Origin of the sequence: uncultured Aquimarina sp. (assembly GCF_947492405.1) — a bacterium.
Classification (GTDB): domain Bacteria; phylum Bacteroidota; class Bacteroidia; order Flavobacteriales; family Flavobacteriaceae; genus Aquimarina.
The window spans coordinates 1-57671 of record NZ_CANLMP010000008.1 but is presented as its reverse complement, the minus strand read 5'-3'; the positions used below and the strand labels follow the sequence as shown (position 1 = coordinate 57671).

Below are 57671 nucleotides of genomic sequence, written 5' to 3'. Positions count from 1 at the left end.
AACTAGGTTATACAGTTCTTAAATTAGATAACGGAGCAAAAATCACTTATAAAAAAACTGATTTTAAAAACGATGAAATTTTATTTTCTGCATTTAGTTATGGGGGAAATTCTTTATATACCGATGAAGAATATATGCAAATTGTTTTTGGGAGCGGTAGTGTAGCGCAAACCGGTTTAGGCGGACTATCACGTAATGACATCAGAAAAGTAATGTCTGGTAAAATTGTTGCATTAAGTCCATATATCAGTACTATCTCGGAAGGTTTTAATGGTTTTACCACTTCTAAAGATCTGGAAATACTATTCCAACAACTTTATTTATATTTTACAGATGTAAATAAAGACGAGAAAGCATTTAGAATAGAACTGGAAAAACAAAAAGGTTTTTTAGCAAATTATCTTTCTAATCCGCAAAATTATTTCCAGGAAGAATTTAATAAATTTCAATACGGAGAAAACCCAAGATATACTGGTTTTCCGACTTCAGAAAAATTAGACGCCGTTAATTATGAACTTGCGTACCAAAAGTATAAAGAGAGGTTTGCTGGTGTTGGAGGGTTCAATTTCTACTTGGTAGGAAGTATTGATGAAATTAAACTTAAAGAATATATAGAAAAATATATTGGTAGTTTACCGGATACTGGTAAAGATGAAACCTATAAAGTATCTGATTTTAGACCAATAGCTGGTGCTCATAAAAAAACAGTTTATAAGGGTAAAGATCCTAAAAGCTCTGTAAATATTATTTGGAGAGGCGAAACAGAATACGATAAATCCGAAGATTTAGCCATAAAAGTTCTAGGAGAAATCCTTTCTATCAAATTAATTGAAAAACTTAGAGAAGAAGAAAGTGGCGTATATGGTGTTGGCGCAAGAGGAAGACTCAATAAACTACCATATGGAAGTTATAATTTTAGTATAAGTTTTCCTTGTGGACCGGAAAACGTAAAAAAATTAACTGATGCTGCTATTGCTGAATTGCAAAAGATCATAAAAAATGGACCAACTGATAAGGATCTTTCTAAAATTAAAGAATCTAGATTATTAGACCACAAAGAAAAAAGTAAACAAAACTCGTTTTGGTTGGGCAATCTTCAGAATGCTGATTTTAATCAAACACCAATAGAGAGCGGAGAAACCTACATAGAAACTATTGCTAAACTATCCAAACAAGATATTCAGAATGTTGCTAAAAAATATGTTGACACAGGATATATTTTGGGTATACTAATGCCGGAAAAAGAATAATTTAAACTTATTATCCATCCAGAAACCCATCAGTTTCAGCTGATGGGCTTTTTTATTAAACACTGTTAATATTTTTCATTTTTATAATGTATAATTAATTGTATTTTTATCGCTTAAATCCAAATCTCCCCACATGGGTAAAATAATAGCGATTGCCAATCAAAAAGGTGGTGTTGGTAAAACAACCACTTCCGTAAATTTAGCAGCTTCTCTAGGAGTATTAGAGAAAAAAGTATTACTTATAGATGCAGATCCTCAAGCTAATGCTACTTCAGGACTGGGACTAGATGTAGAAAGTATTGAAAAAGGAACCTATCAGATTCTGGAACATACTATTAAACCTGAGGAAGCAATATTAGAGACGAGTTCTCCTAATGTAGATATTATACCAGCGCATATTGATCTGGTAGCTATAGAGATTGAACTAGTAGATAAAGATGAACGAGAATATATGCTAAAAAAAGCTATTGATCATCTTAAATCAGCATATGATTATATCCTGATCGATTGTGCACCGTCGCTTGGTTTATTGACGTTAAATGCGCTTACTGCTTCAGATTCGGTTATCATTCCTATCCAATGTGAGTATTTTGCACTAGAAGGATTAGGTAAATTATTAAATACTATTAAAAGTGTTCAGAAAATTCATAATCAACATCTGGATATCGAAGGGTTATTATTAACGATGTATGATTCGAGATTAAGATTATCTAATCAAGTAGTCGAAGAAGTACAGAAACATTTTAATGAAATGGTTTTTAAAACAATCATTCAGAGAAATATACGTTTAAGCGAAGCACCTAGTTATGGAGAAAGCATAATAAATTATGATGCTTCTAGTAAAGGTGCTAGTAATTACTTAAGTTTGGCGCACGAGATTATAAAGAAAAATAGTTAAGGATTCATGGCGAAGGCAACGAAAAAACAAGCTTTAGGCAGAGGGTTATCGGCTTTATTGAAAGACCCGGAAAATGATATCAAATCAGCGGATGACAAAAATGCTGATAAGGTGGTTGGAAATATTATAGAATTGGATCTCAATAGTATTGAAGTAAATCCTTTTCAGCCACGTACAAGTTTTAATGACGAAACACTACAAGAACTAGCTACTTCCATAAAAGAAATAGGTGTAATTCAACCGATTACAGTTCGTAAATTAGATTTTGACAAGTATCAGTTAGTAAGTGGAGAAAGACGCTTTAGGGCATCTAAACTAGTTGGATTAAAAACTATCCCTGCATATATTCGTATTGCAGATGATCAGGAGTCATTGACTATGGCGCTGGTAGAGAATATCCAACGTCAGGATTTAGATCCTATCGAGATTTCATTATCGTATCAAAGATTAATAGACGAGATTCAATTAACCCAAGAACAATTAAGTGATCGTGTAGGTAAAAAAAGATCTACTATTGCTAATTATTTAAGATTGTTAAAATTAGATCCTATCGTACAAACTGGTATTCGAGATGGATTTATCTCAATGGGTCACGGAAGAGCATTGATTAATATTCAGGATCAGCAGCAACAACTTGATATTTATGAAAAAATTATTGGAGATTCGTTATCTGTTCGTAACACTGAAAAATTAGTTAGGTCTTTAAATAACAAAGAAGAAAAATCTACTACTGAAAAAACAGAAAGTAAAGCTCCCCAGTATATTTTAAAAGGAATTAAAGATTTCTCAGAATATTTTGGTGCGAAGATTGACGTAAAGGTTTCCAGTAATGGACGTGGGAAATTAATTATCCCGTTTTCTTCAGAAGAAGATTTTAAACGCCTAAAGAAACTTATTGATAGTGAGAACTAAATCCTTTTATATTATCCTATTCCTGCTTTTTTGTATTCATTCTATTTCTGCTCAAGAGAAGGATGAAAACGAAGAACTAAAAGTAGTTACAGAAGAAGTAGCCGTAAAAAAGAAGAAGAAAAAGAATCAAAAATTAAGACCTTATGAACCCTTAGCTCCTGCTAGAGCTGCTTTTTATTCAGCTATACTACCTGGACTTGGACAAGCACATACTGGAAAGTATTGGAAAATACCAATTGTTTATGGCGCATTGGGAGCTGGGATATATTATTATAAGTTTAATAATGATTTATATACCGAAGCTCGTGATTTTTATAAAAGTAGATTAGCAGGTGTTCCGGATGACCCAACTAATAGATTATCTGTTCTTACAAACGAACAATTAATAGATAGACAACGACGCTTTAGAAAAGATCAGGAATTATCAATAATGATTACAGTAGGTTTATATGTTCTAAACATAATTGACGCCAATGTAACTGCCCATTTACAGCAATTTAATGTTTCTAAAGACCTATCCTTTAAACCAAAAGTGAATTTTAATGAATTAGGTGGCAAACCCAATTATGGTATGTCACTAAATTATAGTTTCTAAATTTTATAACCACCACACCAAAAATATGAAGATTGCGCTACTAGGATATGGCAGAATGGGTAAAACCATAGAAAAAATCGCTACAGAAAGAGGCCACAGTATTGTATTAACAGTAGACAAGGACGATAAAGATTATGATGTATCTGTAGCTGATGTAGCTATAGATTTTAGTATTCCTTCTGCAGCAGTAAATAATATTACGAACTGCTTTAATGCTGGGGTACCTATTGTTTCAGGAACCACAGGCTGGTTGGATCATTATGATCATATCATATCTCTTTGTAAGGAAAAAAAAGGTGGTTTTATTTATGCATCAAATTACAGCTTAGGAGTGAATTTGTTTTTTGAGTTAAACAAAAAATTAGCTAAAATGATGAATCCGATAGATGGATATGATATTCATATGGAAGAGATTCATCATACGCAGAAATTAGATGCTCCCAGCGGAACAGCAATTACATTAGCAGAAGGTGTAATAGAAAATACGGATAAAGATGCTTGGCAATTAGACAAAGGAAACGATAATACAATTCCGATTATTGCAAAAAGAATTGAAAACGTGCCCGGTACACACACGGTTACTTATACATCTGCAGTAGATGATATAGAAATTAAACATACTGCACATAATCGTAAGGGATTCGCACTCGGTGCTGTTGTAGCTGCAGAATGGTTATCCAGCAAAACCGGGATTTTCGGAATGAAAGACGTTTTAGGCTTATAACGAAACAATTAAAAAGTGTAACACTTTTATAGTTAGACACACTTATACTAAAAACATACAAAGAATGACACTATCAGAATGGTTTATTTTTTTCCTGGCAGTACAAGTAGTACATTTCTTAGGAACTTGGAAATTATACGTTAAAGCAGGAAGAAAAGCGTGGGAAGCGGCAATACCTGTTTACAATGCAGTAGTATTAATGAAAATAATCAATCGCCCTTGGTGGTGGGTGATTCTCTTATTTATTCCGGTTATTAATGTAATTATGCTTCCTGTAGTATGGGTAGAAACTATTAGAAGCTTCGGAAAAAACACAACCACAGATACTATTTTGGTAATCGTTACATTGGGATTATATATTTACTATGTAAATTACATGTTGGATGTAAATTATATAGAAAGTAGAGATCTAAAACCTAAAACCGCTACTGGAGAATGGATAAGTTCTATTCTTTTTGCAGTAGTTGCAGCTACCCTAGTACATACGTACTTTATGCAACCTTATACAATACCTACTGGATCTTTAGAAAGAACATTATTGGTCGGGGACTTCTTGTTTGTAAGTAAATTTCATTATGGTGCCAGAACACCTATGACATCGGTTTCTTTTCCTATGGTACATGACACTATTCCATTAGTAAGGACTAAATCATACAATAGCGATATACAATACCCATATTTCAGACTACCAGGTTTTCAAAAAATCAAACGTAATGATATTGTCGTATTTAGTTGGCCAGTGGATACAGTTCGTTTTTTTAGGGATCCCTCTGGTATTAACGTATACAAACCTATTGATAAAAAATCTAATTATGTAAAGCGTTGCGTAGGTGTCCCCGGTGATTTCTTATCGATTGTGAATGGATATGTACATATCAATGGAAAACAAACGGAATTACCAGATAGAGCACAATTACAATTTTCATATAGCGGAACTACTAAAGGAGGTCGTTTTAACCCTCAAGCATTGTATGACCGCTACAAAATAAAAGCTAAAAATCCTCAGGAATTTGGATATAATGAAGAACGATTTTTCATTAAAGGCATTACTAAGGAATCTGCAAATAAATTTAAAAATCATCCAAACGTTGCCTCAATAAGTAGAGATATTACTCCTAAAGGACAAAAAGCTTATGGAGTTTTTCCTAATAACGGAAAGGTAAACTGGAATTATGATAATTTTGGTGCTATCTATATTCCTGAAGCTGGAAAAACGGTAAAAATGGATTTAGAAAGCTTTTCTTTATATCGAAGAATTATAGAAGTCTATGAAGGATCAGAAATGGGTATTGACAATAAGTTATCTGTAAATAAAAATCAGGTATTATTAAATGGAAACCCTATTGACACTTACACTTTTAAGCAGGATTATTATTGGATGATGGGTGATAATCGACATAATAGTGAAGATAGTCGTGCTTGGGGATATGTACCTGCAAATCATATTGTAGGGAAACCTGTTTTTATATGGATGAGTTGGGACACCAATGCTAAAGGGCTTTTTAACAAAATACGCTGGGAACGGCTATTTACTACCGTTGGTGGTAATGGAAAACCTGTATCTTATTTCTATTACTTCTTGGTCGCACTGATTGGTTACATAGTTTTTAGTAAATATCGTAAGAGAAAGAAGTCAGCTTAAGATTTATTTTTCAAGCTATAAAAAACAATTCTAACTATTGAAAGCTACCCTACTCCATCCTATGTATTTTGGATCTATTGAGCAATATATCGCTATAGCTCAATCAGACAGCATTGCTTTTGAACACCATGATAATTACCAAAAGCAAACCTATCGCAATAGAACCTATATCTATGGAGCTAACGGTAAACTCTTATTAACCATACCTATAAAACATGTAGGTAATGGAACTAAACAATTATATAAGAACGTACGTGTAGAAAATGAATTTCCATGGCAATCTATCCATTGGAAATCTATCCAATCTGCTTATAGAACCTCTCCGTTTTTTGAGTATTACGAAGATGAGTTGGTTCATCTTTTCGAAAAAAGAAAAGACTTTTTATTGGATTTCAATTACGAATGTATGGAGGTTATTTTTGATTGTTTACAGTTAAATACTTCCTATACTAAAACAAAAGATTACCAAAAAGATCCTGATGGTCTGAAAGATATGAGAACCTTAGTAAACTCTAAAAAAGAACAAACACGCAAACTGGAAACATATATTCAAGTATTTTCTGATAAGTACAATTTTATTCCCAATCTTTCTATTTTAGACTTACTGTTTAATGAAGGAACAAACACACTTACCTACTTAGAGAATCAATCGATTTTTTGATGTTTAGACCGATTATACATTATGGATTTCATTTTTTAATACCTTTAGCTATTGCTTTACTTTTCTTTCCTAAACAATGGAAAAAAGTATATCTCATTTTTCTTGGAGCAATGTTGATTGATATCGATCACTTATTGGCAGATCCTATTTTTGATCCAAATCGATGCAGTATTGGTTTTCACGTTTTACACAGTATATCTGCTATAGTACTATACACTATTCTATTATTTCCTAAAAAAACAAGAGTTGTGGGTATAGCTTTACTTTGGCATATTATTACAGATCAATTAGACTGTTGGATGATCTAAATACGCTTATTTAGAAAATATTCTTTACATTTAGTACAAAACTAGTTGTACATATTTCTTTTTTAACCCTGTTTACCTATGAATAGATTTCTACTTTTTATCGTTTTAATAACCTTTTTCTCTTGTGGAAAACAAACTAAAGAATCAAAAGAAGATTCTAAAACTCAAATAGAAAACACTGAAGTGTTACCCATACAGAAACACGCTACCATACCAATGGATACAACATTAGTGAGAAAGCTTTCTAAAAAAGAGATGAATGCAGTTTTCCCTAATAGAAGGCAAATTCAATTGGGCATTTCTAATCCATTATACCAGGTATATAATTACAAAGACAAATCTGGTGAATATTATTTATTATTAACTGATCATAAAAATGTAATAAACGAAGAAAAAGACACCTTATATGATAATATATATGGATTAAATTTAAGAGTGGAAAAAAATCAATTTAAGAAAAGATCAACAATCAAAGGTGAAATGGACCCAGAATGGGAAACTTCAATAGGCTTCTGGAATCAATACTCACAATTATCAGATCTTGATGGAGATGGCGAAGTAGATCCTATAATCGTCTATGGTACCTCTACACATAGCTTGTATGAAGATAATAAAGTAAAAATTATAGCTTATTATAAAAAAAGTAGAGTAACCATTAAACATCAGAACAGTGAAATTCCTGATGGAAGAATTACTAAAATTAACAAGAAGCTCTATAGCTTTCCAAAACAAATACAAGAAGCTGTAATAGAAAAAATGAACCTAATGACAAAAAATGGTCATGCAGTTTTTGCAGATGATTGGGAGAAAAGCATCAAAAACAAAGCTACTCGTTTAGAAAATAAATAACACTTTAAGTGTTCTTAGTAATACCTTCTTTAAAATCATAGTTTAATCCTTGAGGATATAGGATAATGATCAGAAAGTTCTATATCAAAACTTTTAAAAACAATAATTATTAAAATAATTAAGTATATTATATTACAGGTAAATTCGAACCCTCAGAATAACAACTAATTAATCTTTTAACGCATTACCTACCCAACTATATCCAACCAAACCAAAAATAGAAACCATCATTGGAGTTGTAATACTATCTGTAAATAGAGGTCCTAAAAACCCCGCTAATAAAATAACTATACCAATAACATAACTAATATACTTAGAAGATCTCTTGTCAATTAAAGCCGATGTAGACAAAGGAATTATTGAACAAACGGCAGAAATCCCTATTAAAAACCAAGATCCTTTATCTAATATATAAAACAATAAAAAACTACATATCGACAAGCTAGATAAAGAGGAAAACAAAATCCCTGATATCTTATCTTTTTGCTCTAACAAATATTTCCCATATGAATTAAAAAGTAATATAGCATTGGATAATGGTCCAATGATCCATCCGCCTAAAGCAAACAAAAGATAAGGTACTATGACAAAATAAGCTAAATAAGGGTAATCCGTTTTACTTAATAAGACAACAATAAAACGATAAGCAAGATATAGTCCAATAATAAAAAACCATTGTTTACCTTCTTTCATTTTAGATACCCAAAAAGCATATTTTAAAAAAAGTCTGTAAACAAAATTCTTTGATTTAATCGATTCAAGCATTCCATCCTGTGCATATCTGGAAGTAGGATCATTCTTAAGAGATTCTTTAAAATGATGCATCGCTTTCTCATGATTTCCTTGTTCTAATTGAACCCAACCAACATTAGCGTGAGAAAAACTACCTTCAGGATCTTGATGAAGAGTATTTCCTATTGTCTCTTGAGCCTCCTGTTTCCTGTTTAACTTAGTCAAAGTTTGGGCACGCACATTAAGACAAAGTATATTATTTGGATTAAGCTCCAACCCTTCATTAGCACAAGCTAGGCTTTCATTAAAATCTTTAGACTCTAACAACATAAGCCCCTTATAACCAAAATAATCTGGATTATAAGCATCCAATGATATTGCTTCATTAATAGCTTCTAAAGCTTTTTGTCTATTCTCATTATGCCGTGCTATAACCGATTTATTATAAAATAATTCATCTTCATTAGGATACTGAGATATCAAAAGGTTATTCATCTTATTCCCTTTTTCAAAATCATCTAATTCCAAATAACAGCGTACTATTAAACTTTTGGCAAAATAACTCTCTGGATCAGATTGTAAACCTTCTTGTAACGAACGTAATGCCTTATCGAACTTACCTATTTGAAAAAGTTGAAAGCCCCTTTCAAAAAATACATTTTCCATTATTTCTTAATTTTCAAGTACGATAATATTTCGTCATATAAACCTGAATCATTAGCGTATAAAGCATAATTCTTAGAAGTATTAAACCATTCTTTAGTACTCGGTTTTATACTTTTTATAGCCTTTAGCACATCTTTAGTATTAATTGGCTTTGGTATTCCATCATTAAATGACTGCATTAATTTCTGTTCTACAGCAACATCTATGGATGACTGAATATCAGCACCTGAAAACTCTTTAGCTGCTTTTGACAAGGCTTTATAATCAATGTTTTCTATAGGCTTATCCTTTAGCATAATTTCATAAATGGCTGTTTTTGCAGCATTATCTGGTGGCGCCACAAAGATAATCCTATCAAACCTTCCTGGTCTTCTAAATGCAGGATCTAAATGCCAAGGTGTATTGGTAGCCCCTAATACCAAAATACCATCATTATCACTATCTATACCATCTAATTCTGCTAAGAATTGATTAATTACATTTCTACCAGCAGACTTGTTCATGTCACTTCTGTTAGCCCCTAAAGCATCAATCTCATCTATAAAAATAACGCAGGGTTTATTACTTCTGGCAGTTTCAAAAACTTCATGAAGGTTTTGCTCACTACTACCTACCCACATATCCAATATGTCATTAATACCAATACTGATGAAATTAGCGTCTATTTCTCCTGCAGTAGCTCTCGCTAAATGCGTTTTTCCGCAACCTGGTGGACCATATAACAGAATACCTCCTCCAATCTTTTTACCATAAGCCTTATATAATTCTTTATGTTCAAGAGGTTTAATTATTTTTAATGAAATCTGCTCTTTCACCTCACTCATACCTCCAACATCCGAAAAATTGACAGTAGGTTTTTTTAGAAATTTCACCGCATCTTCATCTACATAGGTATCGTTTTTAATCTGGATTGTTTGCATCCTTAACTTACCATCGAAATCGGTATTTTTATAAGATTTATCAATATTTAAAATCTGCTGATACGTTTCTTTTGCCTCTAAAAAATTATCCTCCTCTAATTGGCAATAACATAAGAGCTCAAGATATTCTACATTAAAAGGATCAATCTGCATTAGTTCCTCTAAAATAATCTCTGCAGGAGATATCTTTTGGAGTTTAAAATAACATTTAGAAAGTCCAAATTTTGCACCTTTTAAAGTTCCATCTAACTTCAAAATTTCCACATATTGCTCTTCTGATTTTGTAAAATCGCTTCTATCAAAATAAGATTTTGCAATTCTCAGTCTAAGAGGTATATTTTCCGGTGAAAAAGAAAGTGCTTCCAAAAGATCATCTATCAAATCGTTGCTCATATTACTATTTATTACATCTTATTTACTTTAGAGGCTAAAATTAAAACTTAATCCTTGAAAAGATCGGATAATGATCTGAAAGTTCTACGTCAAAACTTTTAAAACTTACCACTTCAGCGTCCTCTGGTACTAAAATAAAATCAATTCTCGCAGGAAACAGCTCAAAATTAAAGGTTTTCCCAAAGCCTTTACCTGCTTCTTTAAAAGTATCCTTAAGATTTTCTGATTTTATCTTATCGTATACATAAGAATACGCGGTATTATTAAAATCACCCATTACAATGTTTCGGTATGGTGATAATTTCATATGTTCGATAAGCTGTTCTGCCTGGCTTTGTTGCTTTTTGAAGGAAACCTGTATTCTTTTGAACAACTTCTGAGAATCTGCTTTTGCCAAATCATCGGTTTTAGGGCTAATCCTATGAGACTGCAAATGAATATTATATACTCTAATAGTATCAGAAGGCGTCGCAATATCGGCGTAGATAACATTATTAGCTGTTTTTTCGAAATTTAAAGAACCTTTATCTATAAACGGATATTTAGAAAAAATCACTAGAGCAAGCTCCCCATTATCATGATTAAAGTATTCGTACTTATTATGGTATTGACTAAAGTCAGTATCTGAATTGTTATAATACTCTTGTGCACAAAAAATATCTGGATTCTGATCTCTTACGAGTTTAGAAATATCCTGAGGTATTTTTTCAGAATCAATCCAATCAAAGCGATTAAAACTATGCACATTAAAACTAAATAAAGAAAGTGTATTTTCTATATCATCAGAGGATTTCCCTCTTAACTTATATAAAGAAGATACATGAGAAATTCCTAAGATTAATATGATTAATGACAATAACATCTTGCGCTTTAAGAGTATCGCCCAATAAATAAAAAACAATGCGTTAATAACTATCAAAATTGGTACTGCAAGACTTAAAACAGACAACAATGGAAATATTTGCGGAGAAACGTATGGTAATAGATAAGATATCAATAAAGCAAAAGCCACTACTGAATTGACAAAAAATATAATCTTATTAATCAGTTTTCTCATGACTAATCTTTACCCGCTTTAAACAAAAAATCTTTTTCTTGTTTGGTTAAGCTATCGTAACCGCTTTTACTAATTTTATCAAGTATTGCGTCTATCTGAGCTTGATTGGGGTTTTTAGCCGTTGAGGAAGTTGCCTTTTTAGTAGTGTTTTTAGGCTTCTTAGCTTTATGAACTGTTTTTAAAGGACTTTTCTTTCTAGGAGTAAAAAGACTTACCGTAGCATCCATAAGTTTCTCAAACCAACTTCCTATATCATTCCCTTTTTTGAGTTGACTCGCATACAAATAACCAAATAATGCTCCACCTAGATGAGCAATATGTCCACCAGCATTTCCCGCTGGAATTTGGACAATATCTAATATGACAAAAAAGGCTGCAATCCACCAGAATTTTATACTTCCAATAAACATTAATCGAACAGTCATATAAGGGATATAGGTCGCAGTCCCTATTAGTATAGCCATTACTGAAGCAGAAGCACCTAACAATACTGAATCTCCTACTTCTGAAAAAGCAGGAAACAAATTATAAGATAACATATAAAGTAATGCACCAAAAATTGCTCCCAAAAAATAAACAGTTAATACTCTTTTCCCAGTAAGATATGTTATAAAATATCTTCCTGAAAAATAAAGAATAATCATATTGGATGCAATATGCCAAAAGCCACTATGTAAAAAAGCATAGGTTATAATGGACCATGGCTGTGTCAAAAAGCTATTAAAATCTTTTGGAAAAACAAACCAATCCATCAAAAAACCACTAGAAGCATTAAATAAGAATGCAAACGTATTTAACAGGTAAAAAGATACAAATACAACAACATTGATTACTATCAATTTTTCAATAATAGTAAATCTCTTAAACTTTAGTTTTAAATCGTCTATCTGCGACATTAGTTCCAACGATTTTGATTAAACGAATTCTTTTTCCAATACCACATAGTAATAAATCCTATAACCGCTCCACCTATATGTGCCCAATGGGCTATATTGCTCATTCCATAAAAACTTAGACTAGTCAATCCTCCTATGACGTCCGGTATGAAATATAGTGCCATCAAATATTTTGCTTTAACCGGAAAAGGAATAAACAATAAACGTAAAGGTTGATTCCAATACAACATTCCAAATGCGGCAATAACTCCCGAAACAGCTCCTGATGCTCCTACCATATGACTAAAATATGCTCTATACATATCATCAATAGTTTCTTGACTAGTATATTGAAAAACAGCTGTACTATACTCTCCATTTTTTAGGAATTCCAAAATCTCAATTTTACTAAAACCTGCTTCAATAAATCCTTGATAACCTGGAAAAAATTGTATATAATAAAATAACAACTGTAATGCTAAAGCTCCAAAGCCAGCAGAAAAATACAAAAACAATATTTTTTTCCTTCCGACTATATTTTCGACTTGACTTCCAAACATGAACAACAAAAACATATTAAAAAGTATATGATTTATGCTTTGATGACTATGCATAAACATATATGTTATAACCTGCCAAAAGTAAAAATTATCATTATATGGAAACCATAAAGCAAATAATCTAAATGACACATCTCCCAACGAGAGTGATCCTATAAAAAAGATTACATTAATTATTAATAAAGTCTTTACCGTATCTGTAATTCTCCCCATCTACTCTTAAAATTTTTTATCTATATCATCTACTGTTAACGTGATGAAAGTTGGCTTATTATCTGGCGTTATTGTTGGTTCCGTGCAAGCAAAAAGACTATTAACTATATGTTGTTGTTGTTCTTTTGCCAAATCCACCCCAGTTCTCACGGCAATACTACCCGAAATGGATCTTGCCAGTAGGTCTGTTAAAGAAAAACCACTATCTGGCACTTCTTGTTCTATATCACTAATTAATTTTTCCAAAAGCATAGAAACTTCGCTCTCAGTAATCACTGTTGGAATTCCTGAAATAGTAACCTCTTCGCCCGAAATATCTTCAAAAACAAAGCCTGTATTCTCTAACTGTTCTCGAACTTCTTTTAATGATTGAACTTCTTGTTTAGAAAACGACAACTTTAATGGAAACAACAACTGTTGACTTACAGCACTTGCCATTGTAATATTACGCAAGACCTCTTCATATAATATCCTCTGATGTGCTCTGTGTTGATTAATGATTACCATCCCACTTTTAATGGTAGTTACAATATATTTTCGTCTTAACTGATAGGTTGTATTATGCTCTAATGCCCCTTCCTTATCTCCGTTAAATAAAGAACCTGTTACTTCCGCACTCTCAAACTCTATTGAAGAAAAATCATTTTCTATTGGTTTAGAAGGTATATCTGAAGTATCTAGACCTGCATACAAATTTTCCCAACTACCAGCAGATTCTTTCTTAAAATTCGAATAGCTTTTGGTAGAAGAAAAAGATGAATCTTCCTTTTTTTCTTCTTTGAACGGATTAAAACTTCGATCAACTTCTATGGTTGGGGTTTTTACCATTTTGCTTTTATACTCATACGGAGTATCCATAGATGAATCTCTATTAAAATCCAATACTGGTGCTACATTAAATTGCCCTAAACTATGTTTTATAGTAGATCGTAACATGGCATATAACGCATGTTCATCATCAAATTTAATTTCAGTCTTTGTCGGATGAATATTAATATCAATTGATGTTGGATCTACGGTTAGATAAATAAAATAACTAGGATGTGTCTTTTCCTTCAGTAATCCTTCGAATGCCGAATTTACTCCGTGATTTAGATACGCGCTTTTTATGAATCTATTATTTACAAAGAAAAATTGCTCTCCTCGTGTTCGTTTTGCATACTCAGGTTTGCAGACAAATCCTGTAATACTTACCAAATCCGTTTCTTCATCAACTGGAACCAGTTTTTCGTTGGTTTTTCCTCCAAAAATATGTACTATTCGTTGTCGATAATTTGAAATTGGTAAGCTAAAAACCTCGCTACCATTATGAAACATGTCAAATTTAATATCGGCGTGTACCATTGCTACTCGATGAAATTCATCAATAATGTGGCGTAGCTCTACTGCATTTGATTTTAAAAAATTGCGACGTGCAGGAATGTTATAAAATAAATTCTTAACACTAATAGAAGTTCCTTTTGGAGTAACACAGACTTCTTGAGAAACAACTTCACTACCTTCTATTTTAATCTCTGTTCCAACCTCATCATCTTCTTGTTTAGTCTTTAGCTCCACATGAGCAATCGCAGCAATGGATGCTAAAGCTTCTCCTCTAAACCCCTTAGTATTGAGTTGAAAAAGATCTTCTGCTGTTTTTATTTTAGACGTTGCGTGTCTTTCAAAACTGAGTCGTGCATCTGTGACACTCATACCTAAACCATCATCAATCACTTGGATAAGTGTTTTTCCAGCTTCTTTAACAATTAATTTTATATGAGTAGCTCTGGCATCAATCGCATTTTCTAATAGTTCTTTAACTACAGAAGCTGGTCTCTGCACTACCTCTCCGGCAGCTATTTGATTGGCTACGTGATCCGGTAATAGTTGGATGATATCTGACATTTATTGTCGGGCAGTAAATATGGATAAATCAAAATCAATTAAATATAAAAAGATAAAGATTAGGATAAAAGCAACATAGATAACTCTTCTATTTATTTCTCGGTTGCCTCTATTTCTACTAGCTTTGCGATCTTCACTCCATTGAGAACCGAAGTCAATTGCATTTCTAGTTTCGCGATATTTAGTAATTCTATTTTCAAAATCGTAGATATTTCCTTTACTCTTTCCTTCATAATACCTTGGAGTATAGTTATATCTTCTATTTGTTTTTCTTTTAGGGATACTTAATTTCACGTGATGCTCCTTTCTTTTTATATTATCCAAATATACTTAAAATGCATAGTAATCTAAAGCTTTTAGCATTACAATAACATTGAAAATATTAACAGCAAGGATAATGCCATTTTTCTGATTCCTGAAAAGTGAAGGCGGTATAGAAAGTGTATAATATCGCTTTTTAGAACTTAGCGTCTTTGCGCAACTGTGCCATTTTTATAGCAGCGATAGCAGCCTCAGTACCTTTATTACCGTGTTTACCACCTGATCGATCTATCGATTGCTGCATATTATTATCGGTAAGAACACAGAAGATAACAGGAATATCACTCTGGATATTTAAATCTTTAATTCCTTGAGTAACCCCATCGCATACAAAATCAAAATGCTTTGTCTCTCCCTGAATAACACTACCAATAGCAATTACTGCATCTAGCATATCATAGGATTCTTGCATTTTTTTACAACCATAGATTAACTCAAAACTTCCGGGAACATTCCATCTTACAATATTCTCCTTGATAGCTCCACAGTCAATCAACGCATCAAAGGCTCCTTGAAAAAGGCCCTCGGTTATGGTGTCGTTCCATTCTGAAACAACAATCCCAAACCGAAAATTCTTCGAGTTTGGGATTGTAGCTTTATCATATTGTGATAAATTTTTATTTTCTGTAGCCATATTTAAAATTCAGAATTCAGAATTCAGAATTCTGAATTTATTATTTGAACTATTTAAGCATTCCTTGAGCTCTTCCTAAATGCACATCAGCTTGATTAGCTTCTACACTTTTAGAGAACTCCTCTTTTATTCTTTCTAAATAAGTAACAGCCACTTCCGGTTTCCCTAAAGATATAGCAGTGATTGCTGACTTCAATAAAAACTTAGGAGTTGTAAATTCATTATTCTTTGCTTTTGCTGCTCTTTCATAATAAGATAGTGCTTCGCCCATCTGATCTAACTGAGCAAAAGCATCACCAATTCCTCCTAATGCTAAAGGACCTAGCATTTCGTCATCACTCTTAAACTTATCAAGATAGTCAATAGCTTCTTGATACTTGTTCATATTTAGGTATGAAAAACCAACATAATAATTAGCTAAGTTAGCTGCCTTTGTACCACTATAATTTTCTATGATTTCTAAAAACCCGTATTTACCTTCTCCTCCATTAAGAGCTAATGTATATAAAGAATCACTAACAGTTGTATTACCATTTACTGCATCATCAAAATATTGCTGTGCTTTAAACATCTCATTAGACGCTTCTAATTCTTTTGGCTCCTGAATATATTTTTGGTATCCAAGATATCCTAAAACTATAACAGCTATAGCACCAACAATGATAAATATATATTTTTGATTAGCAGCAACCCATTCTTCAGTTCGGGAAGCACCTTCATCTAAAGTATTAAATACCTCAGCAGTTGTAGAATTATCTTCTAATTGCTCTACCTCTTCTGCTTTATTTTTTGGTTTGTATCCTCGTTTCTTATAAGTTGCCATAAATTATATTTAATGAACGGCAAAAATAAAATTTTTATTCATAATTAAAAGCGAAAATATTTGTTATTTTTCAATATTTTGCACTTCTTATTTGAGAATTCCAAAAAAGACACTACTCACTGATGATCAGTAATTTATGATTCTAAAATCACTTTCTTTAATCAATTATAAAAATTTTGAATCCGTTAATTTCGAATTTGATGATAAGATTAATTGCCTTGTTGGACACAATGGAGTGGGAAAAACTAATATCCTTGATGCTATTTATCATTTATCTTTTGGGAAAAGCTATTTCAACCCAATTACTGGTCAAAACATAAAACATGACACTGATTTTTTTGTAGTTGAGGGATTATACGAAAAATCAGATCGAGAAGAAAAAGTAATTGTTAGTGCAAAAAGAGGGCAGAAAAAAGTAATAAAGCGAAATGGAAAGGCCTATGACACTTTTAGCGAACATATAGGTTTTCTTCCGCTGGTTATTATTTCTCCAGCAGATAGAGATCTTATTACGGATGGGAGTGACACACGTCGTAAATTTATAGATGGTGTAATTTCTCAGAGTGATACTGCATATCTTTCTACTTTATTAAAGTATGCTAAAGTTGTTTCTCAGCGTAATTCTCTTTTAAAATATTTTGCTGCTAACAACACATTTGATCCTACTACTCTGGAAATTTACAATCAACAAATGACTGAACTTGGTAGTATCATTCATGAAAAAAGAACTACATTCCTCGAAACATTCATTCCTATTTTCATTAGTCGTTACGAAGCTATTAGTTCTGGTAAAGAATCGGTTACGCTTAAATATCAAAGTAAATTATCGGAAAATAATTTATTAGCACTTTTGGAACAAAACTTAGCAAAAGATCGAATGTTACAATACACGAGTGTAGGAGTGCATAAAGATGATTTATCTTTTGAGATTGATGGACATCCTATAAAAAAATTCGGTAGTCAAGGACAACAGAAATCATTCTTGATAGCGTTAAAGCTTGCTCAGTTTGACTTTATTAAAAAACAGAGTAGGGTAAATCCATTACTACTATTAGACGATATTTTTGACAAGCTTGATGAAAAACGTGTAGAACACATCATTCAGCTTGTAGATGATCAAAATTTTGGTCAACTTTTTATTAGTGATACTCACGCAGATCGTACAGAGAATGTGGTGAAAAAAATATCTCAATCATATAAAATCATTAAGCTTGGGGTTTAATTAAAAAATAATTTATGTCAAAATATATCATATACGCTATAATATTGCTGCTAGTTTCATGTTCAAAACCAAATCCAGAATCATTTATCAAACATATTGATGGATATTGGGAAATTGAAAAGGTAATTACTTCTGAAGGTATTGAAAAGCAATACAATTTTAATCAAAGCATTGACTTCTTTGAAGTAAATAATATGAAAGGAATTCGTAAAAAAGTACAACCACAATTAAATGGTAATTTTATCACGACCAGAGATAGTGAAACATTTACATTAGTAATAGAAAATGATAGTTTAAGAATGCATTACAAAACTCCATTATCAACCTGGAAGGAAACATTAATTTCTGCAAAAGAAAAGCAGATGATTATAATGAATGAAGCAGGAAATCTTTACTTTTACAAACCATACACAAAGATTGAATTATAAATGGCAAGGCGACAAAATGATCTTCAAAGCATAAACAACGTCCTTAAAGAATTTGTTAGCGAAAACAAACTTCAGAAAGGCCTGGATAAGGTAGAGGTACGTGATGTTTGGGAACAAATTATGGGCCCTGCTATTCATAAATATACCAGAAACATAAAACTGGATCGTGAAACCTTATACATAGAACTTACTTCTTCAGTTCTTAGAGAAGAACTGAGTTATGGAAAAGAAAAAATCATCACCAATCTTAATGAGGGACTCGGCAGAGAACTTATTAAGAAATTAGTTTTGCGCTAGTCTATCTTTTACAAACTCCACCTTGGTTTTTCCATGAGCAGAAGGTTTTCCTTTTTCATTTAAATTAACCATAGTAATATTCTCTACCTGAATTATAGTTTTACGCGTCAGTTTATTTCTTACTTCACATTTTAAGATTAAAGAAGACCTCCCAAATTTTACCACTTCCATTCCAATTTCTATAATATCTCCCTGTACAGCAGAACTCACAAAGTTTATTTCTGACATAAACTTAGTCACTACTCTTTTACTTTCTAACTGAATAACTGCATAGAGTGCAGCTTCCTCATCAATCCATTCTAACAATCTACCTCCAAACAATGTCTCATTCGGGTTTAGATCGCCAGGTTTTACGATCTTTCTAGTGTGATATCTCATATTCTTCCCCTTTATTTTCTTACAAAACTAAATAAATAAAACCTCAATTAAATTAGGTTTAACATACCTAAAAGAAGAATTATGTTTTTCGAAATTTGGATAGAAAGATGCTATCAGATTATAAATTTTAGTGGTATCATTTTACAGTCTTAATACTGCAAAAAGTGTCTTTTTTATTGAACAATGAGTTCCTGACAGAATTGAGTACCTTCTGGGCACGTAGAAGTTTCTGCAGTAATACAGATTTCATAGGTTCCAGGATCAAATTGAAAAAACAACGTATTGTCTCCACCAGGACCACCATCTTGTTCTATAATATCTCCATTAATAGTCCATTCATAAGTTGTAGTTCCTATATCCTGAAACTCTGCAAAGAAATTATAACCAGAAGTATTTCCTTCTTGCTCAATTGTAAAAAACAAATCCGGGCAGATAGGCTCAACAACAATTTCTCTACAAAATTCTGTTCCATCCGGACAAGAAGGTGTTGTTGATTTTATGCAAACATTATGAACTCCTGGGGATAATTCAGAGAATAATGTATTATCTCCGTTAGCACCACCATCTTCTTCTATAAGCTGGTTATCAATAAACCATTCATAGGTTAACTCATTTATCCCTTCAAAATTAGAAACAAAAGAGTATCCTAACGTTCCTGGCTCTTGCTCAAATTCGAAAAACAATTCTGGACATAGAGTTGTTACCTCTATAGTTTTACAAAATTCTACACCTTCAGGACAAGTTTCAGTTTCTGCTTTGATACAAACTTCATAAGTTCCTGGTGTTACAAAATCACGAAGTAATACATTATCACCCTGATTATTGGGACCGTCACTCTCAACCAACTCCCCATTTACGAACCAATCATAAGAACCTAAAATCTCTAAATCAGGAAAATCCGCTATAAATCGATATCCTAGGTTAAAGCGATCTTCGAGCTCAAAAGTAAAATTCAGTTCAGGACAACGACGTTCACAGGATTCCATAATTCTGAAAAAACCAAAATAAGTATCTATTGACGTACTCTCAAAATTTGGAGATACTAATAAATTTACAGGAAACTTGAAATCTGGTTGATATGCTGCACCTTGATTCTGATAAAAAATCGCAAATTCTTCATCTGAAGTTATATTTATTTCATCCCCATCAGCATTCAATAATATTACTGGGTAATCAAACTTAAAACAGCTATTAAAAAAACGATCAAATTCATCTCTTACAGTATCGAATTGACATTCTCTTAAAATATTTAATAAGTCAGTTTCATTAGTAATAGGAACTTCGATATCTGTATTTCCAAAAACAATCTGAATCGGAAACTGTAATCCAGTAACATTAAAGTTAGCTCCCTGACTGGAAATCACATCTACCAACCCATCGTAACTATCAATCCTAATGGTTGAATCTGTATTATATCCTAAAGTAATAGGATATACAAATCTAAAGCACTGTTGACTTTCTGAAGGAAAAGTGGTGTCGGAATTAAAATTATTAAGAACAGTTACTATAGCAGCACTAGAAATTACATCATCTTTATCTTCTTCAGGAAAAAAAGAATCATCATTGACACAACTGCTAAGGAATATCAAAAAGAATAGTATCAAAAATTGTATATATGTATTGAAATTCTTCAAAATAACTTGTCTTTATATAAGTAAAACGTCCAAAAACCATTCTACCCTACCCTAATGTAAAATATTTTTTTTCAATTTATTTCGCATTACAATCTAACACATCTTATGCGTATAAACAAAATTCCCTGGAAGAATGGCAATGCTCCCAGGGAATCAACCTAATTAATCTAACCTAACTAACTGTACTATTCGATCACTAATGTTTTACAAAATATAGTTCCATTAGGACAATTCGGTGTTTCTGCAATGATGCAGATTTCATATGTACCAGCTCCGAATTGATAGTATAAATAATCATCTCTATCGTTACTACCAATAATTTCTGAGTTCACAACATCTCCATTGATTGTCCATTCGTAACTAACATCGCTCATCCCCTCAAATTCTGCATAGAAATTATATCCAGGAGTATCTCCCTCTTGCAAAATATTGAAGAATAGATTAGGGCAATCGTTTCCTGGTTCATCTATTTCTATAACTTTACAGAATGTCACTCCTTCTGGGCAATCAGGCGTTTCTACAGAAAGACACACTTCGTATCTACCCGGATTAAACTGAAAGTAAAAAGGATCATTATGTCCTGAACTAGTTCCAACATGATCTCCATTAACTGACCAAGATAAGGTTACGTTATCAATACCATCAAAAGCATTTGGATAAAAATAGTATGCTGGATTATCACCATCTTGTTCTGCTTCAAAGAATAGCTCTGGACAAACATTAGTATTTCCTTCGATTTCAATAATTTTACAAAAAGATGTTCCTTCTGGACACTCAGGCGTTTCTGTCATTAAACACACTTCATATCTTCCTGGTTCGAATTGGTAATAGAATCTATTATTGTCTCCGTTATTAGAATCTTCTACTAACTCTCCATTAATAAACCACCCTAACCACTCGAATTGATCAGCACCTTCAAACTCTACCTGAAAGTAATATGCTGGATTATCACCGTCTTGTTCTGCAATGAAAAATAAATCTGGACACGCATCTTCTCCAACTCTGATCTCTTTACAATAGATAACTCCATCAGGGCAATCTTCTGTGAATACCTTTAAACAAACTTCGTATTCACCTGGTTCGAATTGATACGTTAAGACTCTTACTCCACCTTGTTGATCTGTTGAATTTTCTATAAGTTCTCCATTTATATACCATTGTATTTCGGTTGCTACATCGATTTCTTCAATCTGAGCTTCGAATGTATACGTTCCTGTGGTTCCTGGTTCCATTTCTTTTTCAAAAGAAATTTCAGGGCATCTTTCTGCTATTTCTTCTACTTCAATTACTTTACAATATGAAGTTCCATTAGGACAATCAGGAGTTTCTGTTTTGATACATACTTCATAACTACCAGGTTCATTAAATTCCCAAAATAAGTAGTTATCATCATTCTGATTATCACTTTCTACTAACTCTCCGTTAATAAACCACTCATAACGAGTTTCTTCAATTCCCGGAAAATCTGCAATAAACTTATATTTATTTGGCCTTTCATATTGTCTAGCTTCAAAGAACAAGTCTGGACAAGGGTCTGTTTCGTCAATATCTACTTCAATCTCTTTACATACTTCTATAGGACACGTATCACTTGCTACTTTTACACAAACTGTGTATGTTCCTTCTTCGAATTGGTATTCGAAAATCTGATTTGCTATATCATTTAAATTACCTGTATCTATTTCTTCACCATCAATAGACCAAGTAAGTCTCACGTCCTCGATACCATCAAATTGAGCAGCGAATCGATAAACTGCACTACCAGAAACATTATCTACATTGATCGTAACATCTGGACAATTTTCTAATTCTTCAATCTCTTCACAAGAAGTAAATCCTAATAACAGTGTAAAGATCATTACATACCAAATACTAAGTTTTTTCATCGTTATAATTTTTAGGGGTTGTCAATAATTAATTGTTTAGAGTCTTTTTTATCGGCCCTACAATTATGAAACGCAGCTAAAAAAGAATACCCTACCCCCTTCCTTAAAAAAAAATAAAAATCATTTTTAGAATAAAAAAAATGAGGTTGTATATCAATACAACCTCATCATTTAAAATTACGAATTATGAGTTACCAAGAACCTTTCTCGTCCATATTACAAACCTTGATAATCAACTTCAATACATTCTTGTAGTGCTCCGCACTCAGTTGTTTCAGCCTTATAACAAATCTCATACTTCCCTGCTTGATTAAGATGATTTTTTAAGATAATAAAATGACCTGTTGATGTTGTAGGATTGATTTGATTCCCATCAATTTCCCAAACTACAGAATTATTTTCTAATCCAAATAAAATAACGCCATTAGCATTTACAAATTCTGCTCCATTAGTCGCTATATATTCTAGTTTAAATACTGAACAATCTACTGGTTCTGGTTCTGGAATCACTATGTCTCTGCAAAATTCAGTTCCATTAGGACATTCGTTAGTTTCGGCCTTGATACAAACAGTATAAGTACCTGGATTGTATGAAGATAAATCAAGCTTATTATCTCTATCCTGACTCTGTAAACTTTCTGTTTCTACTAAAGTACCATCAACAAACCATTCATATACATCTAATTGATCAATTCCAGAAAAATTAGCAAACATTAATGTCCCTTCTTCGATAAATGATAAATCTGGACAATCATCTCCCCCATTATTATCATCTGTTACCTGCGCCGATACGCAAGCTTCGATTCCTTGAGAACAATCATTAGAATTAAATTTTACACAAACTTCATAAGAACCTGGGTTATAGTCGCTCAAATCTAAAGTTACAGTACCGCCTTGAACCTGTAAATCTTCAGCAGCTAACAGTTGATTGTTTACATACCATTTAAACAAATCAATATCATTAGTACCACTAATTGTAGCGACAACAATACTTCCTTCTGAACTAATTGAAAGATCAGGACAAGAATCTTGCCCATCACCATCGATAGTAATCTCTTCGCAATACTCAGTACTCGTACAAGTTGGACTTTCTGAGATTAGACAAATACTATATGTACCTTGTTCTAAATTAGTAAGAGAAAACTTATTATCTCCTTGATTATTGATTCCTTCATTTTCTATGATAGTTTCATTACCCAGTGTCTCTCCAGAAACTCGCCAAGCATAAAACTCTAATGTATCGATACCTTCAAAATCAGCAAATAGATAATCTCCATCCCTAGTGAATTTTAATTCTGGGCAACCTTCCATATCTTCTCCCACAGTTATCTCTTTACAAAATTCTACACCAGCAGGGCAATCAGGAGTTTCTGCTTTTATACAAATAGTGTAAGTTCCAGGATTATATTCTGAAATATCTAATATATTATCGCGTTGATTTTCTAAGCTTTCAGTTTCTACGAGTTCATCGTTTACAAACCATTCGTAAACATCCAAACTATTTATTTCTTCAAAATTTGCAATTAATTTCCCACCATCTCTTTCAAAAGATAATTCAGGGCATTCTGTAGTAGGATCAGTTTCATCATTTTCTTCACAAGAAGTAAATGTTAGCATAAGCCCTAGCATAAGTAGGCTTAGTATTCTAAGATTTTTCATTTTAATTTTTTAATTAAAGATTAAGTAAAACTCAATTGAGATATTTTGTGTGTTATAACACAAGTAAAACGCAAGTCAGTCAACCTACCCCACCCCTTTACTTCTATATTTTTTTAAATTTATTTTTTTTGGTATCAGAAAAAAATCTAGTTTTGACACCAAATCAATCCCCAAATGTCTGACAGTAAAAACTCTACTTGTGACGAACAAGCCTTTGATCAATTTTTCAAAAGTCATGCAAAACTTTTGAGAAGTTATCTATATTATAAATTTGGAGATCTTGATCAAGCAGAAGATATCGTACAGGATTCCTTTATAAAGTTATGGAACAATTGTGCAAAAGTTCCTTTGGATAAGGCAAAAAGCTATGTCTATACCATAGCTACTAATCTAGGAATTAGTATTGCACGTCATCAGCAAGTAAAATTTAAACATCAAAATTACATTACACAACGAAAAAGTGACGTAACAAATGAATCCCCAGAATTTGTTTTGCTTGAAAAAGAATATATGGAGAAATTAAAAAATGCTATAGCTGATTTACCTGATAGACAGAGAGAAGTTTTTCTTTTGAGTAGAATTGATAAAAAAACATATAGAGAAATTGCCGAATTATCTAATGTATCAGTAAAAGCAATTGAGAAATTAATGCATAAAGCTTTAGTTACGTTAAGAAAGAAAATTGGAAATATTTAAAATAGTTGATGATTGATGGAAACTATGAAATTATCATAAACTGGATAACCATTAAAAATTGATTTTTAAAAAAAATTAAAACGGAGGTAGGGTAATACCAAACTTAAACGTTTTATTATATATAAGCAGATTATGTTTGACGATAAAAAAGATGATATATTCTTATCCAGATGGATAAATGGAGAACTTTCTCCAGAGGAACTTCATGAGTTCCAATCGCATCCGGAGTATAATCATTATAAGAAGATTATGGCTGGCGCCGATGCTTTGGACCTTACAACGTATGATGTGGATGCAGCTTTAAACACTATAAAAACAAAAAGAAATACTTCTTCTCAAGAAATTACAAAACCCGTTATTAAACTTTGGCCCTATTTCGCAGCGGCAGCTTCTATTATAATATTATTTGGATTATTCTTATTCAATTCTAATGATTCATTTACAACTTCTTTTGGAGAACAATTAGCAGTTACGCTTCCTGATGGTTCAGAAATGATACTTAATGCTAAGTCTAAAGCTAGCTTTGACAAAAATGATTGGGATACTGACCGAACTGTATCCTTAGATGGCGAAGCTTATTTTAAAGTAAAAAAGGGCAGTAAATTTACAGTAACTACAGCAAATGGAAATGTTTCTGTACTAGGAACTGAGTTTAATGTACAATCACAAGCTTCATTTTTTGAAGCAGTTTGCTATGAAGGTAAGGTAAGTGTTACCAATGGAGAAGACAATACAATTCTTGCTGCTGGAAAAGGGTATAGAAAAATTGCCCGTGTAGCTTCAGAGAGTTGGACTTTTGAAGCATTAGAACCTTCTTGGATTACTAATACAAGTTCGTTTAGAAGTGTTCCGTTACGTTATGTTTTTAAGGAATTAGAGGATCAATATGATATCGTCATCGATACGAAAAACATAGATACTGATATAATTTATACCGGAACTTTTCCTAATAATGATATAAAAGTTGCTCTTAAAACAGTTTTTAGTACCTTAGGTTTGCAATACCAACTATTGCAAAACGGTAAGACCGTGGTAGTAGAAAATTAAGAGCATGACGAGATTTTTATGTGTATGCATACTTTTATGGAGTATATCTGTTTTTTCTCAAGAAAAAACATACATTATTGATGCTCAAAATAAACCACTATCACAAATAATTCCATCTTTAGAAAAACAATTCGATGTAAAGTTTTCTTACATTGATGCGACTATCATTAACAAATTAGTATCTCTGCAAACTAATACCGAAACTAATATAGACGATGTTCTTGATAGCCTTGAGCAACAATCTAAATTAAAATTTGAAGTCACAGGAGAAAACTTTATCACTATTAGAAAATACTCTAAAAAAGATACCGTTAGCGTTTGCGGTTATATTTATAATGAAAACTTAGAACCCTTAGAAAAAATCAGAATATTCTTCAAAGCCTCCAGAACCAATGTTACTACAAACGAAAAAGGATATTTTGAAAACAAGGAAGTTCCTTTTAGTTCGGCAGTTTTAATAAGTGCTCCAGGGTTTCGACAGAAAGTATTAAATACCTCAGAGTTTATTAATAAAAATGATTGTATAAAGATCTACCTTACAAATACTATAGAAACTCTTGATGAAGTTGTTATCCAGGAATATCTTACCAAAGGAATTACTCAACATAAAAAAGTAGTAAATATCGATCTAAAGGATATCGAGATACTACCTGGACTTACAGAACCAGACATTTTACAAAGTATCCAATTGACACCAGGTGTTAATAGTCCATTCGAAACAGCATCTGGTTTATATATACGTGGTAATGCTCCTAATCAAAATTTAGTTCTTTGGAACGGTATCAAAACATATCATCAAGGACACTTTTTTGGTATGCTATCCGCTTTTAATCCTTACGTAGTAAAAGAAGTTGATTTTTCTAAAAGTGGCGTAAGCGCTAAATATGGCGATAGAATCTCTGGGGTTATTGACATCAAAACAGAAAATGAGGTTGCAGAACGTTTTACAGGAGGAGCTGGTTTTAATATGATCAATGCAGATGCTGTTGTACATACACCAATTATACCAGACAAAGTATCTTTACAAGTATCTGGAAGACGATCATACACAGATCTCTTAGAAACTTTTACCTATAAACAGTTCGCGGATCGTGTTTTTCAGAATACAACTATCGCAGAAACTAACCCACTAAGTGAAGCTAAAAATGATTTTTTCTACACGGATTATAATGCCAATTTAATTGCCAAACTTTCGGATTTCGATAAAATTGAAGTGAATGCCCTTTACAGCAAAAACGATCTTGATTTTAAACGAAATGATAATCTTATGTCTTTTAATGATAACTTAATAACTGAAAACGAAGGATACAATATAAGTTGGAAACACATTTGGAGTAATCAATTAAGTGTCAAAAGTAGTGGGTATTACACAAGATATTTACTAAACTATGAATTCATTACAGAAGAATCAGGAACCACAACTGAAATAGAAAGTAAAAAGAACAGTGTAAAGGATTTTGGCGCAGCTTTAGACCTTAATTATTCATTATCAGATAACCATAAGATTCTTGGAGGGTATCAATTTTCTAATAACACCATTAAGTATGCATTTGTAACGACTACTCCAACATATGAATTAATTTTGGATCAAGATGATCGTTTTCTTAACACACATGCTATCTACGGCGAATACAAATATGAAGTCCCTAAAAACTTTTATTTTTCTGCCGGATTACGCTTAAACCATTATTCGGAATTAGATAAATCGTTTATTGAACCTCGTATTTTCATACAAAAAAACTTGTCAAAGTATTGGGCAGTTAATGCCACTGGAGAATATCGTAGTCAAGCTGTTAGTCAGATCAGAGAATCTGTGGTCAGCGATCTATCTTTGGAGAATCAGGTTTGGACATTAGCCAACAAAGAGCAATTCCCTGTAATCACGAGTTATCAGTTTACTTTGGGAAGCAGTTTTAAGAAAAACAAATGGTATTTTGATATAGACACATATTACAAACAAATAGATGATATCACTTCGCTAACTGCTGGTTTCATCAATCCAATTGACAACACCTATCATACTGGCGAAAGTAGGGTTTATGGAATTGATTTTTTCCTAAAAAAACATTTTAAAAACTACAAAACCTGGGTAAGTTATTCTTATATCAATACTCAAAATAAATTTGATGATATCAATAACAATGAATCTTTTCCCGGTAATTGGAATATAGAACATACCGTAAAATGGTCCCACTTCTATAAGATCAATGACTTTCAATTCTCTTTAGGTTGGCTCTGGCATACCGGTAAAGCTTTTACTAATGTTTCTGGTGTTGATGAAAGTGGAAATCTGGTATTATTGGATTTTGGAGAAATCAATGGTAATAATCTTCCAGTATATCACAGGCTTGATTTTTCTGCTATTTATGATTTTAAAATAAGATCGACGTCTAATGTTAGATATCGATTAGGGTTGTCTGTTCTGAATCTTTATGATCGGGAAAATTTATTGAACCGAGAATTTAGAACTACTAATTCATTGGATAATCGATTTATAAATTCAGATATTTTTGCTTTGGGGATTACTCCTAATCTAAGTTTTAGAGTGTTTTGGTAGTATTGAAAAGTATTCCAAACTCCATACTTGATTTAGACTATACTATATAATTTCCTTCCTAGTTTCTTGGACGAGTACACTTAACTTTCATCTAAAAAGGAAACTTTTTCTATTTATTACTGTGCAAAAAAGTATTATTGCACCCGATTTATAAAAATCACGGTAATCTCAAACTTATACATTGCCTTAATTTTTACATTTTTTTTTCGTAAAAAGAAAAAAAAGTAAACTTGGATGGTAACAAATATGGGATTCAAGACACTTAAAATAAACCACAATTATTTTTTTAATTAAAAACTTATGAAAAACATATTTATAGTACTTGCTTTATCCCTCCTTTTTTTCTCCTGTAATTCTGATGATGATCAAGGTTTTGATCCTGGAGAACCTATTAACTTAGAATATACACAAGAGGAAAAAGATGCAGAATTGCAATGGATAGAGAACTACCTATCAGAGAATAATCTTTCTGCTATAGCTACTGATTCAGGGTTGCATTATATAGTAATGAATCAAGGTGACGGATTAATTCCGGTGGACGAAGATACCGTTATATTTCATTTCAAAACCAGTATCGCAGAAACAGGAGAAGTTATCGGAGAATCCAATAGAGAAAATAATAATTACGGAATTTCCTCACCTATGGCATCACTTTTAGAAGGGGTAAGAGAAGGTTTTAAGAGGGTCAATGAAGGTTCTAAAATAATGATGATTGTACCTTCTTATCTAGCATTTGGAAAATTCGGTAGTTTTGATGGATCTATACCTCCAGAAACTATTATGATTTATGATATGGAACTAAATATTGTATTAAAAAATTAATGCATCAAGAAGATTTGTACTTTAAAACAAAAAAACCATCCGCTCGAAAGCGGATGGTTTTGAACACTATACTAATATATTATATTCTTAGAACTGCTCTCTTCCTGAGAAATGGAAAGCACCTTCGATAGCAGCATTATCGTCACTATCACTTCCGTGAACAGCATTTTCACTTATAGAAGTAGCAAACTTCTTACGGATAGTTCCTTCTGCAGCTTCTTCTGGATTCGTAGCACCAATTAAAGTTCTAAAATCTTCTACAGCATTTTCTTTTTCAAGAATAGCCGCTACAATTGGACCACTAGTCATATATTCTACTAATTCTCCATAAAAAGGACGTTCACTATGCACAGCATAAAAAGCTTTAGCATCATCAGTAGTTAATTGAGTTAATTTCATTGCTACAACTCTAAAACCTGAAGCAGTGATTTGTTCAAGGATTGCACCGATGTAGCCTTTTCTTACCGCATCTGGCTTAAGCATTGTAAAAGTTCTATTTGTTGCCATTTTTAAAATTTGATTTTTATCTTATTTCCCTTTAAAGGGAAACCTTATTCTTTTAATATTTCTTTTGACGATTTTGAGCCAAATGAAAAATTTTGTGCAAAAGTATAGATAAAAGCATCAAAAACAAGAAATATCCTCAGAAAGTACTGTCTTTTCCAAAATCAAATCAGAAAATTCTAATTTTTAGGACATTGTTTTGTTATTTCTTGCAATATGGTACTATTTTCATCTCCCTAAATAAAAAGACTTTCATCGTTTTTAATATTCCTGTCCCAAATTAGAACAAGATAAAATTAAGAGTTCCATTATTACCATATTATTAATTAATAGTATATTCGCTGATCTATGAATACTAGTGAGATTAAAGAAATAAAGGTGCTTTTGAGCACTCCAAAAAAGATTGTTATTATTCCTCATAAAAACCCAGATGGAGATGCTATTGGATCTACTTTAGCATTACATCATTACCTATCTGGTTTAGGACATCATTCTGTGGTTATTACACCTAATGATTACCCAAATTTTTTAAAATGGATTCCCGGAGAGAGTACCATTACTAAATATGATAGTGATACAAGTCTTGCAGTATCCAAAATTAAAGAGGCAGATATTATTTTTACTCTAGATTTCAATCATTTCTCCAGGACTGGAAATATGGAAAATGTCTTGACCCAAACTGATACTACATTCATTATGATTGATCATCATCAACAACCAGATGATTATGCTACATATACGTATAGTGATATTGGTATGAGTTCTACTTGTCAAATGATCTATCATTTTATAGAAAAATTAGAGGATCTCGATAGAATAGATGCTGATATCGCTACTTGTATTTATATCGGTATTATGACGGACACAGGTTCATTTCGATTTAGATCCACAACAAGTACGACGCATAGAGTAATTGCCGATTTAATTGATCGTGGTGCCGATAATACCAGAATCCACGAAAAGATTTACGACACCAATTCGTACTCCAGATTGCAACTACAAGGAGTAGCTCTAAAAAATTTAAAAGTACTTCCAGAATATAACACTGCATATATCACGTTATCACAAAAAGAATTAGATGATCATAATTTTAAGAAAGGTGATACAGAAGCATTCGTTAATATGGGATTATCTCTGGAAGGAATAATTTTTGCCTTGATTTTTATTGAAAATAAAGGTGAAAATATTATAAAAATCTCCCTACGTTCCAAAGGCGATTTTTCTGTAAATGAATTTTCTAGAAATCATTTTGAAGGAGGCGGTCACCACAACGCCGCTGGTGGAAAAAGCAATCTTTCTCTTGAAGAAACTGTTGATAAATTTATTAGTATCTTACCCTCTTATAAAAAGGCCTTAAATCAATGAAATATTTCCTTCTATTCTTAAGTGTTTTGACACTGTTTTTTTCTTGTAAAGCGCCAGAAGCAAGGAAACCGATCAGTATTTCATCAGGATCATTTATTAATGAATCAATAAATAGAAATAAGGAACTCATTGCTAGAGAAGAAGCACAAATTCAAAAAATTATTAAAGAAGATTCTTTAAATAGCTATATTTCATCGGATGGCGGTTTTTGGTATTATTACGAAAAAAAAGATACCATTTCTTCTATTACACCAAAGTTTGGTGATATTGTAAATTTCAACTATGATGTAAAAAATCTTAATGGTACCACAATCTATAATGAGAAAGAACTAGATACCGTAAATTATTCGATTGATCAAGAAGATATTTTTTTCGGGTTAAGAGAAGGGTTAAAACTAATGAAAGAAGGAGAAATAATAACATTTTTGTTCCCATCTTATCAAGCATACGGTTATTATGGAGATGATCATAAGATTGGGACAAATATTCCGTTAATATCAAGAGTAACACTCAATAAAATCACAAAACAATCAACAAAAGAAAATTAAACCTTAACAAAAAAATGAAAAAATTAAGTCTTTTATTTTTAGCACTTATCGCCCTTACTTTTACCAATTGCGAAGAAAAATACCCTGAACTTGGAGATGGAATCTATGCGGAGATTATTACCAATAAAGGTACCGCTATTGCAAAATTATACTATGACGCAACTCCAATGACAGTTGCCAATTTTGTTTCTCTTGCAGAAGGAACAAACACGATGGTAGATAGTTTATATAAAGAAAAGAAATATTACAACGGCATTATATTTCATAGAATCATTAAAGATTTTATGATACAAACTGGAGACCCATTAGGAACTGGAACCGGAGATCCTGGATACAAGTTCCCAGATGAAATTGTAGATTCATTAACACATAAATCCAAAGGTATTTTATCTATGGCTAATTCTGGGCCAGCTACTAATGGAAGTCAATTTTTTATTACACTTAAAGAAACTCCTTGGTTAAATGGTAAACATACTGTATTTGGAGAAATAGTATCAGGACAAGATGTGGTGGATAGTATTGGAACTGTAGAAACAAAAAAACCAGGAGACAAACCTGTTTCTGAAGTAAAAATGCAACAGGTGAATATCATCAGAAAAGGTAAAGATGCTAAAGCATTTGATGCTAAAGCTGCTTTTGAAGATAAATTAAAAGTTTTAGAAGAAGAAAAACTGGAAAAAGAACGCCTTGCTAAAGAAAGAAGCGCTAAAACTGCTACTAGATATACTGAACTAAAAGAAAAAGCAACAAAACTAGAAAGTGGTTTAGAAATATATTTCCTTAATAAAGGAGAAGGAGCACAACCAAAATTAGGAGAAATGGTAAATCTTAATTATCAAGGATACTTCACTGATGGAAGAATATTCGATACCAATATTGAAGAAATAGCAAAAGAAACAGGAACTTGGGATCAACGTAGAGCTAATCACCCTAAAGGATATGCTCCAATGCAAATGGCTTATTCTCCAGAAGCACAGATGATTCCTGGTTTTAGAGAAGGAGTACAACAAATGAAGGTTGGAGATAAAGCTGTTATATTTATTCCTTCTCATTTAGGATATGGAGAAAGAGGTAGAAGACCTATCCCGCCAAATACAGATTTGATATTTGAACTTGAACTATTGAGTATTGCAGAGCAATCAGCTCCTCAAGATCATTCTAAAGACGATGGTCACGGTCATTAATTAAAATATAATTTCAAAAAAAATGCATCTCATTCCATTTGAGATGCATTTTTTTTGACTTAAATCTAAAACTATTTCAAGGGAATATTTTGCAAAATTTCCTTTACAAAACCCCAATATTTTTTAACAGAAGAAATACTAGCTCGCTCATCAGGAGAATGCGCACCTAAAATAGTAGGACCAAAAGATATCATATCCATATCAGGATAATTTTGTCCTAAAATCCCACATTCCAATCCTGCATGACAAGCAGCAACATGTGCTTTTTCTCCATTTATTTTTTGGTACAACTCATCTAGCACTTTCAATATTGCAGAATTCATGTTTGGAGCCCAACCTGGATAATCTCCATCTGTTGTAACCTCACAACCTATTAATTCGAAAGTTGCTCTTAGCTTATTAACCAAATCTAATTTTGTAGATTCTACGCTACTTCTAGTCAAACATTCGATCTTCATCTTACCATTACCAATAGTTACCTTAGCAATATTATTAGAAGTTTCTACCAAATCAGGAATAGACAAACTCATTACATATACTCCGTTATGGGCTGCATACAAAGATTTTAGAACACCCTCCTGAACTCCTAATTCCATTACATTCTTTGGCAAATCAACATTATTCAATTCAATTGACAAGTTGGGATCCACCAAAGTGAGTTCTTTCTTAATCGTAGAAATTAATTCTCCAGTTTCAAATTCAAAAGCTTCAGAATGTATCGTATCCACTACTATAGTAGCAAAACTTTCTCTTGGAATTGCATTTCTGAGACTACCTCCTTTAATTTCATGAATTCTTAGTCCAAAATTCTCAAAACCATCAAACAACAACCTATTCATAATTTTGTTAGCATTACCTAACCCTTTATGAATATCCATCCCAGAATGTCCTCCGTTAAGACCTGTTACTGAAATAGTATAAGCAGTTTTTCCGTCTTCAATCTTTTCTTCTTTATATGCTCGTTCGGCAGTTACATCCACTCCTCCTGCACATCCAACACCAATTTCATCATCTTCTTCGGTATCCAAGTTTAATAGAACATCCCCTTGCAACCAATTTGGTTTTAACCCCATTGCTCCAGTCATTCCAGTTTCCTCATCAATTGTAAATAAAGCTTCTATAGCAGGATGAGAAATTTCGTTAGATTCCAGAATAGCCATAATTGTCGCTACACCTAATCCATTATCCGCTCCTAAAGTAGTTCCTCTTGCTCTTACCCAATCTCCATCAATATACATTTCGATCCCTTGTGTATCAAAATCAAAAACGGTATCTGCATTTTTTTGATGCACCATATCCAGGTGAGACTGCATCACTACAGTCTTTCTATTCTCCATACCAGAAGTAGCCGGTTTTTTAATCAAAACATTACCTACCTCATCTATTTCTACTGACAACCCCAAAAAATTCCCGAAGTCCTTCATAAAAGCAATTACACGTTCTTCCTTTTTAGAAGGTCTCGGAACCGCATTAAGATCTGCAAATTTATTCCAGAGTTCTTTAGGCTCCAGATTTCTTATTTCTGAATTCATATATGTATTGTGTTTTTGACAAATGTACATTATGAAAATCTTAATTCAAATGATATATTAATTGTTGTAGCTTTACGTCATATTATATTTAATTATATGCAATCCAAAACAAAATTATATCTTACTATTTTACTTCCTGTACAGATGATAATAATTAAGATATTATCTTTCTTTCCAGAATTTATAGATCAGTTTTATAGCAATGGTTTATTTGTATACACTTCTAAAGCACTACGATATGCTTTTGGATGGATTCCATTTTCTTTTGGAGATATTGGTTATAGTATTTTGATTGTACTTCTTATTCGATTTCTATTTAAAAAAGTATTTAGAAAAAAAGCACAATGGAAAAACATAGTATTAGATATAGGTGCTACTTTATCTATAGTATATGCAGCTTTTCATTTGTTATGGGGAATGAATTACTACAGATTACCAATGCACGAAATATTAAAAATTGAAGATCAATATAGTGAGGCAGAACTTTTAATGGTCTCTGAGAAACTCATTGAAAAGGCAAATATCCTTCACGCCAATTTAGAAACAGATGATTCATTAGCTATAGTTATGCCCTATAGTAAAGATGAAATATTCGAAAAAACAATCCCAGCTTATAAGCAACTTAATCATATTCTTCCGACTATTAATTATTATCCAAAAAGTATTAAAAAGTCCTTATTAAGTATACCTCTGACATATATGGGATTTAGTGGGTATCTTAATCCAATTACTAATGAAGCTCAAGTCAACGGCTTAATTATTAATTACAAAGCTCCTACTACAAGCTGTCACGAAGAAGCTCATCAGTTAGGTTTTGCCAAAGAAAATGAAGCTAATTTCATAGCAGCTTTGACTACAATGAATTATGATGACCCCTATTTTAAGTACAGCGGAACTACATTTGCTCTTAAGTTTTGTCTAAATGATCTATATCTCAGAGATGAGCAAAAGGCTTTTTGCTTAATAGAAAAGTTAAGGCCCGGAATTAGAAAAAATTATCAAGAAGTGAATGAATTCTGGATGAGCTATCAAAATCCTTTGGAGCCAATTTTTAAAAGCACCTATGACACTTACTTAAAAGCCAACAATCAACCTAAAGGTATGGAAACCTATAGTTATGTAGTTGCCCTATTAGTAAACTACTATAAGGATAAGCTATAAATATAATACTTCCGCTAGGCTACTACTCGCTTTTTAGTTGTTAAAAAAGTATTAATTAAAAGCCTATTTCTATCGCAACAGCTATCTTTAAAACCAATTCATCTTTACACTAACTCTTATGAAAAAACTATTATTATCACTCTTAGTGATATTTATGGGGTTTAATATTAATGCTCAAGAATATTTCCCGAAAAATGATGGGGTAAAAACGTCTAACTCTAATTACACCGTTTTCACCAACGCAATAATCCATACATCTCCAGAAACAGAGATTAAGAATGGTATATTAATAATTCAGAAAGGAAAAATAGTTCAAGTTGGAACTTCTCTTTCAATTCCCAAAAATAGTATTGTAATCGATCTACAAGGAAAACATATATATGCATCCTTTATTGATCCTTTTACGAACTTCGGAATTAAAAAACCTGAAAGAAAAGGGGGCTCTTTTAGAAGTAATCCGCAATATGATGCTTCTAGAGAAGGTTATTATTGGAATGATCATATCCGTCCAGAAACAAATTCGTTAGACGATTTCACTTATGACAAGAAGAAAGCTGATGAATTTATTAAAGCAGGATTTGGAACTTTAAACACCCATATGCCTGATGGAATTATAAGAGGAACTGGTTTACTGGTGGCCCTTAATAACGATGGCACCAAAGGTGATCGATTATTAAGTGATGCATCCTCACAATTACTTTCTTTTTCTAAAAGTAATAAAAGTAAACAAATGTACCCTACATCACTAATGGGATCTATGGCACTACTAAGACAAGTATATTTGGATGCTGATTGGTATACCACTAACAATACAGATTATAAAGATTTGTCCATAGAAGCTTTAAATAAAAATAAAAACTTACCTCAAATTTTTGAAGCAGGAAGTAGAATTAATGGGTTTAGAGCTGACAAAGTAGGTGATGAATTTAATATTCAATACATCATTGTTGGTGGTGGCGATGAATATGCCAGAATTGATAAGGTAAAAGCTACTAATGCTAAATATATTATCCCGCTTGATTTTCCTGAAGCTTATGATGTTTCGAATCCATACATGGCTAACCTAGTAAGTCTTGGTGACATGCGCCATTGGAACCAAGCACCTACCAACCCATCTGTTTTGGCAAAAAATGGAGTGAAATTTTCACTAACCACACATAAATTAAAAAAGATTGCGGATCTCAATACAAGAGTTGAAAAAGCAATCAAGCATGGACTGGATAAAAAAACCGCACTAGAGGCATTGACCACCGTTCCTGCTCAGATTTTAGGTAAAAGCGATGTACTAGGAACTCTTAAAAAAGGGGCATATGCCAATTTTTTAATTACCAGTCAAGAGTTATTCTCTAAGGATAATATTATTTATGAAAACTGGGTACAAGGACATAAGAACATTGTTAATGATATGAATACCACGGATATCAATGGTGCATATGAACTAACACTTGCTGGAAAAACATATGATGTGTCCATATCAGGAAAACCTGCTAAACCAAAGGCAGAAGTAAAACTTGGAGAAATTAAATTAGGAAGTAAAATCACATATACTAATGATTGGGTATCCCTTACTTTTACAGATGCTGACACAACAAAAACCCAGTATACCAGGATCGTTACCGCGATTAATAAAAACCCAAAATTTTGGAGTGGAAAAGCTATTTTGCCCAACGGGTCAGAGACTACTTTTACGGCCAAACAAAAGCCAAAAGATGCTGTTAAAAAAGATGAAAAGAAATCTGAAGACAAAAACGAGACACCTAAGATACTGCCTATAACCTATCCAAATATTGCTTACGGAAATAGTACACTTCCTAAATCGGAAAATATCCTATTCAAAAATGCTACTGTTTGGACAAACGAGACTGATGGAATCCTTTCGGAAACTGATGTATTGATTAAAAATGGAAAAATTGCAGGAATTGGGAAAAATCTAAACTCCGGAAATGCCAAAATTATTGATGCAACCGGAAAACATTTAACGAGTGGTATTATTGATGAACATTCTCATATTGCAGCAGCAGCAATTAATGAAGCTGGTCATAATTCTACAGCAGAAGTAACCATAGAAGATGTTGTATCTCCCGATGATATCAACATGTATAGAAATCTTGCTGGTGGAGTAACTTCTATCCAGATATTACATGGGTCTGCTAACCCAATTGGTGGTAGATCAGCAATCTTAAAATTAAAATGGGGTGAAAGTGCAGAAAATCTTATCTATAAAAATTCTCCTAAGTTTATCAAATTTGCCTTAGGTGAAAATGTAAAACAAAGTAATTGGGGGGATGCAGAAAGAATACGTTTCCCACAGACCCGTATGGGTGTAGAACAATTATATGTCGATTATTTTACTCGCGCCAAGCGATATGAACAACTAAAAAACAGTGGGAAGCCTTATCGTAAGGATATAGAGATGGAAACATTAGTAGAAATTCTTAATGGTAAGCGTTTTATAAGTTGTCACTCCTATGTCCAAAGTGAAATAAATATGTTGATGAAAGTAGCAGAAAAGTTCAATTTCAGAATAAATACATTCACTCACATTCTAGAAGGATATAAAGTGGCAGATAAAATGGCAACACACGGAGTTGCCGGATCTACATTTTCTGATTGGTGGGCTTATAAATATGAAGTAAATGATGCAATCCCTTATAATGCTACTATAATGCATAATCAAGGAGTACTAGTTGCTATTAATAGTGATGATGGCGAAATGTCTAGAAGATTAAACCAAGAAGCTGCAAAATCAGTAAAATATGGAGGCATTAGTGAAGAAGAAGCCTGGAAGTTTGTAACACTTAATCCTGCAAAAATGTTACATATTGATGATCGTGTAGGTAGTATTAAAGTAGGAAAAGATGCAGATGTAGTGCTATGGACAGATCATCCATTATCTATTTACGCAAAAGCTGAAAAAACAATTATTGAAGGTGCTATATACTTCGATCTGGAAAAAGACAAAACCAACAGAAAAGCTATTGCTAAAGAGCGAAATCAATTATCTACAATGTTGTTAAAGGCTAAAAACAATGGTTTAAAGACACAGCCACCAAAGAAAAAAGAAAAACAACATTTTCACTGTGATACTGTAGAACACATTCACTAAACACCAAGTAAAAAAATGAAAAACATATCATACATATTGTTGTTACTATTATTTTCGCTAGGAAATATAACAGCACAGCAAACTCCAGCTAAATCTCAGACCGAAGCAATCACAATCACTGGGGCAATAGCACACATAGGTAATGGTGAAGTTATTGAGAATAGTATCATAATTTTTGAAAACGGAAAAATCATTAATGTTGGTACTAATGGCAGTATTGCCAGCAAAGGAAAAGTAATTGATGCAACTGGAAAACATGTGTATCCAGGATTTATTGCTCCTAATTCAACTTTAGGGCTTGTCGAAATAGGCGCAGTTAGAGCAACTGATGACGACAGTGAAATAGGTGGCTTTAATCCACATATTAGAAGTATTATTGCTTATAATGCTGAGAGTAAGATTGTAGAAAGCATGAGGCCTAATGGTGTACTAATTGCCCAAACTACGCCTCGTGGTGGATGGATTTCCGGAACCTCTTCTATTGTACAATTAGATGCATGGAACTGGGAAGATGCAGCCATTAAAACAGACGATGGAATTCATATGAATTGGCCTAGCCCTTTTACCAGAGGAAGATGGTGGTTAGGTGAAGATCCTGGGTTTAAACCAAATAAAAAATATCAAGAACAAGTAACTGCTCTTACAGATTATATGAATCAGGCAAAAGCAACCATAAAATCTGATATAAGTAAAGAAAACTTACCTCATCTTTCCATGCAAAATATTTTTAATGGTACACAAACTCTGTTTATTCATGTTAGTGCCGAAAAAGCTATTTTAGATGCATTGAGTTTTTCAAAAGAGCAAGGACTAAAAAAGGTAGTTTTAGTAGAAGCTGATGAAGCTTACAAAGTTGCCTCGCAATTAAAACAACAAAACATTCCTGTACTACTCACAAGAACGCATTCTACACCAAATTATGAAGATGATGATTATGACTTGCCATATAAAAATGCAAAGTTACTAATGGATGCTGGCGTATTAGTAGGGTTGCAAAATACAGGTCAGATGGAACGAGCTAACGCTCGTAATCTTCCTTTTCAGGCAGGAACTGTTGCTGCACATGGTTTAGACAAAGAAAAAGCAGTGCAGTTAATCACTGGCAATAGTGCTAAAATATTAGGTATTGACGATATGGTGGGTACATTAGAAGTAGGAAAAGATGCTACACTATTTATTAGTATCGGTGATGCTTTAGATATGCGAACAAATCAATTAGAGAAAGCTTTTATCCAAGGTAGAGACATCAGTTTAGAAAGTCATCAGACTACACTCTGGAAACGATATAGCAATAAATACAGTAAATAATTTATTTCTACCTACTGAATAAAAAAGGAGGCACTTTTAAAAATGCCTCCTTTTTTATTTTAAATTCCCAGTTTACTCATTTGGTGTTTGCTTTTGTATTTAAGAGCTACTGTTACTCTCACGGATTCATATATTTCATCTTCTCCCCTTGATCGCCAGAATGCTTTTACACCTTCTTTTACTAACCAAGACATTGATGGAGTATAAGTCGGTCTAGGAACTAAATGCATCGCTGCAGATGCTTCTAATGCTTCTGCGTACATTTCCGCTGCCAAATCACCTAATTGATCTGTAACATCATGTTCTGAGATTGTATTTCTAGGATAAAAAAAGTTTAAGATTTCTACGACCATTTGGTCATTGTCTATAGAACTCATTGAATAAGGTTTTAGAGATTAAAAAATGATTAACTATTTTGTGTATACAAATTTTGTGAATTTTAACCTCAAATCTCACCCTGTTTTCAGTGAAACTTCACTCCCTATTTTCGAGTATACTAACTTTTAAACTCATTCATATCCTGAAGTGCGCTAACTAACATATTTACATGATTGAGAGTACAACTTTCTCCCATAATACCAATCCTCCATATCTTACCGGCAAAATCACCTAAACCTCCTCCTACTTCAATATTATAATCATTTAATAGTCTTTTTCGTAGTAATGCTTCATCATTCCCTTCTGGTAGAAAAACTGCATTTAAATTGGGTAATCTATATTGTTCTTTAACCAAATATTCAAATCCTAAATTCTCCAATTTGGTTTTCAAAACCTGATGGACGTCTTTATGTCTTTTCCACCTATTTTCTAGCCCTTCTTCTAAAACAATCCTAAGAGATTCTCTTAATGCATAAACAGAAGAAACTGGAGCTGTATGGTGATAGGCACGTTTTGCGCCACCCCAATAGTTTTTTACTAAACTTAAATCCAGAAACCAGCTTTGTACTTTTGTTTTTCTATTTTCCAAAGCTTTCAATGCATCATCCGAAAAACTAACGGGAGATAATCCTGGAGGTGCGCTTAGATTTTTTTGTGTACCTGTATAAATCGCATCAATATTCCAATCATCTACTCGTAATTCCATACCACAATATGAAGTTACTGCATCTACCATCAATAATCCACCTGCATTATGCACCAAGTCACTTATTTCTTTTAGCGGTTGTAATGCTCCGGTAGAAGTTTCTGCATGAACTAGTGCTACTAATTTTGGTTTCTTACACACATCTAATGCTTTTTTAATATCCGAAGGAGTAATTACAGTTCCCCACTTTACTTCGACCTTATGAACTTTTGCACCACATCTTTCCGCTATATCAGCCATTCTGCCTCCAAACACACCATTAATACAAATGATGGCCTCATCTCCAGGTTCTAATAAATTGATCAAACAGGTTTCCATACCTGCACTTCCTGGAGCAGAAACAACAAATGTCATATTATTTTGAGTCATAAAAGTTTCCTGAACCATCGTCTTAACCTCATCCATAATAGTTACAAATTCTGGATCTAAGTGACCTATTAATGGCGTGGACATTGCTTTGAGTACTCTAGGATGCGCATCAGATGGTCCAGGCCCCATCAATATCCTATTGCTCGTAGTAAGTTCTGTATACATAAAATTAGTTTTTGCGTGTGTTACTATATCGTTTTCGTAAATAGAATTAAATAAACGGTATAAAATTAACTAATTATAAAAATGTGCTTAAAGTGACTTCATGACACTCTTGTTAAAAAGCTTATTAAAAATGATTATTTCGCAATACAAATAGACAATGAGAGCAAAAAATTACCATATCCTAAAAATGATATGATAACTTTTACGAAAAAAAGTTTTGTTTAATTTACAAAAAGAGCCCTATTGCTATTAACAATAGGGCTTAATAAAACAACTTTTCTTTTTCAATATTGATACTTCTTACATAGTATCTTCTTTCTTTTCTTTTGATTTACTAAATATAGATGGATCCATTTTTTCTATACTTGCAGAAGCATTCACAAAATTTCTTTCACTTCTGACATCACCAACAACACCTTCTTTATATTCTCTCCATTTTAACGTTTTAGGAAGTAACAAGCCATTAACATCATTCCAGTCAGTATATTCTATCAAACTTATCTTTTCGCTACTTTCTTTACTAAAAAACGTTACCGTATACCCTAAATATTTCATTTTATGAGACTCAGCATCATAATACAAGAAGTAATTATCTTTTGGAGAATCTCCAATTTCTTCTCCATAAGATATCTTATAACCTGGATAGGATATATCTCCTACCTTCAAGTCATCTACTTTTTCGTAAGAAATACCTTCATCCCCCAACACAAAGGGCATTGCATAAAAATAAAACATCAAATTATGATAAAAACGAGGATTTCCTTTAAAATAAGTAGAATCTTGTTCTATCCAAGCTTCTTCCCCATCAAAACCTAATGCAAATTTATCTGTTTCTATACGAGCATGTCTTGTCTTGAGATCCGTAGTGTGCTTTTCATTACCTTCCGGATTAGACAGTTCAAAAACAAGTGCGTTTTGTTGATCAAAAGCTTTAATTCCTCCATGAGCCTCAAAAACAGCGGCTATATCCGTTGGGAAATCTTTAGAGCGATCAGGAATTATTACTTCCTCTTTTTCTTCTACAACAACTTCTTTTTCTGTTTTAGGAGTTTCTTTACAAGAAAATAAAACACTTAAGATTAAAGTAAATACTATTGTTTTTTTCATTTTGAATGTAAGGTTATAGTTTAAGATTTCAATAGTCGTATTGTTTTCTAAACCTTACAATTTATCATAAATTACTTCTTCTTTACTTTCTTTCCTACTTCGTATATAAAGTTTTTATCCGAAAAAGTGTAATTGTAAGTATTGTACTTAAAAGTACTCACATCAGCTCCTTCTATAATTTCACCCTGAAAGAAAACATGATGTATATCTTTTGCGTATCCATATTCTAATTCGCTAAATGATGATGCATCTGCCTTATTGATTAGTAGACCATCATAAAAAATTTGATTGTCAATTTTTAAAAGAGAGGCATCATCAAAAAATATAATTTCATCACTATTTTTAAAAGGAAGCTTTATGACTTCTTGGATATAATCACCTCCTCTATAAGACAGATAAAAATAAATATTCCTATCATCTCTAATATGAGATCTTGTAAGTGAAATTGTTTCAGAAATATTAGCTCCATCAATTTTCAATAGAGGTTCTCCATATTGATAATGGTAAACTCCTTTAACATCTTTACAAAACTGATCATTTATAATTTCAAAAGACTCACGATCTACCACTGTACACTTTTCATTATTACGATAAATGAAATTTTTATCTTTTGCGAAATCATAACTGAGTTGCTCATAAGTCTGAGCATCTGCTCCTTCTAGAACTTCAAATGCTTCTGCTTCTGAAGTATCTAAATAATAAAGATCATCAACTAAGACATACACATGATTTTTATCTATGGGCATAAAACCTGATTTCACTTCGAAGGAAGGAATATCTACAGGAGTATTTATGACTCTGGATTTAAAATAAGCATGATTCTCGTCTTTTGCATAATCTCTACCTAAAACCTGAAAAGTAGAAAGATCTACTTCCATTTCATGTTTACCAAGTGAAAACCAATTCCCCATCGGACTATACACAATACCCTTATTATCTCTTGTATAGTAGTAAGAATCTGATAACTCTTCATTAACCACTTTCCCGAAAGGGTTAAAAAAACGATATACTCCATAAACACATAAAGCACCTATTGACACAAACAAAATAGCAACTATCATTATGATTTTTTTTACCATAGGATCAAAACTACAAAATGTCATATACTTGCATCACCCTATAAACCGTGATTTTATAGTCTAATGGAAATTGAGATTGAAAACAATTAGGTTTTTTGTTTTTTCTTTTTAGCAGCAGGAAAAAGAACATTATTAAGAATCAAACGATAGCCAGGAGAATTAGGGTGTAATTCTAATTCTGTTTTTGGATCCCCTACTCTATGCTGGTAATCTTCTGGATCGTGACCTCCATAAAAAGTAAAAAAACCTTTTCCTTTGATTCCATGAATATATCTAGCTTCATTATTAGTTCTGTTTTCTCCCAGAACTAATACATTCGACTTGATTTCGCTCGGATCATATGCTGTGGTTTGTCCCATAAATCCTTTTACCAGCGCTGTATGATTCTGACAAAGCATTGTTGGAATCGGATCCCATTTTGCCGAAAAATCCATTAGTGTAAAATAATCGGTAGTTTTAGAAATACGACGTTTCCGAGTCATATCAATAGAAGAAAACTCATATACATTAGGGCTTCTCTCTAATGTAAAATCTTTAAACGCAAAGGTTTTATTGTAATCAATTTTAGATTGGTATCCTGGCTCACTAGGATCTCCGTCGAACATTGGTTCACATATATCTACTCCTTCTGCCGCTAATGCTATCTCAAAACTATCTGTGGCACTACACATTGCAAACATAAATCCTCCTCCAACAACATAATCTCTAATTTTTAGAGCAACGCCTAATTTTTCTTGAGAAACTTTTTGATATCCCAAATCACTAGCTAATTTTTCCGCTTGAGCCTTTTCTCTTATGTACCAAGGAGCTGCTCTGTATGAAGCATAAAACTTACCATACTGTCCTGTGAAATCTTCGTGGTGTAGATGTAACCAATCAAATAGTATTAAATTATCTTCTAATACCTCTTTGTCATATACCGTTTCATAAGGAATTTCCGCAAAAGTAAGTACCATGGTTACTGCATCATCCCAGGGTTGATTTCCTTTTGGAGAATATACCGCTATCTTTGGGGCTTTTTCTAATACAACAGCCTCCATATTTTTAGATGGACTACTAATTTCTGCTAAAATTTCCTCTGTATCAGAATCACTTAACACTTCATAAGAAACTCCTCTAATCGTACATTCTTTCCTGATATTCTCTGTATCAGGTAAAAGAAAGGAGCCTCCTCTATAATTAAGTAGCCATTTTACCTTAAGATCTTTACTTAGCGTCCAATACGTAATTCCATAAGCTTTCAGGTGATTTTGTTGACCTTCTGCATCCATAGGAATTAATACATATGAAGCATATGATTGAAAAGAAAGGAAAAATAGTAACGTATAAATTAGAAACTTATACTTTATTTTAGAAAGGAACGTCATCATCATCATTAGAGTCATTTATGCTACTCCCAAAAGCTTCATCTGCACTAGGAAGATGGCTTGTACTAAAAGGATCATCTTCTTCTTTGCCATCATTCATTTTAGAATGAAACTCAAAAGGAGTACTAAAGTCATCTAAGTTATCAAATTTACCTAAGTGACCAATAAATTTTAACCTAATATTTTCTAAACCACCATTACGGTGCTTAGCAACTATAAATTCTCCTTGGCCCTGAGTAGGAGATCTTTCTTCATCATCCCATTCATCTATCTTATAATATTCTGGTCTAAATATAAATGCAACAATATCTGCATCTTGCTCTATCGCTCCAGATTCCCTTAGATCACTTAATAATGGTCGTTTACTTCCTCCACGGGTTTCTACCGCACGTGATAGCTGGGATAATGCGATAACTGGTATATTCAATTCTTTTGCTAATGCCTTAAGGTTACGAGAAATTGTCGAAATCTCTTGTTCACGATTTCCATTCTTTCCACTTCCACCTGCTGTCATTAACTGTAAATAATCAATTACGATCATTTTTATACCGTGTTGAGAAGAAAGACGACGTGCTTTTGCTCTTAAATCAAAAATAGAAAGTGAAGGTGTGTCATCAATAAAAAGTGGTGCTTTCTCTAAATCTTTAACTTTCACATTCAGTTGTTCCCATTCGTGCTTTTCCAACTTACCAGTACGCAATTTTTCTGAAGAAAGACCGGTCTCTGATGAAATCAAACGAGTAATCAACTGTACAGAAGACATCTCTAATGAGAAAAACGCAACTGGGATATTAGCTCCAACAGCCATATTTCTTGCCATAGATAATGTTAAGGCTGTTTTACCCATACCAGGACGTGCTGCCACAATAATTAAATCACTTGGCTGCCAACCGGAAGTAAGTTTATCTAACTTATCAAAACCAGAAGGTACTCCACTCATTCCTTCTTTATTGGATATTTCCTGAATTTTTTTCTTAGCCTGGATTACCAAATTTTGTGCAGTCTCTGTCGATCTTTTGATATTTCCTTGAGTTACCTCATATAATCTAGATTCTGCCATATCCAAAAGATCAAAAACATCAGCTGTCTCATCATAAGATTCTTCTATGATTTCGTTTGATATTTTGATGAGGCTACGCTGAATATATTTCTGCAGAATTATACGTGCATGAAACTCTATATGTGCAGAAGATGCTACCTTTTGGGTTAATTGTATGAGATAAAATTCCCCACCTGCTAATTCCAGTTTCGCGTCCTTCTTAAGTTGACTAGAAACCGTTAATAAGTCTATTGGCTCCGAATTTTCGAAGAGTTTATAGATTGCTTCAAAAATGTATTTATGAGACTCTCTGTAAAAGACATCAGGATTAAGAATGTCAATAATTTCATCAACTCCTTTCTTATCAATCATCATTGCTCCTAGTACAACTTCCTCTAAATCAGTTGCTTGAGGAGGTATTTTTCCTTTTTCCAGCGAAATTACGTTCCCCCGACCATAATTAGATTGCTGCGCTTGCTGTACTTTTTCCATAACCACGAATGTAAAAAAATTGTAAAGAGATGGCCCCTATACAAAGATAATGAATGTCCACCAGTCATCAACAAATGAACTGTTGATAACTTAATTATATTGTTAATAAGCATAAAAAAATCCGAAGTCAAAAACTTCAGATTTTTGTGTCAAGTGATTTATTAGGGGTTAGCCTTTAAAGACTCCCATATTTGCATATTTATCCATACGTTTTTCTACCAATTCTTCTGGTGATAAGTTTTTCATCTCATCAAAAGACGATAAAATTTTGTCTCGCACAGCTTTAAATGTTTTTTCACGATCACTATGAGCTCCACCAAGTGGTTCTCTCACGATTTCGTCCACAACTTTAAGTTTAGCACTATCTTTTGCGGTTAATTTTAAAGCTTCTGCTGCAATTTCTTTTTGCTCCCAACTTCTCCATAAAATAGAAGAACAGTTCTCTGGAGAAATAACTGAGTACCAAGAATTCTCTAGCATTAACACTTTATCTCCTACTCCTATTCCTAATGCTCCACCACTGGCTCCTTCTCCAATAATGATAACAATAATAGGAACTTTAAGACGAGTCATTTCTAGGATATTTCTAGCAATAGCTTCTCCTTGTCCTCTTTCTTCGGCTTCTAAACCTGGATAAGCACCAGGTGTATCTATAAAACTTACTACAGGAATATTAAATTTCTCTGCACTTTTCATTAATCGAAGTGCTTTTCTATATCCTTCTGGATTAGCCATCCCGAAGTTACGATATTGTCTTGTTTTAGTATTGTATCCCTTTTGCTGGCCAATAAACATAAAGCTTTGATCACCAATCTTACCAAGACCTCCTATCATTGCCTTATCATCTTTAACATTACGATCTCCGTGTAATTCTAAAAAAGATTCACCACAGATTGCGTTAATGTAATCTAAGGTATATGGCCTAGATGGATGTCTGGATAATTGTACTCTCTGCCAAGCAGTAAGGTTTTTATAAATTTCCTTTTTTGTCTCGTTCAACTTCTTTTCGATTTGCTTACAGGTATCAGTAACATCAACGTCACTCTCCGCTCCTATAGCGCAAGCCTTCTCAAATTGTTCCTCGAGTTCTTTTATGGGGAGTTCAAATTCTAAATATTCCATATCAAGAATATATTTTTATTTTTTAACTAGGGTTAGCAGACAAATATAAAACAATACTTGTTAAACTAGTATTAAGACCTTTGTCTTTTTATTTTTTTAATGTTCTTAAATATTCCGTTTAATACGACAGTGCCTAATATAATAAGGGCTCCGTAGTAAAATCCGGGATTCATTTTTTCTGAATCACCAAAAATTAAATATGCTAATACGATTCCATAAATCGGCTCCAGATTAATCGTTAACATTACTGTATATGGACTTAAGTATTTCATTACCTGAACAGAACCAATAAAAGCATACGCTGTACAAATTGAAGCTAAAATAATAAGATACACCCAATCCGTAGAAGACAATTGAAAGAAAGCCATTGAAAAACCTTCATTCTCGTTGCCTAAAAAGGATACTCCAATTAAATAAATGGTCACAAAACCAACACCACATAATAATTCGTAAAAAGAAATCATTGATGGCGCATACTGCTTTGCAATCTTTCCGTTGATCAATGAAAAAACTGAAGACAAAAAAGCAGAACACAACGCATATATAATACCTAAAAAATAATCCCCTTCTACGTTAAAAATGATATAGAGTCCACAAATCACCATAAGGCCGAATAAGACCTCATACCATATCAGTTTACGTTTATAAAAAATAGGTTCTAAAATTGAAGTAAAAAACGCTCCAGTAGATAACACAGCTAAAGTTATAGAAACATTAGATACTTTTATTGCTGCAAAAAAAGTAATCCAATGTAATGCTATAATTGCTCCAGCAATACATAAAGTAATCAAAAGCTTTGTGGAAATTTTTAAAGAGATCTTTCTTAAATAAATATAGATATATATAAATCCTGATGCCATAAACATTCTATACCATACTAAGGGTAACGCATCAATGGAAATTAATTCTCCAAGGATTGCCGTAAACCCCCATACAAAAACTATAAAATGAAAATGCAGGTAATTCTGAAGCTTAACGTTTGGCATTATACAATAAATAAATAGCTAAAATTCCAAAAGAAACATTGGGAAACCATACAGCGACCAAAGGTGGAAAATCAGATTGATTAGCCATAGTACCTAATACTTTATCAAAAAAGATAAAAACAAAGGCTAACGAAATACCAACAGCAAGGTTTACTCCCATTCCTCCTCTTCTTTTCATCGAGGAAACCGCAACTCCTATAACCGTTAGAATAAATGCCGAAACAGGAATACTCCATCTTTTGTAAGCTACCACTTTGTAACGATTAATATCAGATGACCCTCTTTTGCTTTCTTTTTCTATAAATTTACTTAATTCTACATAGTTAAGTGTTTCCGCTACATAAGTCACTGGTGTGAATTCATCAATATTAAAAGGTAACACAGTATCTTTTTTTCTGGCCTTCTCGATAATATCTTCATTTTCTAAAACTGTTCGTTTTACAAAATCTCTTAGTTCATAAATGCTATCCTTAAAAGTTATCGTTCTTGCAGAAATTTTGGTTACCAACTTATTACCATCAAAATATTCTAATGTAAAGTTATTGGCCTTTTTCTTAAGTGGCTTAAAATCATTAGCATACAAAAAAATACTATCATTTAATTGTCGGTATACATTCCTGGTTTCTTGTACTTTTTTACCTTTCTTTAAATATGTATATTTAAATTCATTAAATCCCTGACTTGCTTTAGGCGCTAAAAACAATCCCATTGCCAAGGCTCCTAAACAAATTAAAATAGCTCCTATCATATAAGGTCTAAGAAATCTCCAAAACGAAACACCCGAACTTAAAAAAGCAATAATCTCTGTTTTATTCGCCAATTTAGACGTAAACCAAATCACAGAAAGAAAAACAAATAATGGAAATAATAGGTTTGCGAAATATATTGTGAAATCGAGATAATAAGATGCAACAGCAGCAAAGGGTGCTTTATGCTCTAATATATTATCAATTTTTTCTGAGAGGTCTACAATGATACCGATTGGGATAAACATGAGAATCATTGTAAAAAATGTTCCCAAATATCTTTTAAGTATGTACCAGTCTAATATTTTCAAATTATAGTCTTTTATCCATTTGTTTAACCATCATATTTTTCCAGGAATAAAAATCTCCTGCTAAGATATGTTTTCTTGCTTCTCGAGTCAACCATAAATAAAACCCTAAATTATGAATGGTAGCTATTTGTTTACCTAATAATTCATTTACAGTAAAAAGATGTTTTAAATACGCTTTAGAATATTCTGTATCTACATACGTAATTCCCATTTCATCAATTGGCGAAAAATCGTCTTCCCACTTTTTGTTCTTTATATTTATGGTTCCATGTGCCGTAAACAACATTCCATTTCTTCCATTACGTGTTGGCATTACACAATCAAACATATCAACCCCCAAAGCGATATTTTCTAAAATATTAATAGGCGTTCCCACACCCATTAAATATCTAGGTTTATCTTCTGGCAAAATTTCGGTTACTACTTCTGTCATTGCATACATTTCATCAGCAGGTTCACCTACAGATAATCCTCCAATCGCATTACCTTCTGCTCCTGCATTAGCAATATATTCTGCCGACTGTCTTCTTAGGTCTTTATAAGTACTCCCTTGTACAATCGGAAAAAAAGTCTGATCATATCCATATTTAACAGGAATTTTTTCGAGATGTTGCATACATCTATCTAACCACCTGTGTGTCATATGCATACTTCTTTTTGCATATCTATAATCACAAGGATATGGAGTACATTCATCAAAAGCCATGATAATATCAGCTCCAATAGTACGCTGTATTTCCATCACATTTTCTGGAGTAAAAACGTGATAAGAACCATCTATATGTGATTTAAATTTAACTCCTTCCTCCTTGATTTTTCGATTTGCAGATAATGAATATACCTGATACCCTCCACTATCTGTAAGAATATTTCGATCCCAATTCATAAACTTATGTAATCCTCCTGCTTTTTCTAAAATAGGAGTTTGAGGTCTTAAATATAAATGATATGTATTTCCCAAAATTATATCGGGATTGATATCATTTTTTAACTCTCTTTGATGAACCCCTTTAACAGTCCCTATGGTACCAACAGGCATAAAAATTGGAGTCTCGATAACTCCATGATCAGTCGTTATTTTTCCAGCTCTAGCCTTACTTTGTGGATCCGTAGATAATAGGTCGAATTGCATAATTTTTATTTCGTAGAGCGCAAAGATAACTAACTAAAACTACTTTGATAAAGCGAAGTTTCCGAAAACTTTTCGTTATTAACAATAGTATCTTAATTAAAAGGTGTTCAGACATTTTGCCACGGTAATCAAAACCTGTATTTTTGCGCCTTAATCATTAAGCCAATTAGCATTACAATGCCAAAAACACAACAATTAGAAGATTTTGTAACTCAGGTACGTAGAGATATTCTACGACAAGTTCACAAAGTAAACTCAGGACATCCAGGAGGTTCTCTGGGATGTACAGAATTTTTTGTCGCTCTTTATCAAGAAATTCTAGAAAGAAAAGATGGATTTGATATGGATGGAAAAGAAGAAGATCTTTTTTTCTTATCTAATGGTCATATTTCTCCAGTGTACTATAGCGTATTAGCAAGAAGCGGATATTTTCCGGTAGAAGAGTTAAATACTTTTAGACTAATCAATAGTAGACTTCAGGGACATCCTACTACACATGAAGGTCTTCCGGGTATTCGAATTGCTTCGGGATCTCTTGGACAAGGAATGTCTGTTGCTATTGGGGCAGCACAAGCAAAAAAACTAAATAATGACAATCATATTGTATACAGTCTGCATGGAGATGGGGAACTACAAGAAGGTCAAGTTTGGGAAGCTGCTATGTATGCGGCTGGAAAAAAAGTAGACAACCTTATTTCTACTATAGATCTTAATGGTCAGCAAATTGATGGATCTACTGATGATGTATTACCGCTAGGTAGTTTAAGAGCTAAATTTGAAGCCTTTGGTTGGGATGTTATGGAAATCAAAGAAGGAAATAATATTACTGCTGTTATAGAAGGCCTTAAAGAAGCAAAAAGCAGAACAGGAAAAGGAAAACCTGTTTGTATTTTAATGCACACGGTTATGGGTAATGGAGTAGATTTTATGATGCATACTCATGCGTGGCATGGTAAAGCTCCAAATGATGAGCAATTAGAAATAGGTTTGGCTCAAAACCCTGAAACCTTAGGAGACTATTAAGGCATACAAAGAGATTTCTGTAAAACAGGAATTACTTAAAAAAAACATACATGAAAAAATATATAGACACAGGAAAAAATGACACTCGTTCTGGTTTTGGAGCTGGTCTTGAAGTACTTGGAAAAACAAATGAAAATGTTGTTGCACTTTGTGCAGATCTTATAGGTTCTTTAAAAATGGATGCTTTTATAGCAAACAATCCGGATCGATTTTTTCAGATCGGAATTGCTGAAGCGAATATGATGGGGATCGCTGCCGGTTTAACTATTGGAGGTAAAATTCCGTTTACTGGAACATTTGCTAACTTTTCTACAGGTCGTGTATACGATCAGATACGCCAATCTATTGCTTATAGTGGGAAAAACGTAAAAATCTGTGCTTCTCACGCGGGTTTAACATTAGGAGAAGATGGTGCAACACATCAAATTTTAGAAGATATTGGATTGATGAAAATGTTACCAGGAATGGTAGTAATCAATCCTTGTGATTACAACCAGACCAAAGCCGCTACTATTGCAATTGCAGATTACGAAGGACCTGTATACTTACGTTTCGGTAGACCTAAAGTAGCTAATTTCACTCCTGAAGATCAAAAATTTGAAATTGGTAAAGCGGTTCATCTACAAGAAGGAACTGATGTTACTATTGTAGCTACAGGACATTTGGTATGGGAAGCATTACAAGCTGCCGAAACTTTGCATGAAAAAGGCATTAGCGCTGAAGTAATTAATATCCATACTATAAAACCGCTGGATGACGAAGCTATCTTGAACTCTGTTAAGAAAACAGGTTGTATTGTTACCGCAGAGGAACACAACTTTTTAGGAGGACTTGGAGAAAGTGTATCCAGAGTATTGGCACTAAATCACCCTACACCTCAGGAATTCATTGCTACTAATGATACTTTTGGAGAAAGTGGAACTCCAGCACAGCTAATGGAAAAATATGGATTAAATGCTGAAGCTATAACCAATGCTGTAGAAAAAGTTATAAAGAGAAAATAACAAACAAGCTTTTAAGCATAAGCTTATATTCAAAAGCCTTCTGTTCATCGCAGAAGGCTTTTTTTTATTGAATTACAGAATAATTAGTTTCTATTTTCGTTATGGAAGATATACTTACCACAACCAAAAAAATATTTAATTATTTATTCATCTTTTAAAACTCATTTAAAATGAAAAATGTATTAGTATTTTTGATTCTACTCATTTCTTTCTCAGCAATCGCCCAAAAAAAAGGCATAAACTTCGGGGTAAAAGCTGGTCTTAATTACGGAGATAACGGTAAAATTGAATTTAATGACCTTACAAATGCTGGAGGTAATTTACTATCTGAAAATGCTGATGATCGTGTAGGTTATCACATTGGAATTTTCTTAAGAGGAGATATTACCGACAGTTTTTATTTAAAACCAGAACTGCAATATACTCAGAATAGTAGCTCTTATTCTTTTGACAACAGAAAATTAGATTACAATATAAAGAAACTAGATCTACCTATTTTGGCTGGAGTATACCTTTTAGGACCTTTGCACGTTTTTGGCGGTCCTTCTTTACAATACATTGTAGATAATGACTTAGAAGATGTTAGATTAAGCGACGTAAAAAATGAATTCACTGTTGGCCTTCAATTCGGAGTTGGATTACAGATAAGACGTCTTAATATTGACCTAAGGTACGAAAGAGGAATTACCGAAAACCAAGCTCAAACAATTGACGAAAACACAGGCCAAACGATCAGAGTAGATTCCAGACCAAATCAATTTATTATAAGCTTAGCGTTAGACTTATAATTTCTGAGATTATATGTATAAAAAAACTCTGGTAAATACCAGAGTTTTTTTATTGTTAGTCATTCTTAGGATCACTATCGTCAGAATCTAAATGGTTTGGTATTCCATCACCATCATCATCATAAAAGATAATCTCACCTAAATCTATATCAATAAAACCATCTTCATTAGCATCATCAACTGTTACTTCATCCATGGTTAACGTTCCATCACCATCATCATCTATATCAAAAAAATTAGGAACTACACTTCCATCGGTATCATCATTGGACAAGTTTCTATCACCTATATCATTTGTAGGGTCTCCATCGCCATCTCTATCGACAGTTAAATCAGAATCAGCCTCTAAATCTTCTAAATAAGAAGGTATACCATCACTATCGTGATCTGTTTGATTCATTCCGTATAATTGGATACTAAATATAAGAGGTGAATATTGGGGAATACCTGTTTGTATCTCATTGAAATAAGCTAGTCCGGAAGGCATAAATACCGTAAAATCACCAAAGTCCATATTATAATCCACAGTACCATTGTCTGGATTCTCTACAAACCCTGATGCGCCACTAACCTCAACTGTTCCTTCTCTAAATCCTGGTACAACACCATTTAAATCAAACCATACTGGTGTAACGGCACTATCAAAAATTCTTCTATCGGGATTATTATTATCTACCTGATCCTTTTCATCTATTATTCCATCTCCATCCGAATCTACTTTTCCTTCATCTGTTCCTTCTATTCCATCATCATCAGCGTCAGCATCATCTGCAATTCCATCTCCATCACTATCCGTTTTAGTTTCTGAATCACTTATATTGTCAGGCTCATTATCTCCATCCGCATCTACATCTGCATTATCAGGAATACCATCTCCATCCTGATCTACGTTATCATAAAAAATCTCTCCCCTGTATGTTACAAATGCTGAATCTGCAAAGGTCGGTTTACGTTCGGATATTGCTCCATTATTCCTTTTTAGAATATATAATGTATAATCTACTTCATTAAGGTTAATCACTTTAGTTTCTAACAATCCGGAATCCCAAATAGAAGTCTGACCACTATTATCTCCAGCAATAGTATCAAACTGCACAACTTGATAATCTGGATTTGCTTCATTATCTACTAAAGTAAAAAAATGTGTCTTTAAATAGTCTTGTATTATTGGATCCTCATCTGCTTGCTGTTCCGTAAAGTCCCTTGGAGGAATACTAATAAAACCATCATCATCATCGTTATTACAGGCAAATAAGGCTGAAACAACAACTCCAATGGCAAAAATATATCTTCTTACTTTCATCTGATTGCTTTTTTGAAGGCGCAAGATACAATTTTCTTGTACTTTTGCTGAACTATTATTATAGATAAAACGCATTTTTTAATCATTTTTTATGCGAGTTGATAAATATTTATGGTGTATCAGATATTTCAAGACACGTAGTATTGCTACAAAGGCTTGTAAAGAAGGTAAAGTTCGTGTAAACGGAGATATTGTAAAACCATCCAGAGAAATATACCCCACTGATAAAATTACTGTTCGTAAAAACCAACTTAATTACGAACTAGTTGTTTTAGACACACCAAAAAGCCGACTCGGCGCTAAGCTAGTCGACATATACCGTAAAGACGTAACTCCTGCAGAAGCGTTGCAAAAATTAGATCTTTTGAATTACTCCAAAGATTATTATAGAAAAAGAGGTACCGGTAGACCTACTAAAAAAGATCGAAGAGATATAGATGATTGGTTTGAAGAACCTAATGATACCGATAGTGAAGAATGAAGTTAGATTCGCATTTCTGGAGTAATAAATATAAACTACACCAAACAGGTTGGGATATTGGATACGCATCTCCTCCAATTATATCATATTTCGATCAATTGGATAATAAAGATATTAAAATATTAATTCCAGGATGCGGAAATGCTCATGAAGCAGTATTTTTATTTGAAAAAGGGTTTAAAAACATATATATCTTAGATTTTGTTAAAGAAACACTTAACAAATTTCAAGAAAAACAACCCAATTTTCCCAAGTCTCAAATACTATATGGAGATTTTTTCAGTTTACACGACCAATTCGATATTATCATAGAACAAACTTTTTTCTGCGCCTTATTACCAGATCAAAGGAAAGCATATGTTTCTAGAATGAAATCTCTACTAAAACCAAGCGGAAAATTAATCGGACTACTTTTTGATACTTATTTCGAAAAATCCGGCCCTCCATTTGGAGGAAATAAAAAAGAATACATAGCTCTATTCTCTCCACTTTTCAAAATTAAAACATTAGAAAAATGTTATAATTCCATTCCTCCACGTATGGATACCGAACTCTTTTTTATCTTTGAGGGCAATTGAAAAAAAATTAATACTGTTTACTTATGCAAGCTAAAGACAATATCATTCTCACTCATGAACAAATTCAGCATAAGATTAAGCGAATAGCTTATCAGATTTATGAGACTAACGTAAATGAAAAAGAGATTGTTATTGCGGGTATTGCAAAAAACGGATACATTTTTGCTCAACGTTTAAAAATAATTTTAGAAGATATTTCGGATATTAATGTTACTCTTTGTGAGGTAACTATGGATAAATCTTCTCCTCAAAATACAGTTCAAACATCCATTTCCTCATCAGTATATAAAAACAAATCGCTTGTCTTAGCTGATGATGTTCTTAATTCGGGAACGGCTTTAGTTTATGGAGTTAAACATTTTCTGGATGTTCCACTAACACGATTTAAAACAGCGGTTCTGGTAAATCGAAATCATAAAAAATATCCTATCAAGGCAGATTTTAAAGGTATTTCTTTATCTACCTCTTTACACGAGCATGTAAATGTGACTTTTGGTGAAAATGATCTTGCTATATTAGAATAAGGTATTCTGTATTTCTGTTGCTATAGCTTCAATAGTTTTATCATCTGTAGAAATTATATATTCGGCCTGATTATAATAAAATGAACGCTCAAAAAGATGTTTTCTAATAAAATCTTTAAGATCATCCTGAGATGATATATGTTCTATAAGTGGTCGTTTTTCTTTTTCTTTGAATAGTCTATTCACTAATTCCTGCAATGATGTTTTTAGATATACACTTTTAGCATTTTTACTATTCTTTAGAATTTCCAGGTTTCCAGCAAAACAAGGCGTTCCTCCACCTAAAGAAATTATGGTATTAGTTTTAGTTTCTAGAACCTCTTTTAAATATTGATTTTCTTTTTTTCTAAAATATATTTCTCCATTATCTTCAAAAATCTGAGATATCGTTTTTTTTTCTTGAGATTCAATATAATCATCCAGATCAAGGCATTTCATTTTTAACTTATCAGCTAAATCCCTGCCAATCGAAGATTTACCACATCCCATATACCCCAATAAAATAATATTCATAAACTAAATTTTAGGTTATTTATGCCTGAAAAAAAGGGCATTTAAAATAAAAAGCAAATTTATATTAAATTCTTCTTGAAAAATAAATTAATGATAGTATATTTGCACCCGCATTCAAGGAAAAAAATTGAATGACCAGTTAGCTCAGTTGGTAGAGCATCTCCCTTTTAAGGAGAGGGTCCTGGGTTCGAGCCCCAGACTGGTCAC

At 32.8% G+C, this 57671-nt stretch carries 55 protein-coding genes and 1 tRNA gene (1 of these 56 running past the window's edge); 29 read left to right on the top strand and 27 right to left on the bottom strand.

Going from position 1 to position 57671, the window contains the following annotated elements; translation table 11 throughout:
• From Q0829_RS23525 to Q0829_RS23485, 9 genes are all read left to right on the top strand, one after another.
• Window positions 1–1250: the final stretch of a pitrilysin family protein gene (locus Q0829_RS23525; RefSeq protein ID WP_298547588.1), read on the top strand. Its footprint begins 1603 nt before the window's first position; only the last 1250 of its 2853 coding nucleotides appear in the window; its start codon lies beyond the left edge, outside the window; its stop codon occupies window positions 1248–1250.
• A gap of 133 nt (window positions 1251–1383) precedes the next feature.
• Complete coding sequence (locus tag Q0829_RS23520; protein ID WP_298547586.1) at window positions 1384–2148, top strand: AAA family ATPase; 765 nt, start codon at window positions 1384–1386, stop codon at window positions 2146–2148.
• Window positions 2149–2154: 6 nt separating this feature from the next.
• Window positions 2155–3060: a ParB/RepB/Spo0J family partition protein gene (locus Q0829_RS23515; RefSeq protein ID WP_298547584.1), complete on the top strand. Its 906-nt coding sequence runs from the start codon at window positions 2155–2157 to the stop codon at window positions 3058–3060.
• Window positions 3050–3655: a DUF5683 domain-containing protein gene (locus Q0829_RS23510; RefSeq protein WP_366893892.1), complete on the top strand. Its 606-nt coding sequence runs from the start codon at window positions 3050–3052 to the stop codon at window positions 3653–3655. The genes Q0829_RS23515 and Q0829_RS23510 overlap by 11 nt, the downstream gene beginning before the upstream one ends.
• Window positions 3656–3680: 25 nt before the next feature.
• Window positions 3681–4379, top strand: coding sequence for a 4-hydroxy-tetrahydrodipicolinate reductase (gene dapB, locus Q0829_RS23505; protein WP_298547582.1), 699 nt, complete (start codon window positions 3681–3683; stop codon window positions 4377–4379).
• 64 nt (window positions 4380–4443) lie between these two features.
• Complete coding sequence (lepB, locus tag Q0829_RS23500; RefSeq protein WP_298547580.1) at window positions 4444–6021, top strand: signal peptidase I; 1578 nt, start codon at window positions 4444–4446, stop codon at window positions 6019–6021.
• A gap of 37 nt (window positions 6022–6058) precedes the next feature.
• Window positions 6059–6682 (top strand): WbqC family protein, encoded by a 624-nt coding sequence (locus tag Q0829_RS23495; RefSeq protein ID WP_298547577.1) that lies wholly within the window; start codon window positions 6059–6061, stop codon window positions 6680–6682.
• Window positions 6682–6990, top strand: coding sequence for a DUF6122 family protein (locus Q0829_RS23490; protein ID WP_298547574.1), 309 nt, complete (start codon window positions 6682–6684; stop codon window positions 6988–6990). The genes Q0829_RS23495 and Q0829_RS23490 overlap by 1 nt, the downstream gene beginning before the upstream one ends.
• Window positions 6991–7068: 78 nt before the next feature.
• Window positions 7069–7839: a M949_RS01915 family surface polysaccharide biosynthesis protein gene (locus Q0829_RS23485; protein ID WP_298547572.1), complete on the top strand. Its 771-nt coding sequence runs from the start codon at window positions 7069–7071 to the stop codon at window positions 7837–7839.
• A gap of 168 nt (window positions 7840–8007) precedes the next feature.
• On the opposite strand, the gene Q0829_RS23480 is transcribed toward Q0829_RS23485, so the two are convergent.
• The 9 genes from Q0829_RS23480 to Q0829_RS23440 form a co-directional block, all read right to left on the bottom strand.
• Window positions 8008–9237, bottom strand: a complete 1230-nt coding sequence (locus Q0829_RS23480) for a tetratricopeptide repeat protein (protein WP_298547570.1) — start codon at window positions 9235–9237, stop codon at window positions 8008–8010.
• Complete coding sequence (locus Q0829_RS23475) at window positions 9237–10550, bottom strand: AAA family ATPase (RefSeq protein WP_298547568.1); 1314 nt, start codon at window positions 10548–10550, stop codon at window positions 9237–9239. The genes Q0829_RS23480 and Q0829_RS23475 overlap by 1 nt, the downstream gene beginning before the upstream one ends.
• Window positions 10551–10590: 40 nt before the next feature.
• Window positions 10591–11607, bottom strand: coding sequence for an endonuclease/exonuclease/phosphatase family protein (locus Q0829_RS23470; RefSeq protein ID WP_298547566.1), 1017 nt, complete (start codon window positions 11605–11607; stop codon window positions 10591–10593).
• A gap of 2 nt (window positions 11608–11609) precedes the next feature.
• Window positions 11610–12503, bottom strand: a complete 894-nt coding sequence (locus Q0829_RS23465; protein ID WP_298547564.1) for a rhomboid family intramembrane serine protease — start codon at window positions 12501–12503, stop codon at window positions 11610–11612.
• The gene (locus Q0829_RS23460; RefSeq protein ID WP_298547562.1) at window positions 12503–13255 is read right to left on the bottom strand and encodes a rhomboid family intramembrane serine protease; all 753 of its coding nucleotides are present in this window, start codon (window positions 13253–13255) and stop codon (window positions 12503–12505) included. The genes Q0829_RS23465 and Q0829_RS23460 overlap by 1 nt, the downstream gene beginning before the upstream one ends.
• A gap of 6 nt (window positions 13256–13261) precedes the next feature.
• Window positions 13262–15139 carry a DNA mismatch repair endonuclease MutL gene (gene mutL, locus Q0829_RS23455; RefSeq protein WP_298547558.1) on the bottom strand — a complete coding sequence of 626 codons (1878 nt, stop codon included), beginning with the start codon at window positions 15137–15139 and terminating at the stop codon, window positions 13262–13264.
• Window positions 15140–15433, bottom strand: coding sequence for a hypothetical protein (locus Q0829_RS23450; RefSeq protein ID WP_298547555.1), 294 nt, complete (start codon window positions 15431–15433; stop codon window positions 15140–15142). It lies immediately after the preceding gene.
• A 163-nt stretch (window positions 15434–15596) separates the two neighbouring features.
• Complete coding sequence (gene ribH / locus Q0829_RS23445; RefSeq protein ID WP_298547553.1) at window positions 15597–16094, bottom strand: 6,7-dimethyl-8-ribityllumazine synthase; 498 nt, start codon at window positions 16092–16094, stop codon at window positions 15597–15599.
• Between the two features lie 49 nt (window positions 16095–16143).
• Window positions 16144–16917: a tetratricopeptide repeat protein gene (locus Q0829_RS23440; protein ID WP_298547550.1), complete on the bottom strand. Its 774-nt coding sequence runs from the start codon at window positions 16915–16917 to the stop codon at window positions 16144–16146.
• 136 nt (window positions 16918–17053) lie between these two features.
• On the opposite strand from Q0829_RS23440, the gene Q0829_RS23435 reads away from it, so the two are divergent.
• The 3 genes from Q0829_RS23435 to Q0829_RS23425 are packed head-to-tail and all read left to right on the top strand — an operon-like array spanning window position 17054 to window position 18864.
• On the top strand, window positions 17054–18139 hold the full coding sequence (locus Q0829_RS23435; protein WP_298547549.1) for a DNA replication/repair protein RecF: 1086 nt from the start codon (window positions 17054–17056) through the stop codon (window positions 18137–18139).
• 14 nt (window positions 18140–18153) lie between these two features.
• Complete coding sequence (locus Q0829_RS23430) at window positions 18154–18567, top strand: lipocalin family protein (protein ID WP_298547546.1); 414 nt, start codon at window positions 18154–18156, stop codon at window positions 18565–18567.
• A complete protein-coding gene (locus tag Q0829_RS23425) occupies window positions 18568–18864 on the top strand; it encodes a DUF721 domain-containing protein (RefSeq protein ID WP_298547543.1) in 297 nt (98 codons plus the stop codon).
• Here the strand turns inward: Q0829_RS23425 and Q0829_RS23420 are convergent.
• The 4 genes from Q0829_RS23420 to Q0829_RS23405 all read right to left on the bottom strand — a co-directional run bounded on the left by Q0829_RS23420 (window position 18850) and on the right by Q0829_RS23405 (window position 24421).
• Window positions 18850–19242: a hotdog domain-containing protein gene (locus Q0829_RS23420; RefSeq protein ID WP_298547541.1), complete on the bottom strand. Its 393-nt coding sequence runs from the start codon at window positions 19240–19242 to the stop codon at window positions 18850–18852. The genes Q0829_RS23425 and Q0829_RS23420 overlap by 15 nt on opposite strands.
• Window positions 19243–19415: 173 nt before the next feature.
• Window positions 19416–20876: a hypothetical protein gene (locus Q0829_RS23415; RefSeq protein WP_298547539.1), complete on the bottom strand. Its 1461-nt coding sequence runs from the start codon at window positions 20874–20876 to the stop codon at window positions 19416–19418.
• A gap of 185 nt (window positions 20877–21061) precedes the next feature.
• The gene (locus tag Q0829_RS23410) at window positions 21062–22762 is read right to left on the bottom strand and encodes a hypothetical protein (protein WP_298547537.1); all 1701 of its coding nucleotides are present in this window, start codon (window positions 22760–22762) and stop codon (window positions 21062–21064) included.
• A 216-nt stretch (window positions 22763–22978) separates the two neighbouring features.
• The gene (locus Q0829_RS23405) at window positions 22979–24421 is read right to left on the bottom strand and encodes a hypothetical protein (protein ID WP_298547536.1); all 1443 of its coding nucleotides are present in this window, start codon (window positions 24419–24421) and stop codon (window positions 22979–22981) included.
• Between the two features lie 174 nt (window positions 24422–24595).
• Here Q0829_RS23405 and Q0829_RS23400 point away from each other — a divergent pair, with 174 nt between their 5' ends.
• The 4 genes from Q0829_RS23400 to Q0829_RS23385 all read left to right on the top strand — a co-directional run bounded on the left by Q0829_RS23400 (window position 24596) and on the right by Q0829_RS23385 (window position 29543).
• Window positions 24596–25117: an RNA polymerase sigma factor gene (locus Q0829_RS23400; protein ID WP_298547533.1), complete on the top strand. Its 522-nt coding sequence runs from the start codon at window positions 24596–24598 to the stop codon at window positions 25115–25117.
• A gap of 132 nt (window positions 25118–25249) precedes the next feature.
• A complete protein-coding gene (locus Q0829_RS23395; protein WP_298547532.1) occupies window positions 25250–26164 on the top strand; it encodes a FecR domain-containing protein in 915 nt (304 codons plus the stop codon).
• 4 nt (window positions 26165–26168) lie between these two features.
• Window positions 26169–28721 carry a TonB-dependent receptor gene (locus Q0829_RS23390; protein ID WP_298547529.1) on the top strand — a complete coding sequence of 851 codons (2553 nt, stop codon included), beginning with the start codon at window positions 26169–26171 and terminating at the stop codon, window positions 28719–28721.
• Between the two features lie 300 nt (window positions 28722–29021).
• On the top strand, window positions 29022–29543 hold the full coding sequence (locus Q0829_RS23385; protein ID WP_298547527.1) for an FKBP-type peptidyl-prolyl cis-trans isomerase: 522 nt from the start codon (window positions 29022–29024) through the stop codon (window positions 29541–29543).
• 87 nt (window positions 29544–29630) lie between these two features.
• Here the strand turns inward: Q0829_RS23385 and Q0829_RS23380 are convergent, their stop codons facing one another.
• The gene (locus tag Q0829_RS23380) at window positions 29631–30050 is read right to left on the bottom strand and encodes a nucleoside-diphosphate kinase (protein WP_298547525.1); all 420 of its coding nucleotides are present in this window, start codon (window positions 30048–30050) and stop codon (window positions 29631–29633) included.
• A gap of 345 nt (window positions 30051–30395) precedes the next feature.
• Between Q0829_RS23380 and Q0829_RS23375 the strand changes: the two genes are divergently transcribed.
• The 3 genes from Q0829_RS23375 to Q0829_RS23365 are packed head-to-tail and all read left to right on the top strand — an operon-like array spanning window position 30396 to window position 33144.
• Window positions 30396–31412 (top strand): DHH family phosphoesterase, encoded by a 1017-nt coding sequence (locus tag Q0829_RS23375; protein WP_298547522.1) that lies wholly within the window; start codon window positions 30396–30398, stop codon window positions 31410–31412.
• Window positions 31409–31960 (top strand): gliding motility-associated peptidyl-prolyl isomerase GldI, encoded by a 552-nt coding sequence (gldI, locus tag Q0829_RS23370; RefSeq protein ID WP_298547519.1) that lies wholly within the window; start codon window positions 31409–31411, stop codon window positions 31958–31960. The genes Q0829_RS23375 and gldI overlap by 4 nt, the downstream gene beginning before the upstream one ends.
• Before the next feature lie 14 nt (window positions 31961–31974).
• Window positions 31975–33144, top strand: a complete 1170-nt coding sequence (locus Q0829_RS23365; protein ID WP_298547518.1) for a peptidylprolyl isomerase — start codon at window positions 31975–31977, stop codon at window positions 33142–33144.
• Between the two features lie 71 nt (window positions 33145–33215).
• Here the strand turns inward: Q0829_RS23365 and Q0829_RS23360 are convergent, their stop codons facing one another.
• Complete coding sequence (locus Q0829_RS23360) at window positions 33216–34676, bottom strand: aminoacyl-histidine dipeptidase (protein ID WP_298547516.1); 1461 nt, start codon at window positions 34674–34676, stop codon at window positions 33216–33218.
• Window positions 34677–34772: 96 nt separating this feature from the next.
• Between Q0829_RS23360 and Q0829_RS23355 the strand changes: the two genes are divergently transcribed.
• From Q0829_RS23355 to Q0829_RS23345, 3 genes are all read left to right on the top strand, one after another.
• On the top strand, window positions 34773–35837 hold the full coding sequence (locus Q0829_RS23355) for a DUF3810 domain-containing protein (RefSeq protein ID WP_298547513.1): 1065 nt from the start codon (window positions 34773–34775) through the stop codon (window positions 35835–35837).
• Window positions 35838–35955: 118 nt separating this feature from the next.
• Entirely contained in the window at window positions 35956–38943 is a 2988-nt protein-coding gene (locus tag Q0829_RS23350) for an amidohydrolase family protein (protein WP_298547511.1), read from the top strand.
• Between the two features lie 15 nt (window positions 38944–38958).
• Window positions 38959–40251 (top strand): amidohydrolase family protein, encoded by a 1293-nt coding sequence (locus tag Q0829_RS23345; RefSeq protein ID WP_298547508.1) that lies wholly within the window; start codon window positions 38959–38961, stop codon window positions 40249–40251.
• A gap of 59 nt (window positions 40252–40310) precedes the next feature.
• Here the strand turns inward: Q0829_RS23345 and Q0829_RS23340 are convergent, their stop codons facing one another.
• The 10 genes from Q0829_RS23340 to tgt form a co-directional block, all read right to left on the bottom strand.
• Window positions 40311–40628 carry a hypothetical protein gene (locus tag Q0829_RS23340; RefSeq protein WP_298547506.1) on the bottom strand — a complete coding sequence of 106 codons (318 nt, stop codon included), beginning with the start codon at window positions 40626–40628 and terminating at the stop codon, window positions 40311–40313.
• Between the two features lie 119 nt (window positions 40629–40747).
• Window positions 40748–41869, bottom strand: coding sequence for an alanine--glyoxylate aminotransferase family protein (locus tag Q0829_RS23335; RefSeq protein WP_298547505.1), 1122 nt, complete (start codon window positions 41867–41869; stop codon window positions 40748–40750).
• A gap of 300 nt (window positions 41870–42169) precedes the next feature.
• Window positions 42170–42976 carry a DUF6503 family protein gene (locus Q0829_RS23330; RefSeq protein WP_298547504.1) on the bottom strand — a complete coding sequence of 269 codons (807 nt, stop codon included), beginning with the start codon at window positions 42974–42976 and terminating at the stop codon, window positions 42170–42172.
• Between the two features lie 71 nt (window positions 42977–43047).
• Complete coding sequence (locus tag Q0829_RS23325; RefSeq protein ID WP_298547502.1) at window positions 43048–44037, bottom strand: DKNYY domain-containing protein; 990 nt, start codon at window positions 44035–44037, stop codon at window positions 43048–43050.
• A 104-nt stretch (window positions 44038–44141) separates the two neighbouring features.
• Window positions 44142–45422 carry an asparagine synthetase B gene (locus tag Q0829_RS23320; RefSeq protein WP_298548041.1) on the bottom strand — a complete coding sequence of 427 codons (1281 nt, stop codon included), beginning with the start codon at window positions 45420–45422 and terminating at the stop codon, window positions 44142–44144.
• Complete coding sequence (gene dnaB / locus Q0829_RS23315; protein ID WP_298547499.1) at window positions 45406–46953, bottom strand: replicative DNA helicase; 1548 nt, start codon at window positions 46951–46953, stop codon at window positions 45406–45408. Before dnaB ends, Q0829_RS23320 begins: the two co-directional genes overlap by 17 nt.
• A 168-nt stretch (window positions 46954–47121) precedes the next feature.
• Window positions 47122–48075, bottom strand: a complete 954-nt coding sequence (locus Q0829_RS23310) for an acetyl-CoA carboxylase carboxyltransferase subunit alpha (protein ID WP_298547496.1) — start codon at window positions 48073–48075, stop codon at window positions 47122–47124.
• 71 nt (window positions 48076–48146) lie between these two features.
• Window positions 48147–49061 carry a DMT family transporter gene (locus Q0829_RS23305; RefSeq protein WP_298547493.1) on the bottom strand — a complete coding sequence of 305 codons (915 nt, stop codon included), beginning with the start codon at window positions 49059–49061 and terminating at the stop codon, window positions 48147–48149.
• Complete coding sequence (locus Q0829_RS23300) at window positions 49048–50118, bottom strand: LptF/LptG family permease (RefSeq protein WP_298547489.1); 1071 nt, start codon at window positions 50116–50118, stop codon at window positions 49048–49050. The genes Q0829_RS23305 and Q0829_RS23300 overlap by 14 nt, the downstream gene beginning before the upstream one ends.
• A gap of 1 nt (window position 50119) precedes the next feature.
• Window positions 50120–51250: a tRNA guanosine(34) transglycosylase Tgt gene (gene tgt, locus Q0829_RS23295; protein WP_298547487.1), complete on the bottom strand. Its 1131-nt coding sequence runs from the start codon at window positions 51248–51250 to the stop codon at window positions 50120–50122.
• A gap of 177 nt (window positions 51251–51427) precedes the next feature.
• On the opposite strand from tgt, the gene Q0829_RS23290 reads away from it, so the two are divergent.
• The 3 genes from Q0829_RS23290 (at window position 51428) to Q0829_RS23280 (ending at window position 54065) form a co-directional block, all read left to right on the top strand.
• Window positions 51428–52273, top strand: a complete 846-nt coding sequence (locus Q0829_RS23290; RefSeq protein WP_298547484.1) for a transketolase — start codon at window positions 51428–51430, stop codon at window positions 52271–52273.
• A 50-nt stretch (window positions 52274–52323) separates the two neighbouring features.
• Window positions 52324–53277 (top strand): transketolase C-terminal domain-containing protein, encoded by a 954-nt coding sequence (locus Q0829_RS23285; RefSeq protein WP_298547482.1) that lies wholly within the window; start codon window positions 52324–52326, stop codon window positions 53275–53277.
• Window positions 53278–53447: 170 nt separating this feature from the next.
• Window positions 53448–54065, top strand: a complete 618-nt coding sequence (locus tag Q0829_RS23280; RefSeq protein ID WP_298547480.1) for a porin family protein — start codon at window positions 53448–53450, stop codon at window positions 54063–54065.
• A gap of 55 nt (window positions 54066–54120) precedes the next feature.
• On the opposite strand, the gene Q0829_RS23275 is transcribed toward Q0829_RS23280, so the two are convergent.
• Window positions 54121–55368, bottom strand: a complete 1248-nt coding sequence (locus Q0829_RS23275) for a hypothetical protein (protein ID WP_298547478.1) — start codon at window positions 55366–55368, stop codon at window positions 54121–54123.
• A 91-nt stretch (window positions 55369–55459) separates the two neighbouring features.
• Here Q0829_RS23275 and Q0829_RS23270 point away from each other — a divergent pair, with 91 nt between their 5' ends.
• The 3 genes from Q0829_RS23270 to Q0829_RS23260 are packed head-to-tail and all read left to right on the top strand — an operon-like array spanning window position 55460 to window position 56951.
• Window positions 55460–55849 carry an RNA-binding S4 domain-containing protein gene (locus tag Q0829_RS23270; RefSeq protein ID WP_298547476.1) on the top strand — a complete coding sequence of 130 codons (390 nt, stop codon included), beginning with the start codon at window positions 55460–55462 and terminating at the stop codon, window positions 55847–55849.
• Window positions 55846–56427 (top strand): methyltransferase domain-containing protein, encoded by a 582-nt coding sequence (locus Q0829_RS23265; protein ID WP_298547474.1) that lies wholly within the window; start codon window positions 55846–55848, stop codon window positions 56425–56427. The genes Q0829_RS23270 and Q0829_RS23265 overlap by 4 nt, the downstream gene beginning before the upstream one ends.
• Window positions 56428–56450: 23 nt before the next feature.
• Window positions 56451–56951 (top strand): phosphoribosyltransferase family protein, encoded by a 501-nt coding sequence (locus Q0829_RS23260; RefSeq protein ID WP_298547471.1) that lies wholly within the window; start codon window positions 56451–56453, stop codon window positions 56949–56951.
• On the opposite strand, the gene Q0829_RS23255 is transcribed toward Q0829_RS23260, so the two are convergent.
• The gene (locus Q0829_RS23255; protein ID WP_298547468.1) at window positions 56943–57464 is read right to left on the bottom strand and encodes a shikimate kinase; all 522 of its coding nucleotides are present in this window, start codon (window positions 57462–57464) and stop codon (window positions 56943–56945) included. The two genes, Q0829_RS23260 and Q0829_RS23255, sit on opposite strands and share 9 nt — an antisense overlap.
• Window positions 57465–57597: 133 nt before the next feature.
• Here Q0829_RS23255 and Q0829_RS23250 point away from each other — a divergent pair.
• Window positions 57598–57670 (top strand) — tRNA-Lys (locus tag Q0829_RS23250).
• The last annotated feature ends 1 nt before the right edge of the window (window position 57671 follow it).

Bases quoted from the DNA above. Each gene is read 5' to 3' on its own strand.
- Q0829_RS23520 (WP_298547586.1), top strand. From the start codon at position 1,384: ATGGGTAAAATAATAGCGATTGCCAATCAAAAAGGTGGTGTTGGTAAA.
- Q0829_RS23515 (WP_298547584.1), top strand. From the start codon at position 2,155: ATGGCGAAGGCAACGAAAAAACAAGCTTTAGGCAGAGGGTTATCGGCT.
- dapB (WP_298547582.1), top strand. From the start codon at position 3,681: ATGAAGATTGCGCTACTAGGATATGGCAGAATGGGTAAAACCATAGAA.
- lepB (WP_298547580.1), top strand. From the start codon at position 4,444: ATGACACTATCAGAATGGTTTATTTTTTTCCTGGCAGTACAAGTAGTA.
- Q0829_RS23490 (WP_298547574.1), top strand. From the start codon at position 6,682: ATGTTTAGACCGATTATACATTATGGATTTCATTTTTTAATACCTTTA.
- Q0829_RS23485 (WP_298547572.1), top strand. From the start codon at position 7,069: ATGAATAGATTTCTACTTTTTATCGTTTTAATAACCTTTTTCTCTTGT.
- Q0829_RS23480 (WP_298547570.1), bottom strand. From the start codon at position 9,237: ATGGAAAATGTATTTTTTGAAAGGGGCTTTCAACTTTTTCAAATAGGT.
- Q0829_RS23475 (WP_298547568.1), bottom strand. From the start codon at position 10,550: ATGAGCAACGATTTGATAGATGATCTTTTGGAAGCACTTTCTTTTTCA.
- Q0829_RS23470 (WP_298547566.1), bottom strand. From the start codon at position 11,607: ATGAGAAAACTGATTAATAAGATTATATTTTTTGTCAATTCAGTAGTG.
- Q0829_RS23465 (WP_298547564.1), bottom strand. From the start codon at position 12,503: ATGTCGCAGATAGACGATTTAAAACTAAAGTTTAAGAGATTTACTATT.
- Q0829_RS23460 (WP_298547562.1), bottom strand. From the start codon at position 13,255: ATGGGGAGAATTACAGATACGGTAAAGACTTTATTAATAATTAATGTA.
- mutL (WP_298547558.1), bottom strand. From the start codon at position 15,139: ATGTCAGATATCATCCAACTATTACCGGATCACGTAGCCAATCAAATA.
- ribH (WP_298547553.1), bottom strand. From the start codon at position 16,094: ATGGCTACAGAAAATAAAAATTTATCACAATATGATAAAGCTACAATC.
- Q0829_RS23440 (WP_298547550.1), bottom strand. From the start codon at position 16,917: ATGGCAACTTATAAGAAACGAGGATACAAACCAAAAAATAAAGCAGAA.
- Q0829_RS23435 (WP_298547549.1), top strand. From the start codon at position 17,054: ATGATTCTAAAATCACTTTCTTTAATCAATTATAAAAATTTTGAATCC.
- Q0829_RS23430 (WP_298547546.1), top strand. From the start codon at position 18,154: ATGTCAAAATATATCATATACGCTATAATATTGCTGCTAGTTTCATGT.
- Q0829_RS23425 (WP_298547543.1), top strand. From the start codon at position 18,568: ATGGCAAGGCGACAAAATGATCTTCAAAGCATAAACAACGTCCTTAAA.
- Q0829_RS23420 (WP_298547541.1), bottom strand. From the start codon at position 19,242: ATGAGATATCACACTAGAAAGATCGTAAAACCTGGCGATCTAAACCCG.
- Q0829_RS23410 (WP_298547537.1), bottom strand. From the start codon at position 22,762: ATGAAAAAACTTAGTATTTGGTATGTAATGATCTTTACACTGTTATTA.
- Q0829_RS23405 (WP_298547536.1), bottom strand. From the start codon at position 24,421: ATGAAAAATCTTAGAATACTAAGCCTACTTATGCTAGGGCTTATGCTA.
- Q0829_RS23400 (WP_298547533.1), top strand. From the start codon at position 24,596: ATGTCTGACAGTAAAAACTCTACTTGTGACGAACAAGCCTTTGATCAA.
- Q0829_RS23395 (WP_298547532.1), top strand. From the start codon at position 25,250: ATGTTTGACGATAAAAAAGATGATATATTCTTATCCAGATGGATAAAT.
- Q0829_RS23390 (WP_298547529.1), top strand. From the start codon at position 26,169: ATGACGAGATTTTTATGTGTATGCATACTTTTATGGAGTATATCTGTT.
- Q0829_RS23385 (WP_298547527.1), top strand. From the start codon at position 29,022: ATGAAAAACATATTTATAGTACTTGCTTTATCCCTCCTTTTTTTCTCC.
- Q0829_RS23380 (WP_298547525.1), bottom strand. From the start codon at position 30,050: ATGGCAACAAATAGAACTTTTACAATGCTTAAGCCAGATGCGGTAAGA.
- Q0829_RS23375 (WP_298547522.1), top strand. From the start codon at position 30,396: ATGAATACTAGTGAGATTAAAGAAATAAAGGTGCTTTTGAGCACTCCA.
- gldI (WP_298547519.1), top strand. From the start codon at position 31,409: ATGAAATATTTCCTTCTATTCTTAAGTGTTTTGACACTGTTTTTTTCT.
- Q0829_RS23365 (WP_298547518.1), top strand. From the start codon at position 31,975: ATGAAAAAATTAAGTCTTTTATTTTTAGCACTTATCGCCCTTACTTTT.
- Q0829_RS23360 (WP_298547516.1), bottom strand. From the start codon at position 34,676: ATGAATTCAGAAATAAGAAATCTGGAGCCTAAAGAACTCTGGAATAAA.
- Q0829_RS23355 (WP_298547513.1), top strand. From the start codon at position 34,773: ATGCAATCCAAAACAAAATTATATCTTACTATTTTACTTCCTGTACAG.
- Q0829_RS23350 (WP_298547511.1), top strand. From the start codon at position 35,956: ATGAAAAAACTATTATTATCACTCTTAGTGATATTTATGGGGTTTAAT.
- Q0829_RS23345 (WP_298547508.1), top strand. From the start codon at position 38,959: ATGAAAAACATATCATACATATTGTTGTTACTATTATTTTCGCTAGGA.
- Q0829_RS23340 (WP_298547506.1), bottom strand. From the start codon at position 40,628: ATGAGTTCTATAGACAATGACCAAATGGTCGTAGAAATCTTAAACTTT.
- Q0829_RS23335 (WP_298547505.1), bottom strand. From the start codon at position 41,869: ATGTATACAGAACTTACTACGAGCAATAGGATATTGATGGGGCCTGGA.
- Q0829_RS23330 (WP_298547504.1), bottom strand. From the start codon at position 42,976: ATGAAAAAAACAATAGTATTTACTTTAATCTTAAGTGTTTTATTTTCT.
- Q0829_RS23325 (WP_298547502.1), bottom strand. From the start codon at position 44,037: ATGATAGTTGCTATTTTGTTTGTGTCAATAGGTGCTTTATGTGTTTAT.
- Q0829_RS23320 (WP_298548041.1), bottom strand. From the start codon at position 45,422: ATGACGTTCCTTTCTAAAATAAAGTATAAGTTTCTAATTTATACGTTA.
- dnaB (WP_298547499.1), bottom strand. From the start codon at position 46,953: ATGGAAAAAGTACAGCAAGCGCAGCAATCTAATTATGGTCGGGGGAAC.
- Q0829_RS23310 (WP_298547496.1), bottom strand. From the start codon at position 48,075: ATGGAATATTTAGAATTTGAACTCCCCATAAAAGAACTCGAGGAACAA.
- Q0829_RS23305 (WP_298547493.1), bottom strand. From the start codon at position 49,061: ATGCCAAACGTTAAGCTTCAGAATTACCTGCATTTTCATTTTATAGTT.
- tgt (WP_298547487.1), bottom strand. From the start codon at position 51,250: ATGCAATTCGACCTATTATCTACGGATCCACAAAGTAAGGCTAGAGCT.
- Q0829_RS23290 (WP_298547484.1), top strand. From the start codon at position 51,428: ATGCCAAAAACACAACAATTAGAAGATTTTGTAACTCAGGTACGTAGA.
- Q0829_RS23285 (WP_298547482.1), top strand. From the start codon at position 52,324: ATGAAAAAATATATAGACACAGGAAAAAATGACACTCGTTCTGGTTTT.
- Q0829_RS23280 (WP_298547480.1), top strand. From the start codon at position 53,448: ATGAAAAATGTATTAGTATTTTTGATTCTACTCATTTCTTTCTCAGCA.
- Q0829_RS23275 (WP_298547478.1), bottom strand. From the start codon at position 55,368: ATGAAAGTAAGAAGATATATTTTTGCCATTGGAGTTGTTGTTTCAGCC.
- Q0829_RS23270 (WP_298547476.1), top strand. From the start codon at position 55,460: ATGCGAGTTGATAAATATTTATGGTGTATCAGATATTTCAAGACACGT.
- Q0829_RS23265 (WP_298547474.1), top strand. From the start codon at position 55,846: ATGAAGTTAGATTCGCATTTCTGGAGTAATAAATATAAACTACACCAA.
- Q0829_RS23260 (WP_298547471.1), top strand. From the start codon at position 56,451: ATGCAAGCTAAAGACAATATCATTCTCACTCATGAACAAATTCAGCAT.
- Q0829_RS23255 (WP_298547468.1), bottom strand. From the start codon at position 57,464: ATGAATATTATTTTATTGGGGTATATGGGATGTGGTAAATCTTCGATT.